Raw genomic sequence first — 56,926 nt, 5'->3', positions numbered from 1 at the left:
GACGGCGAGCTGCCCGAGGGCGTCACCGCCAAGGACCTGATCCTGGCGATCATCGCCAGGATCGGTACCGGCGGCGGCCAGGGCTACATCCTGGAGTACCGCGGCTCCGCCATCGAGAAGCTCTCGATGGAGGCCCGGATGACCATCTGCAACATGTCGATCGAGGCCGGCGCCCGCGCGGGCATGATCGCCCCCGACGAGACCACCTTCGCCTACCTCAAGGGCCGTGCCCACGCCCCCGAGGGCGAGGACTGGGACGCCGCCGTCGCGTACTGGAAGACGCTGAAGACGGACGCGGACGCCGAATTCGACGCCGAGGTGCACATCGACGCCGCCGCGCTCTCGCCGTTCGTCACCTGGGGCACCAACCCCGGCCAGGGTGCGCCGCTTTCGGCGGACGTCCCCGACCCGGCTTCGTACGAAGACGCTTCGGAGCGCCTCGCCGCCGAAAAGGCCCTGGAGTACATGGGGTTGGAGGCCGGCCAGCCGCTGCGCTCGATCAACGTGGACACCGTCTTCGTAGGCTCCTGCACCAACGGCCGCATCGAGGACCTGCGCGCCGCCGCCGACATCCTGAAAGACCGCAAAGTCGCCGACGGCGTACGGATGCTGGTCGTCCCCGGCTCCGCGCGGGTCGGTCTGCAGGCCGTCTCCGAGGGCCTGGACGTGGTCTTCAAGGACGCCGGCGCCGAGTGGCGGCACGCGGGCTGCTCGATGTGCCTCGGCATGAACCCGGACCAGCTGGCCCCGGGCGAGCGCTCCGCGTCCACCTCCAACCGCAACTTCGAGGGCCGGCAGGGCAAGGGCGGCCGTACCCACCTGGTGTCCCCGCAGGTCGCGGCCGCCACGGCCGTCCTGGGCCACCTGGCCTCGCCCGCCGACCTGTCCGACGCCGACGTATCCACGCCCGCTGGAGTCTGATCAGCCATGGAAGCATTCACCACGCACACCGGCCGGGCCGTCCCGCTGCGCCGCTCCAACGTCGACACCGACCAGATCATCCCTGCTCACTGGCTCAAGAAGGTCACCAGGGACGGCTTCGAGGACGGTCTGTTCGAGGCCTGGCGCAAGGACGAGAACTTCATCCTCAACCGCCCCGAGCGGCAGGGCGCGACCGTCCTGGTCGCCGGCCCCGACTTCGGCACCGGCTCCTCCCGCGAGCATGCCGTCTGGGCGCTGCAGAACTACGGCTTCAAGACCGTGATCTCCTCCCGCTTCGCCGACATCTTCCGGGGCAACTCGCTGAAGAACGGCCTGCTCACGGTGGTCCTGGACCAGAAGATCGTGGAGGCGCTGCAGGAGCTCACCGAGAACGACCCGCAGGCCGAGATCACCGTCGACCTGGAGGCCCGCGAGGTGCGCGCCGAGGGCGTCACCGCCTCCTTCGACCTGGACGAGAACTCCCGCTGGCGGCTGCTGAACGGCCTGGACGACATCTCCATCACCCTCCGGAACGAGGCCGACATCGCCGAGTACGAGGCCAAGCGGCCGTCGTACAAGCCGCGGACGCTCCAGGTCTGAGCCGGCGCCGCTTCGGCGTGAACCGACACATCTGAATACGGCTGGTTTCAGCCACCGCAACACCCCTCCTGTACCCCCGATCGCCACGATTGGGGGTACAGCCATGTCTGCACCCGAACGGGCGCTCGCGTTGTCGCAGGTCTTGCCAACTTCCCACGTTAGGGCGGATGTTGTCGGGGTACGTGAGTGCTGTGTCCGTGGCTTCCGCAAGTGCCCGGAAGGCCATTTGAGGCGCCAGTTGCACCCTGCGCAGGCGACAACTCGCCCCAGATGGCACAATCTGTGCATGGAACACGACGGCCAACTCCAGCTCTATGCGGCGGTCGCGGGCCAACTCAAGGAAGCGCACACAAAAGTGCGCGCACTGCAAGTCCCGGAGGGCGTACGGATGGCGCTGACCCGGAAGCTGCTGGTCATTACGGCCGCGGCCAAACACGACGTCGCCGACGCGGCAAGGCGGCTCGAACGGTTCAACGCGGACCTCGACGCGGGTCGAATCCCCGAAGAGGACCGCTGACCGGACCGTACGAGCAGGCCGAGTCCGTTGCGGCACAAGGGTGATAAGCCCGTTTCGTGTTTGATTTGCGGTATATATCTGCCTAACGTGCGAAAAAGCTTGAACACATTCGTTCTGGCGATGTCTCCGAAGGGGAAGACGTGAACAAGGCGCAGCTCGTAGAAGCGATTGCCGACAAGATGGGCGGCCGCCAGCAGGCCGCCGAGGCTGTCGACCATGTCCTGGACGCCATCGTCCGCGCGGTCGTCGCGGGTGAGCGGGTCTCGGTCACCGGCTTCGGGTCCTTCGAGAAGGTGGACCGCCCCGCCCGCTACGCCCGCAACCCCCAGACGGGCGAGCGGGTTCGGGTCAAGAAGACCTCCGTGCCGCGCTTCCGTGCCGGCCAGGGCTTCAAGGACCTGGTGAGCGGCTCCAAGAAGCTCCCGCGCGGCGGTGAGGTCGCGGTCAAGAAGGCGCCCAAGGGCAGCCTGACCGGCGGCGCTTCGGCGACGGTCAAGAAGGCGGCGGCGAAGAAGACCACCGCCAGGAAGGCCACGGCGGTGGCGAAGAAGACCGCCGTGAAGAAGACGGTGGCCAAGAAGACCACCACCGCTGCCGCGAAGAAGACCACGGCGGCGGCGAAGAAGACGGCCGCGAAGAAGACCACGGCGACGGCGAAGAAGACGGCCGCGAAGAAGGCGCCGGCCAAGAAGGTCACCGCCAAGAAGGCGCCGGCCAAGAAGTCGACGGCGCGGAAGGCTGTCGCCAAGAAGACGACAGCCGCACGCTGAGGCGGGGCCCGCTGCACGGCGGGGTCGGGATACTCACGCGACGGGCCGGATTCCCCTGGGGAGTCCGGCCCGCGGTGTGTTTGAGGGATGCGTTCAGTTTCGGGTGCCGGCCGGTGGGAGCTGGTCGCGCAGTTCCCCGCGCCCCTCGGTGGGCTGCGCCTCAGAATGTTTGAAGGGTCACCAGGGTGACGCGGAGGTCGTCTCCGCTTCCCGCGGTCTCGATCCGCACCCTCTGTCCCGGCCTGAGCAGGCGCAGTCCGCCCGCGTCGAACGCCGGGCCGTCGAAGGGCACCGGTGTCCCGTCGTCGAGAAGTACCTGGCCACTGTGCGTCACCGGGTCGTACGTGTATGCGGTCGCCTGCATGAGCGCAGCCTACTGGTCCGGGATCAGCAGGCGGGCCGCCAGCATGGCCGTGCGGGGGCCCACGCCCAGGGCCAGGGCCGCGCGCAGGTCGGCGCCGGTGTCCACGTCCTGGCGTACCGAGTCCACGCCCACCAGTCGCAGTTCCTCGGCGCCCGAGGCGGCGTGCCGGGCGCGGGAATCCAGGCCGAATGCCGGCGCCAATTCATGGCCGGGGGTCGCCGCCAGCAGGGTGGTGCCGATTGCCGCCGTGTCCGGGAGAAAAGCGCGCGGGAATTCCGCGGCCGCGTCCAGGACCCGGGACAATTCCAGTGGGCGTACCGCCGGCAGATCGGCGTTCAGGGCCGCCACGGGGCTTTCCGGACGCGACGCCCGGACGGCCGCCGCGCCGTGCCGCAGCGCCGCGTTCAGGCCGCTCGCCGGCGTGTCCGGGACGATGCGCGCGCCCAGCGCCGACAGCTCGCGCCCGGCCAGTGTGTCGTCCGTGACGACCGCCACGTCCTTCACCGACAGGCAGGCCAGCGCCGCTGCCACCGTGTCCTGGGCGAAGGCGAGGGCCAGCGACGGACGCACGCCGTCCGCCGCGGTGTCCGCGAGCCTGCTCTTGGCGCGGGCCAGCGGCTTGAGCGGGATGACCAGGGTCCACTGCACAGTCGTACCGTCCCTCCCTTGTTGCCTCATTGTCACCCGGGCTCCCGGGGTGGTCGCGATGCCGAGGCGTACGGTGTTCTCGACAGGCCGGCGGGCCGGGGCCACACTTCTTCCCGATCCCAGGCCGGGATGAAGTCCTAGAGGAAGGTGTCCGCGTGCCCCGCCGGAGAATCGGCTTCTGGTACCGCTTCGCTGCGGTGCTCTGCAAACCTCCGCTGGTCGTTCTGATCAAGCGGGACTGGCGCGGAATGGAGAACATTCCGGCCGAGGGCGGATTTATCACCGCGGTGAACCACAATTCCCACATCGACCCCTTCGCCTACGCCCACTATCAGTACAACACCGGCCGCGTTCCGAGATTCCTCGCGAAGAGCGGGCTTTTCAAGAAGGGATTCGTCGGCGCCGCGATGCGCGGTACCGGCCAGATCCCCGTCTACCGCGAGTCCACCGACGCGCTCAGCGCCTTCCGGGCCGCGATCGACGCCGTGGAGCGCGGCGAGTGCGTCGCCTTCTACCCCGAGGGAACGATCACCCGCGACCCGGACCAGTGGCCCATGACCGCCAAGACCGGTGCCGCCCGGGTCGCCCTGCAGACCAAGTGCCCGGTCATCCCGGTCGCCCAGTGGGGCGCCAACGAACTGCTCCCGCCGTACGCGAAGAAGCTCAACCTGCTGCCCCGCAAGACGCACCACGTCCTCGCGGGCCCGCCGGTCGACCTCACGCGCTTCTACGACAAGGAGATGACCCAGGACGTCCTCAAGGAGGCGACCGAGGTCATCATGGCGGCCATCACCCGCCAGCTGGAGGAGATCCGCGGCGAGAAGGCTCCCGAGACCCCCTACGATCCACGGCAGGTGCGGATCGAGCAGCGCCGCCGCACGCGTGCGCAGAGCGGTGCGGAAGAGGAGAGCGGCAAGTGAGCAAGCCTGCCAAGGCGGCGGTCTTCAGCGCGGGTTCGTGGGGTACGGCCTTCGGGATGGTGCTCGCCGACGCCGGGTGCGAGGTCACCCTGTGGGCGCGGCGCGCGGAGGTGGCCGAGGCCGTCAACTCGGGCCGTACCAACCCCGACTACCTGCCCGGCGTGGAACTCCCCGAGAACCTGCGGGCCACGACCGACCCCGCCGAGGCGGCCGCCGGCGCCGACTTCACGTTCCTGTCGGTGCCGTCCCAGACCATGCGGGCCAACCTCGCCGAATGGACGCCGCTGCTCGCGCCCGAGACGGTCCTGGTGTCCCTCATGAAGGGTGTCGAACTCGGCACCACCATGCGGATGAGCGAGGTCATCCAGGACGTCACCAAGGTCGCCGCGGACCGCGTCGCCGTCGTCACCGGCCCCAACCTCGCCCGCGAGATCGCGGCCCGCATGCCGGCCGCCGCCGTGGTCGCCTGTACCGACGAGACGGTCGCCCAGCGGCTCCAGGCCGCCTGCCACACGCCGTACTTCCGGCCGTACACCGAGACCGACGTGGTCGGGTGCGAGCTGGGCGGCTCGGTGAAGAACGTCATCGGCCTCGCCGTGGGCATCGCCGACGGCATGGGGCTCGGCGACAACGCCAAGGGTTCGCTCATCACGCGCGGCCTCGCGGAGACCGCGCGGCTCGGCATCGCCCTCGGCGCCGACCCGCTGACCTTCTCGGGTCTCGCCGGGCTCGGCGACCTGGTGGCCACCTGCTCCTCCCCGCTCTCCCGCAACCACACCTTCGGCACCAACCTCGGCAAGGGCATGACCCTGGAGGAGACCATCGCGGTCACCAAACAGACCGCCGAGGGCGTCAAGTCCTGCGAGTCGGTGGCCGATCTGGCCCGCCGGCACGGCGTGGAGATGCCGATCACCGAGACGGTCGTCGACATCGTGCACGAGGGCAAGCCGCCGGTGGTCGCCCTCAAGGAGCTGATGTCGCGCAGCGCGAAGCCCGAACGACGCTGAGCGAACCCGCCCTGCCGACGCTGTCTCGGGGCCCTACCACCGGGTACTCTCAACGCGATATGAGCACCCAGAACCTCCCCCAGAGCCCTGAGCAGCCCGCTCGCAAGCCGCGCGTGGCCGTCGTCTTCGGCGGCCGCAGCTCCGAGCACGGGATCTCCACGGTCACCGCCGGAGCCGTCCTGAACTCCATCGACCGGACGAAGTACGACGTCCTGCCGATCGGCATCACCCGGGAAGGCCGCTGGGTGCTCACGGCCGACGAACCCGAGCGCATGGCCATCACCGAGCGCCGCACCCCCGAGGTCGGCGACCTCGCCGAGTCGACCGAGGGCGGTGTGGTCCTCCCCGTCGACCCCGCCAGCCGCGAGGTCGTCTACAGCGAGCCCGGCTCGGTGCCCAAGGCGCTCGGCGAGGTCGACGTCGTCTTCCCGGTGCTGCACGGCCCGTACGGCGAGGACGGCACCCTGCAGGGTCTCCTGGAGCTGTCCGGCGTCCCGTACGTCGGTTCGGGCGTGCTCGCCTCGGCCGTCGGCCAGGACAAGGAGTACATGAAGCGGGTGTTCGCCTCCTTCGGGCTCGGCGTCGGCCCGTACCTGGTGATCCGCCCCCGCGAGTGGCAGCAGGACGAGTCCGCCGCCCGCAAGCGGATCGTCGACTTCGCCGGCGAGCACGGCTGGCCGCTGTTCGTGAAGCCCGCGCGTGCCGGTTCGTCGATCGGCATCACCAAGGTCGACGACCTCTCCGGCCTGGACGAGGCGATCGCCGAGGCCCAGTCCCACGACCCGAAGATCCTCGTCGAGGCGGGCATCCGCGGCCGTGAGATCGAGGTCGGCGTCCTGGAGTTCGAGGACGGCCCGCGCGCCTCGGTCCCGGCGGAGATCCCGCCGCCGTCCGAGCACGCGTACTACGACTTCGAGGCCAAGTACATCGACTCCACCCCCGGCATCGTCCCGGCCCCCCTCACCCCCGAGGAGACCGCCGAGGTCCAGAAGCTCGCGGTGGACGCCTTCGAGGCCGCGTCCTGCGAGGGCCTGGTCCGGGCCGACTTCTTCCTCACGGAGGACGGCGACTTCGTCATCAACGAGATCAACACGATGCCGGGCTTCACCCCGATCTCGATGTACCCCCAGATGTGGCAGGCGACCGGTGTCGCCTACCCCGAGTTGATCGACCGCCTGATCCAGGCAGCCCTGAACCGTTCGACGGGGCTGCGCTAGAGAACGCCCCGCGCTGAAGCGCCCCGTCAGGGGCGCTGCCTAGTCGGCAATCCCTTCCGGAATCGCCTTCTTGACGGCAGGCGCCAGGCTCACCAACGGCGCCATGCCGTCCCCGGTCCGCCCCGCGGGAATCGTCACCTCGACATACGCCTTCCGCAACGTCGTCGTGAACCGAAACGATTTGTCGGCCCGCTGCTCCAGCAGCCATCCGACCCCGTTCACTTCCACCCCGTCGGCTTCCGGATCGGACATCTTCGCGGGTCGCGAAACACCGCAGCGCAGTATGATCGCGGGGTCCCCCCAGCCCGCGGTCAGCGCGGACGAGGGCTCGGGGTCACGGCGCGTGAGTCCGTCGACCTTCTTCGGCAGCACCCCGTCGAGGCGACGGCACAGCTTCGCAACCGCCCCGCCCGGACTGGGAACCGCCGCCGACGGGGCGTCGTCTGCTGATGAGCAGCCCGCTGCCGCGATCATCAGCGCGGCGAGCGCGGGCAGACCGGATGGCCGGTGACGGAAGATGTTCACCGGCCAAGGGTAGACGGGGGCTACAGATGGACGACCGGGCAGGTCAGGGTGCGCGTGATGCCGTCCACTTGCTGGACCTTCGCGACCACCATGCGACCGAGTTCATCGACTGTGTCGGCTTGCGCGCGCACGATGACGTCGTACGGTCCTGTCACGTCCTCGGCCTGGATGACGCCGGGGATCTTGCTGATCGTCTCGGCGACGGTCGACGCTTTGCCGACCTCCGTCTGGATCAGGATGTACGCCTGTACCACGGAACCTCCAGGGCGGCCACGAGGATCATGTGGGGAAAAGGAACGCCACGGTATCGCGTCGCCGCTCACCGCGGGGAGACCTGCGCGGACAGGGGCTTGCGCGCCGGGGTGCAGGCACGACAGATGTTGACGGTCACCTCGACCGTATCCACGACCACGGTGACGCGCGAGCGGGCACGGCAAGGCAGAGAAGGGGCGTAAGGGCAATGAAGGGCACTGTTGGTGAGCTGGGGGAGTTCGGGCTCATCAGGGAGCTCACCTCCCGTCTCACCACCACTCCGGCGGTCCGGGTCGGTCCCGGCGACGACGCCGCGGTGGTCGCCGCGCCCGACCGCCGGGTGGTGGCGAGCACCGACATCCTGCTGGAGGGCCGGCACTTCCGCCGCGACTGGTCCACGGCCTACGACGTCGGCCGCAAGGCGGCCGCGCAGAACCTCGCGGACATCGCCGCCATGGGCGCGGTGCCGACCGCCCTGCTGCTCGGCCTGGTCGTGCCCGCCGAACTCCCGGTGACCTGGCCCAGCGAGCTGATGGACGGCCTGCGCGACGAGTGCCAGGTGGCCGGCGCCTCGGTGGTCGGCGGCGACGTGGTCCGCGGCGACACGATCATGGTGTCGATCACCGCGCTCGGCGACCTGCGCAACCAGGAGCCGGTCACCCGGGCCGGCGCCCAGCCCGGCGACCTGATCGCCGTCACGGGCTGGCTGGGCTGGTCCGCGGCCGGCTACGCGGTGCTCTCCCGGGGCTTCCGCTCACCGCGGGCGTTCGTGGAGGCGCACCGCCGCCCCGAGCCGCCGTACCACGCGGGCCCGGCCGCCGCCGCCCTCGGCGCGACCGCGATGTGCGACGTGAGCGACGGGCTGATCGCGGACCTCGGGCACATCGCCGAGGCCAGCAAGGTGCGGATCGACATCCGCTCCGGCGCGATCGACATCCCGACCCAGATGAACGACATCGGCCAGGCCGTCGGCGTCGACCCCATCCAGTGGGTGCTGACCGGGGGCGAGGACCACGCGATCGTGGCCACCTTCCCGCCGGACGTGAAGCTGCCCGCCCGCTGGAAGGTCATCGGCGAGGTCCTCAACCCGTCCGCGCTGCCCCAGGTGACCGTCGACGGGGCGCCCTGGACCAGCAAGGGCGGCTGGGACCACTTCGGGGACATCGAGTCGTGACAGCCGTGACCCTGCCGCGGGTACTGACGGTCGCGGGCTCCGACTCCGGCGGCGGGGCCGGGATCCAGGCCGACCTGAAGACGATGCTGGCGCTGGGCGTGCACGGCATGAGCGTGCTCACGGCGGTGACCGCGCAGAACTCGACGGGCGTGCAGGGCGCTTGGGAGCTGCCGGTGGCGGCCGTCCGCGCCCAGTACCGGAGCGTGGTCGACGACATCGGCGTGGACGCGGTGAAGACCGGGATGCTCGCCTCGGCCGAACTCGTCGAGACGGTCGCGGAGTTGCTCGCCGCCACCGACGCCCCCGTGGTCGTCGACCCGGTCGGGATCTCCAAGCACGGCGACCCGCTCCTCGCCGCCTCCGCCCTCGACCCGGTCCGCACCCGGCTCCTCCCGCTGGCCACCGTCGCCACCCCGAACCTCGACGAGGTGGCACAACTCACCGGGGTGCGGGTCGAGTCGGAGGCGGATCTGCGCCGGGCCGCGGCGGCCGTGCTGTCGTACGGTCCGACCTGGGTGCTGATCAAGGGCGGGCACCTGCCCGGCGAGGCCGTCGACCTGCTCACGGACGGCACCGACGAACTCCTGCTGCGCGCCCCCAGGCACGACAACCGGCACACCCACGGCACCGGCTGCACCCTTGCCTCCGCGATCGCGTCGCAGCTCGCGAAGGGGCAGTCCGTGCCGGAGGCGGTGACGGCGGCGAAGGAGTACGTCACCGGGGCGATCGCGGCCGGGTTCGCGCTCGGCGCCGGGATCGGGCCCGTGGACCACGGCTGGGCCCTCAGCCCGCGGACAGCGCCGGGTACTCCCGCAGCCTGATGTCCGTGACCGCCTTCTCGGTCATCCTCTTGAAGAACCGGGCCGGCGGGCGCGAGGCGAGCACCCGGTACATCCGGTCCCGGTCCCGATCCCGGCTTCGAACTGGTGTACGTCCACGGCGTCGGGGGCGGGGGCCGCCGGGGTCGAGAGGGGTGCCGTCGTCGGCGCGGACGTCCAGGGGGCCCAGGATGCCGAAGCGCACGGGATCAGCTTGTCGGGGCACCGTTTGCCGGGGTTCGGAATTTCCGGCACGGCGCAGCGCAGCCTCGGCGCAGCGCGGGCAAGGCAAAAAGCCGGCCCACCCGGAGGTGGACCGGCTCTGTGCAGCGAACCAGCGGTGGCCGCGCGCTCAGCGACAGTGCGTCAGCGCGAGACCTTGCCGGCCTTGATGCACGAGGTGCAGGCGTTCACGCGCTTCGGCGTCCCGCCGACCACGGTACGCACACGCTGGATGTTCGGGTTCCAGCGGCGGGACGTACGGCGGTGCGAGTGCGAGATGTTGTTGCCGAAGCCCGGCCCCTTGCCGCAGACGTCGCAGTTGGCAGCCACGGGTCACTCCAAAGACTTCAGATGCACTTACGGTTGAATCCCGGCAGGCCGGGATCGAGATCCTACGGATCGAAGATCTTGAGTGGCGTTGCCAGGGGAATGGCCCGATCAGATCGGGCAACCGGAGCAGCATACAACGGCTGCGTCCGTTAGACGAAACTAGCATGGCAGCTCAGGGGCCCGCCCCCGGCCCTCTTCCGGCGGACACCCTTCCGGGGTCTACGCTGCGTCCACGTTCGGCAGGCTCAGGGAGGCGCAGGTGGCGCAGGTGCCGCAGACATTCTTCGATGCTCTCGCGGTACGCACCTGGTGCGGACTGGCGCTCGGTGCGCTCGGGCGGTCGCGCGAGGAGATCGACGCGATCAACGTCTACCCGGTGGCCGACGGCGACACCGGTACGAACCTGTACATGACGGTGGAGTCGGCCGCGGGGGCCGTGGAGGCCGTCTTCGCGGGTTACGAGCTGGGCGAGGAGGTGCCGACCCTGGCGGACGCCGTCCGCGCGATGGCCCACGGCGCCCTCATAGGCGCGCGCGGCAACTCCGGCACGATCCTGGCCCAGCTGCTGCGCGGCATGGCCCACATCCTCGCCGAGGGTGACGCGACTCACATCGACGCCGAGGGGCTGCGGCTCGCCCTGCGGCACGCCGCCGACGCCGCCCGCCAGGCCGTCGCCCACCCGGTGGAGGGCACGGTGCTGTCGGTCGCGGCGGCCGCGGCGGACGCCGCAGCCGCGGTGGAGGGCGACTGCGGGGCGGTCGCGCGGGCCGCCTACGAGGGTGCGTGCAAGGCGCTCGCGGCGACTCCGGGACAACTCGCCGCACTGGAGCGGGCCGGGGTGGTGGACGCCGGCGGGCGGGGTCTGGTCGCGGTGCTGGGGGCGCTCGTCGAGGCGTTCACGGGGGAGACGCCCACCGCTTTCGACCTGCACGCGCACGGGGAGGGCCCGGCCGGGCACGCGCGCGTGGACGCCGTCTCCGACGCCCGGGCCGCGGGCTGCGCCGAGCCGGGCGGCGGACCCGCCTTCGAGGTCATCTACCTCCTGGAGGCCGAGGACGCCGCCGTGGACCGGCTCCGGGCCCGGCTCGACGCCCTCGGCGACTCCCTGGTGGTGGTCGGCGGCGACGGCCTGTGGAACGTCCATGTGCACGTCGACGACGCCGGCGCCGCCGTCGAGGCGGGCGTGGAGGCCGGACGCCCCTACCGGATCCGGATCACCCACTTCGGCGCCGGGGACGTGCACACCGGCGGGGAGCGGCCGCAGCGCGAGCGGGTCCAGCGGGCCGTCGTGGCCGTCGTGCCGGGGGAGGGGCTGGCCGGGCTGTACACCGAGTCCGGCGCGACCACCGTGCTCGCCCGCCCCGGGGAGCCGCCCGCCAGCGGGGAGCTGGTGGACGCCGTACGGCGCGCCCACGCGCGCGAGGTGGTGCTGCTGCCCAACGACGCCGACCTGCGGCACACGGCCGCCGCCGCGGCCGAGCAGGCCCGCGCGGAGGGCATCCGGGTCGCCCTCATCCCGACCCGCTCGGCGGTCCAGGGCATCTCCGCGCTCGCGGTGCACCAGCCGGACCGCCGCTTCGACGAGGACGTCGTCCAGATGACCTCGGCGGCCGGCGCCACCCGCTACGCCGAGGTCGTGGTGGCCGAGCGGCAGTCCTGGACCATGGCCGGCATCTGCCAGGCCGGGGACGTGCTGGGCCTGATAGACGGCGACGTGGCGGTGATCGGCTCGGACGTCACCGCCACCGCCGAGACCGTCCTGGACCGCATGCTCCAGGCCGGCGGCGAGCTGGTCACCCTCGTCCTCGGCGACGAGGCCCCCGACGGCGTCGCCGACCGCCTGGAGGCACGCGTGCGCGAGGCGTACCTCGCCGTCGACACGGTGGTCTACCGGGGCGGCCGGCAGGGGGCTCCGCTCCTCATCGGCGTCGAGTGAGCCCCGCTCCCGCCCACCTTCACTCCTCCGTGGGCTCCAGCAGCTGCCGGGCCTCCGCCCGCCGGGCCCGGACCGTCTCGTCGGCCGGGTCGGCGCCCTCGTAGGCGTCCAGCACCGCACGCGCGCGTGCGGTCGCCGCGGCCGGACGGCTGAGGTCGGCCTCCAGCCAGCCGGCGGCCAGCTCCGCGGCGGTACGGCCGTGCAGCCCGTCCTCACCCAGCGTGGCGAACACCGAGATCGCCGCCGCCATCTCCGCGAGCGCCGCCTCGAACGCCTCCTGGATCGCCGGGTCGTCGGCGTCCTCCGGCACGGAACGGGCCAGCAGGTCACCGAACTGCCGGTGGGTGTGCCCGAGTTCACCGGCGAGCCGCTCCGCCGCCGCCGGGTCCCCGACGCCCTCCAGCGCCGACTCGCACTCCCGGACCGCGTCCGCCATCAGCTTCCGCGCGCCCTCCGTCCCCGCCTCCGTCCGCAGCGCCAGCCACGCGCGGGCCCGCAGCGAACGCACCAGGAAGTGCACATTGCCCATCTCCCGCCACAACTCGCCCGCCCGCGTGTACGCCCGGTCCGCCTCGGCGGGCAGCCCCGCGTTGCCCAGTGACTCCGCGGCCAGGTGGGCCAGGGTGGCGTGGTCGTGCTGCTCGGGCCAGTGCCGGGCGATCTCGGCCGCCTGCAGCCGCCGTTCGGCCGCCGCGTGATGCTCGCCCAGCTCGCTCAGACAGTCCCCGAGCCACCACTGGGTCTGGACGACCGCGCCGTCGCCGTGCGTCTCGGCGCTCAGGTCGGCCAGCGCCGACTCCAGCACCTCGGCGGCCTCCGCGAACCGCCCCTGCCGCAGCAGGAAGCCGCCCAGCTGGTGCCGGGCCCACGCGCCCAGCGTGCCGCTCTCCCCGGCCTCGTCGGCCCAGTGCGCGGCCTCCAGGGCGTGCTCGGCGGCCTCCTCGGCCGCCCCGCGGCCGCCGACCACCTCCGCGAGCTGGAGATGCAACTGCGCCCGCCCGACCGGCTCCACGTACGGCCCGCCGTGCTCCAGCGCCGCGCGCAGCGCCCGCTCCGCCTCCGCCGGGTCGCCCTGCTCGTGGGCGAGCGCGGCCACCCGCACCTCGTACTCGACCGCGAACCACGGCAGCTCCGCGCCGACGAACTGCGCCGACGCCTGCCGGAACAGCTCACCCGCCCGCTCCCCGTCCCCGGCGTGCTCGGCCAGTTCGGCGAGCATCGCCCGCCCCTCGGCCGCCCGGGACACCAGCCGTACGTCGGACCCGCCGCGCCCGCCGACCAGCGCCAGCAGCTCCCGTACCGCCTGTTCGGCCTCCGCGGCGCCCTCGGACCGCTCGTGCACCTGCCGCATCAGGATCCGGGCCCGGCTCATCAGCACGGACGCCGTCTGCCGCACCCCGGTCGAGTCGTCCGCGTACAGGGCGAGAATCCGGTCGTACGGCTCGTCGATCGCGGCCAGCGCCTCGGCCAGCTCCCCGGACAGCGCGCGCACGTACGCGGCACGCGCGCGTGCCGCGATCGCCTCGCCCTCGTCGCCCGCCTCCGCGTACAGCTCCGCCGCCCGCTCGAACAGCCCGACCCCCTCGGGGCCGCGCCCCATCGCCGTGTGGTCGGCGATCTCCGCGCGGACGTACGTGTCCACCTCGGTCTCCTCGGCGGCCTCCGCCACCGCCGCCCAGGCCTCCAGCGCGTGCGGCTGGAGCGTGTCCGACAGCCGCCGGGCCTCGGCCAGGAGCGCGGGCAGCGAGGGCTGTTCCGACTGCTCCGGCGCGTGCGCCGGGGCGACCGGCACGACAGGGCCGGCGGGCGCCGTCCGGGCCGCCCGCACGCCCAGCGGCAGCCGGTCCGCCAGCGGTTGCTGCGCCATCCGCTCGCGCAGCTGGTCACCGACGTAGGACGTGCCGTTGCGGGCGTCGAACCGCGCGGTCAGCTCCAGGGCCTCCGCGCGCGCGTGCCCGGCGAGTTCCCCCGCGGTCCACGCCCGCCCGGCGGGCCCCGGCACCCGCTGCCCGCCGAGCCCCAGCACGGTCAGCCGGTCCATCAGCAGCGCCACCACCGCCAGGAAGTCCATCCGGCTGCGCGGCTGCCCGGTGTCCGTGAAGTAGGCGGGACGTTCCGCCAGCAGCTCCAGACCGCGCGCCTCGTTGCCGGTCAGCGCGCAGAACTCCACGTGGTCCGCGTAGGCGCCCCGCATGCTCTCCATCGGGCGGACGAGACGGAAACCGCGCAGATGGTGCGCGCGGGCCTCCTCGACGCGGCCGAGGCGCAGCAGCGGCACCAACGAGGAGGCCAGCACCGTGTGCGGCTCGTGGGCGCAGCTGTACTCGCCGTCCAGCACCGGCCCCCACACCTCCAGGGCCTCCGCGTCCCGGCCGTTCCTCAGGTGCCAGCCGCCCTGCCCGTGCAGCTCGCACGCGTGACAGTCGGCCATCCGGTCCCGGTCCGCCGCCAGCCAGGCCGCGTACGCCCGCTCCGCGCGCGCGAGGTCGCCGATGTGCCCGGCGACGCTGAACTCGGCACCGCGCACCGCCCGCTCGGAGTGCCCGGCCAGCCGGTAGCGGTGCTCCATCTCGCCCAGCCACTTCTCGATCGAGGCGAGCGGGATGTGCGGCTGGTCGAGCATGCCGGCCGTCATCCACTTGAAGACCCAGTGCAGCGAATGCGTCTCGTACTCGTCGAAGTCCTCGGGCCGCTCGTCCCACATCCGCAGCAGCCGCGCGAACGGGACGAACATCTTGTCCTTCTCGGAGCTGTAGTTGTAGACCTTCAGCTGGTGCCCGAGCGCCTCGATCACGGCGAGCGGGATGTTCAGCTTCTCGGCCTCCGCCAGCAGCTGCTCCGCGCGCGCGTTGCGGGCGGGACCCTCCGGCTCCTCGGAGTTCTCCGCCATCGCCCGGCGCAGCGAGTCGAAGTCAGCAATCTCCATCAGCGATCGTCTTCCCCATGCGTGGCCCACTCCAGGAGGCCGATGAACGAGCGGTTGAGCAGCGCCGAGTCGGCCGGCCGCAGCGGGCGCTGGGCCATCAGCAGCGCCTGACCGTAGAGCGACTCGGTCGCGGTGCCGATCAGCTCCGGGTCCTTGAGGGCACTGATCCGCCGGATCAGCGGGTTGAGGTGGTTGAGCACCAGACGGGCGCGGGGCGCGCTGCCGCGCAGCGAACCCAGGATGCCCGCCCACAGGTCGTCGGCCTGCTCCTCGGCCTCCGCACGGGCCTGTTCGTGGCGGGCGGCGCGGTCGTCTAGGTGGAGGGCGGGGACCGAGAGGGGGTGGAAGGCCCTCAGTACAATGTCACATTGCAGTGGGTCCAGCTTCGCCCGCGCCACCCCCAGGAACCCCGCCACCGCCAGCTCCTCCGCCGGGTCCACGGCGTCCAGATGCGCGGTCACGGTGTCCGCGTCCAGCTCCGCGACCACCGTCCCGGGCCGCACCGACGGCAGCGCCTCGACCAGCTCGCTGTCGTACGTGTAACCGCCGTTGATCACCCCGACGCCCTGCGCGGAGGCGATCGGCGCGACCTGCCGGTACTCCTCGACCGTCCGCGTGAAGTGCACCACCGGGTGCCGCTGCGCGAACTCCTCCAGGGACAGCTGCCCGTCGGTGGTCTCGAAGGGGAGCCACGGCAGCATGGTCCGCAGCATCTCCGGGTCGTGCCGGGCCAGCGACTTCACCCCGAGGTGATGCACGGACAGGAACGCGGCAAGCCGTTCCGGATCACCGGCCGCAAGACCGGTCAACCAGGACCGAATCCTTTCGCCGAGCGCCTCCCGTACGGCGGCCAGCGTCTCGTCCTCGTACAGCGACTCGCGCGAGGCGGTCGGCCGCAGACTGTCCGTGTCCAGGACGCAGCGCACGAAGAACGCCCAGTCCGGCAGCAGCTGTTCGGCCCGCTCGGTGAGCAGCATGCCCTTGAGGTGCACCCGGTGCGTGGCCCGCTGCGCCGGACTCACCGCCGACGGCAGCACGTACGCCACCCCCCGGATCCCGGCCAGCGGCACGTCCAGCGCGATCGAGTCCAACGGCGTGAACCCGAACAGCTCGTGACAGTGCCGGGCCAGCGCCACCCGCCGGGTGCTGGGGGAGGGGTACGGCCGGTCCCAGGGCGCCGGCAGGTCGGTGACCGCCTCGTCGCCCACCCGGACGTCGTACGGCAGCAGCGAGCCGAAGTCCCGCGCCAGCGCGAGCACCCGCCGCTCGTCCAGCCACTCGGCCGCACCCGCCCGCGCCACCAGATGCACGGTGGTACCGGGCTCGGGGCGGGCCTCGGGCGCCAACGTCCTTACGGTGTACGACCCGTCGTCGCGCGCCGTCCACTCCACGGGCGGCGCGTCCGGCGTGCGGGCGCTGCGGCTGACCACCCGGATCCGCTCGGCGACCACGAAACAGGCCAGCAGCCCGATGCCGAACTGGCCCAGGAAGTCGGAACGGGCCTCCTGCAGCCCGTTCCCCCGTTTTGAACTGCGCCCGATGGTCGCGAGCAGGCTGTGCACGTCGGACTCGGTGAGCCCGACGCCGCTGTCCTCCACCCGAAGGGCGCTGCCGTCGGCGTACAGCCGCACCCGCGCCGGGGCGTCGGGCTGTTCGGCCCGTCTCGCGGTGATCGCGTCCACGGCGTTCTGCAGCAGTTCGCGCAGGTAGACCTTGGGGCTGGAGTACAGGTGATGGGAGAGCAGGTCCACCAAACCACGCAGGTCGACCTGGAACGTATGAGGTGACTGTGATGCCTGGGATGACTGTGAGGTCTGGGAGTCCATCGTCGCTGCGCCGGAGGGGGGAAGACGTGGTCGGCGCGGGGTCGGGCGGTCCCTGGTGGGGTGGTGACCGCGGAAGGATGGCCGGAGCGCGCCATCCTATGACTCAAAACGGCCGTCTGACCAGGGGTTTCCCGAGACATATACGGCATTGTCAGTGGTGTGGTGTGCAATGGATCTCGTGCCCGCACTGGAAGAACCACTGAAGAAAGTGCTCGGCCCAGCCACCGCAAAGGTGATGGCCGAGCATCTCGGCCTGCACACCGTCGGCGACCTCCTGCACCACTACCCCCGCAGATACGAGGAGCGCGGCCAGCTCACCCACCTCGCCGACCTGCCCATGGACGAGCACGTGACGGTGGTCGCCATGGTCGCCGACGCCCGCCTGCACACGTTCGCCTCCGCCAAGGCGCCCCGCGGCAAGGGCCAGCGCCTGGAGGTCACGATCACCGACGGCAGCGGCCGGCTCCAACTGGTCTTCTTCGGCAACGGCGTGCACAAGCCCCACAAGGAACTCCTGCCGGGCACCCGCGCGATGTTCGCCGGCAAGGTCTCGGTCTTCAACCGCCGCCTGCAACTGGCCCACCCGGCCTACGAGTTGCTGAGCGGCGACGACCCGGCCGAATCGGTGGAGACCTGGGCGGGAACCCTGATCCCCCTCTACCCGGCCACCGCGAAGCTGGAGTCCTGGAAGATCGGCAAGGCGGTCCAGATCGTCCTGCCCAGCGCCCAGGAGGCCCTGGACCCGCTCCCCCCGCCCCTCCGTGAGGGCCGCGGTCTGGTCTCCCTCCCCGAAGCCCTCCTCAAGATCCACCGCCCGCACACCAAGGCGGACATCGCCGCGGCCCGCGACCGTCTCAAGTGGGACGAGGCCTTCGTCCTCCAGGTAGCCCTGGCCCGCCGCCGCCACGCGGACGCCCTGCTCCCGGCGGTGGCCCGCAGACCGGCCCCCGACGGCCTCCTGACGGCCTTCGACGACCGCCTCCCCTTCACCCTCACGGACGGCCAGCAGAAGGTCTCGAGGGAGATCTTCGACGACCTGGCGACGGAACACCCCATGCACCGCCTCCTCCAGGGCGAGGTCGGCAGCGGCAAGACGATGGTCGCCCTCCGCGCCATGCTCGCCGTGGTCGACGCGGGCGGCCAGGCGGCCATGCTCGCCCCCACCGAGGTGCTGGCCCAGCAGCACCACCGCTCGATCACCGAGATGATGGGCGAGCTGGCCGAGGGCGGCATGCTCGGCGGCGCGGACCACGCCACCAAGGTCGTCCTCCTCACCGGCTCGATGGGCACGGCGGCCCGCCGCCAGGCGATGCTCGACCTGGTCACGGGCGACGCGGGGATCGTGATCGGCACGCACGCGCTGATCGAGGACAAGGTCCAGTTCCACGACCTCGGCCTGGTCGTCGTCGACGAACAGCACCGCTTCGGCGTCGAACAGCGGGACGCGCTCCGGGGCAAGGGCAAGCAACCGCCCCACCTCCTCGTCATGACCGCCACCCCCATTCCCCGCACGGTCGCGATGACGGTCTTCGGCGACCTGGAGACCTCGGTCCTGGACCAGCTCCCGGCCGGCCGCTCCCCGATCGCCACCCACGTCGTCCCCGCCGCCGACAAGCCCCACTTCCTGGCCCGCGCCTGGGAACGGGTCAGAGAGGAAGTCGGGAACGGCCACCAGGCCTACGTCGTCTGCCCCCGCATCGGCGACGACATCGATGAGGCGGCCGACCCCAAGAAGGCGAAGAAGTCCGCCGAGGACGAGGCGGAGAAGCGTCCCCCGCTCGCCGTCCTGGACGTGGCCGACCACCTCGCCAAGGGCCCGCTGAACGGCCTCCGGGTCGAGGTCCTGCACGGCCGCATGCACCCCGACGACAAGGACGCGGTGATGCGCCGCTTCGCCGCGGGCGACACGGACGTCCTGGTGGCCACGACGGTCATCGAGGTCGGCGTGAACGTCCCCAACGCCACCGCCATGGTGATCATGGACGCCGACCGCTTCGGCGTCTCCCAGCTCCACCAGCTGCGCGGCCGGGTGGGCCGGGGCTCCGCCCCCGGCCTCTGCCTCCTGGTCACGGAGATGCCGGAGGCGAGCGCCGCCCGCCAGCGCCTCACGGCGGTCGCCGCCACCCTGGACGGCTTCGAGCTGTCGAGGATCGACCTGGAGCAGCGGCGAGAAGGCGACGTGCTCGGCCAGGCCCAGTCGGGCGCCCGCTCCAGCCTCCGCGTCCTCGCGGTGATCGAGGACGAGGAGATCATCGCGGAGGCGAGAGAGGAGGCGACGGCGCTGGTCGCCCGAGACCCTGAGCTGACCGACCTCCCGGGCCTACGAACAGCCCTGGACGCCCTCTTGGACGAGGAGAGAGAGCAGTACCTGGAGAAGGGCTGAATGTGACGTGCCCCCTTTGGGGGCGCGGGGAACTGCGCGAGCAACCACGACGCACCTGCTGCCAAACTGAATCCGTAACCACCCCGGAAAACTCCCCCGGACCGAGGATTCAAAATGACCCGCGTGATCGCCGGCCAGGCAGGCGGACGGCGCCTCTCCGTGCCGCCCGGCACCGGAACCCGCCCCACCTCCGACCGCGCACGCGAAGGCCTCTTCTCCACCTGGCAGTCCCTCCTGGGCGGCCCCCTGGACGGCGAACGCGTCCTCGACCTCTACGCGGGAACCGGGGCCGTGGGCCTGGAGGCCCTCTCCCGGGGCGCCGGCCACACCCTCCTCGTCGAGGCCGACCCCAGAGCCGCCCGCGTCGTACGTGAAAACGTGAAGAATCTGGGGCTCCCCGGCGCCGAGGTAAGAGCGGGCAAGGCCGAGCAGGTCATCCAGTCACCGGCGCCCACACCGCCGTACGACATCGCCTTCCTGGACCCCCCGTACGCCGTCACGGACGACGATCTTCGGGAGATTCTCCTCACACTCCGCTCGGAGGGCTGGCTCGCGCCGGACGCTCTCGTCACCGTGGAGCGCAGCACCAGAGGTGGCGTCTTCAACTGGCCGACCGGCTTCGAAGGCCTCCGGTCCCGTCGCTACGGCGAGGGAACGTTTTGGTACGGTCGCGCCGCCTCTACGTGCGAAGACGCACGATGACCGGACCGGAGAGCGAGGGATCTCAAGTGCGCCGCGCCGTCTGTCCCGGGTCGTTCGACCCGATCACCAACGGACACCTCGACATCATTGCCCGTGCGTCCCGTCTCTACGACGAGGTCTACGTCGCGGTGATGATCAACAAGTCCAAGAAGGGCCTGTTCGAGATCGACGAGCGGATCGACCTGATCCGCACCGTCACCGCCGACTACGGAAACGTCCGGGTCGAGGCCTTCCACGGCCTCCTCGTCGACTTCTGCAAGCAGCGCGACATCCCGGCCATCGTCAAGGGCCTGCGGGCCGTCAGCGACTTCGACTACGAGCTGCAGATGGCCCAGATGAACAACGGTCTGTCGGGTGTCGAGACGCTGTTCGTACCGACCAACCCGACCTACAGTTTCCTCTCCTCCTCGCTGGTCAAGGAGGTGGCCCAGTGGGGCGGCGACATCGCCCACCTGGTTCCGCCGGCCGTTCTGGAGGCCCTCAACAAGCGTCTCGGCAGGGACTGATGGGGCTACAGTCGTCCCGTCCGTCTCCAACCCAGCTGTAGAGAGTGGCGAGCACAGGTGGACGTGCAGAAGAAGCTCGACGAGATCGTGACCTCGGTCACCGGCGCCCGGTCCATGCCCATGTCGGCGTCGTGCGTGGTCAACCGCGCCGACCTGCTCGCGATGCTCGAAGAACTGCGTCAGGCGCTGCCCGGCTCGCTCGCGCAGGCCGAGGAGCTGATCGGCGGCCGGGACCAGATGGTCGAGCAGGCCCGCATGGAGGCCGAGCGGATCATCGAGACCGCGCACGCCGAGCGCGGCTCGCTGATCTCCGACACCGAGGTGGCCCGCCGTTCCCAGGCCGAGGCCGACCGGATCCTCGCCGAGGCCCGCCAGGAGGCCGAGGAGGTCCGCGCCGACGCCGACGACTACGTCGACTCCAAGCTCGCGAACTTCGAGGTCGTCCTCACCAAGACCCTCGGCTCGGTCGGTCGCGGCCGCGAGAAGCTGCTCGGCACCGGCCCCGGACTCGACGAGCAGGGCTACGAGGACGAGGACGCCCCCGAGCGCAGCCACGACCCCGAGACCCTGCGCCGGGACGCCGACGCCTACGTCGACGTCAAGCTCGGCGCCTTCGAGGCGGTCCTCGCCAAGACCCTGGAGGCGGTCGGCAAGGGCCGCGCCAAGCTGCACGGCCGGATCGCCTCCGACGCCCTCGGCGCCCTCGCCGACGACGACACGACCTTCCAGCACTCCAGCGACGCCGACTACCTCGCCGACCTCGCGGCCCTCGCCGACCAGGACGAACGGGCGGCGCAGGCGCAGGCGCAGGCGGCCCCGGCCGAGCAGCCCCAGCAGCAGCCGCAGTACGACCAGCAGCCCATGCAGCAGCCGGTCGCGCAGGATCCGTACGGCTACCCCCAGCAGCAGCCCGTCTACGCCCAGCAGGACGGGTACGGCTACCAGCAGGACCCCTACGGCTACCAGCAGGCCGATCCGTACGCCGCCGCCTACCAGGGCTACGACACCGGCCAGCAGCCCGTCTACGACCCCCAGCAGCAGCCGGCGGCCCAGCACCAGCCGCACCAGTCGTACGCCCTCGACGAGACCAGCCTCTTCGACACCGGCATGATCACGCCGGAGCAGCTGCGGGCGTACGAACAGGGCCGGGGCCTGTAGGAAACCGGCTGGAAACCCGGCTCGAAACCCGGCCGGAAACCCGGCGGAAGGCGGCCGGAAGACAGGCGGATTGGGCCGACAGCGAAAGGTCCAGTATCCTGGCTCTTCGGTCGCGTCTACATCCGCGATCCACGCTGCCTGGAGGCATCTCAGGACGGCGTCCCTCTGAGTTCGAAGATCGAAAGCAGGAATGGCTCCTCACGCGCGCCTCGACCACCGCAACCCGTTCGTGTTCGACACACACGAGCTGGGACGGCGTCCTGGTGCCCTGCAGCGTCTGACCCGCACGATCGACGCTCCCGAGGACTTCGGGATCAAGGGGGTCATCGGAGTGCCGCAGGGCGCCCCGGTGGAGCTCGAACTCCGGCTCGAGTCGGTCATGGAAGGTGTGCTCGTCACAGGCACCGCCCGTGCACAGGCCGAGGGGGAGTGCGTAAGGTGTCTGGAGCCGGTCGAGCAGGAGCTCGAAGCGGACTTCCAGGAACTGTTCTCGTACCCTGACGCCGACGACCGGGGCCGCGTGATCGCGGAACCGGGCGACGACGCCGAGGACGACGAGGACAGGTTCTTCATCGAGGACGGCCTGTTCGACCTCGAGCCAGTGCTGCGTGATGCGGTGGTGCTCGCACTGCCGATGCAGCCGGTGTGCCAGGACGACTGCCTGGGCCTGTGCTCCGAATGCGGAGCCCGGCTCACGGACGACCCGGACCACCACCATGACGCCGTCGACATCCGTTGGGCGGCTTTGCAGGGACTCGCCGGTTCCACCAAGGACGGCGAGAAGGACGAGATGTCCGGCGCTGACGCGGAAGCGGGCGTCGACGAGAAGCAGGAGAAGTAGCCGTGGCTGTTCCGAAGCGGAAGATGTCGCGCAGCAACACGCGCCACCGCCGGTCGCAGTGGAAGGCTGCGGTCCCCACCCTGGTTGCGTGCGAGCGCTGCCACGAGCCCAAGCTGCAGCACATCGCGTGCCCGTCTTGCGGCACCTACAACAAGCGCCAGGTCCTCGAAGTCTGAGCGGCCAGGTGAGAGGCACTGTGTCCAGTCCCAAGAAGGGCGATGAGCCCAAGGCGGACCCAACCGCCAAGAAGAAGGCGGACAGCACGGCCTCGTCCCACACGCTTCTGGAAGGGCGGCTCGGCTACAAGCTCGAGTCCGCCCTTCTGGTGCGTGCGCTGACCCACCGTTCCTACGCGTACGAGAACGGCGGCCTGCCGACGAACGAGCGGCTGGAGTTCCTCGGTGACTCCGTCCTCGGCCTCGTCGTCACGGACACGCTGTACAACATCCACCCCGACCTGCCCGAGGGCCAGCTGGCCAAGCTCCGGGCAGCGGTGGTGAACTCGCGTGCGCTCGCGGAGGTGGGCCGCGGTCTCGACCTGGGCTCCTTCATCCGGCTCGGCCGCGGTGAAGAGGGCACGGGCGGCCGGGACAAGGCGTCCATCCTCGCCGACACCCTGGAAGCGGTGATCGGCGCGGTCTATCTCGACCAGGGCCTCGATTCGGCGTCCGAGCTGGTGCACCGGCTCTTCGACCCGCTGATCGAGAAGTCCTCGAACCTCGGAGCCGGCCTGGACTGGAAGACCAGTCTCCAGGAGCTCACCGCGACGGAGGGCCTCGGCGTGCCCGAGTACCTGGTCACGGAGACCGGCCCCGACCACGAGAAGACCTTCACTGCTGCCGCCCGCGTCGGAGGCGTCTCGTACGGCACCGGCACCGGCCGCAGCAAGAAGGAGGCGGAGCAGCAGGCCGCCGAGTCCGCCTGGCGCGCCATCCGCGCCGCGGCGGACGAGCGTGCCAAGGCCAAGGCAGCCGAACAGGCGGCCGAGGCCGAGGCTGAAGAGGACGACGGCCCGCCGTCGTCCGCCGCCTCCGCCTGACGAACAGCGCAGCCCGAGCGCCCGCCACCTTTCCACGGAGGCGGGCGCTCGGATCGTCCACGGTCCTTCCCGGGAGCCCCGATGCCTGAATTGCCCGAGGTGGAGGTCGTACGGCGCGGCCTGGAGCGGTGGGTCGCCCATCGCGTCGTCGCCGAGGCCGAGGTCCTGCACCCGCGTGCCGTACGACGACACCTCGCCGGCGCCGACGACTTCACGCACCGGCTCAAGGGCCACCGCTTCGGCACCCCGAGCCGGCGCGGCAAGTACCTGTGGCTGCCGCTGGAGGACACCGGCCAGTCGGTCCTCGCCCACCTGGGCATGAGCGGCCAGCTGCTGGTGCAGCCGCACGCGGCACCGGACGAGAAGCACCTCAGGATCCGCGTCGCCTTCGCCGACGAGGTCGACACCGAACTGCGTTTCGTGGACCAACGCACCTTCGGCGGACTGTCGTTGCACGACAACACTCCCGACGGACTGCCGGACGTCATCGCGCACATCGCCCGCGACCCCCTCGACCCGCTGTTCGACGACGAGGCCTTCCACCAGGCGCTGCGCCGGAAGCGGTCCACCATCAAGCGGGCGCTGCTCGACCAGTCGCTGATCAGCGGAGTCGGCAACATCTATGCGGACGAGGCGCTCTGGCGCGCCCGACTCCACTACGAGCGGCCGACCGCCGGCTTCACCCGCCCGCGCACCGCCGAACTCCTCGGCCACGTACGGGACGTGATGAACGCGGCGCTGGCCGTCGGCGGCACCAGCTTCGACAGCCTGTACGTCAACGTCAACGGTGAGTCGGGGTACTTCGACCGCTCGCTGGACGCCTACGGCAGGGAGGGGCTGCCCTGCCGCAGGTGCGGTACGCCGATGCGCAGGCGGCCCTGGATGAACAGGTCCAGCTACTTCTGCCCGAAGTGTCAGCGGGCGCCGCGCGAGTCGTCGTAACGCTCGCGGGCGGCCAGTACCTCGTCCATCCGGCCCTCCACGAAGTGGACGACGGCCAGCAGGTGCTCGGCGACCCCGCGGCCGAGCGGGGTGAGTTCGTAGTCGACGCGCGGCGGGTTGGTCGGCTGCGCCTCGCGGTGCACCAGGCCGTCGCGCTCCAGGGCCTGGAGCGTCTGGGAGAGCATCTTCTCGCTGACGCCGTCCACCCGGCGGCGCAGTTCGTTGAACCGGAACGACCCGTCGTGCAGCGCGCTCAGGGTGAGCCCGCCCCAGCGGCCCATCACGTGCTCGAGGGTGGTGCGCGAGGGACAGGCCCGGGCGAAGACGTCGTACGGAGGCTGCGGCTCCGTGACGCCGTCCTGGGTGATGGTCATGCGTCAAGCGTACGGGAGCACAGCGCTAACCGACAGGGTGCGCTAACTGTTGGTTAGTGTGACCCTGTCTGCTAGTAACCGAAGTCCTGCGTCCACCACGGCCCGCCCTCGCCGAAGTGCACCCCGACCCCGAGGGTCTTGAAGTCGCAGTTCAGGATGTTGGCGCGGTGGCCCTCGCTGTTCATCCAGGCGTCCATGACGGCCTGGGCGGTGGCCTGGCCGCGGGCTATGTTCTCGCCGCCGAGGTTGGATATGCCGGCCGCCGCGGCCCGGTCCCACGGCGTCTTGCCGTCCGGGTCGGTGTGGTCGAAGAAGTCCCGCGCGGCCATGTCGTCGCTGAACGCCTCGGCCAGCTTGGTCAGCGAGGAGTTCGCGGACAGCGCGCTGCAGCCGACCTTCGCCCGCTCCTCGTTCACCAGCTTCAGCACCTCGGCCTCGACGACCGCCTCCTGGGAGGTGGTGATCGGCGCGGCGGTCTTCACCGGCGCCTTGGTGGCCGTCCTGCTCGGGGTGGCCGTCGCCTTCTTGGACGGCGTGGCGGTGTCCGTCGGCTTCTCGGTCGCCGTCTTCGTCGGGGTGGGCGACGTGGAGGCGGAGGCCGACGCGGAGGCGGACTTCGAGGCGGGCGCCGTCGGGGTCGGCGAGGTGGGCCGCTGGGTGTCCCGGCTGGTCGAGGAGCCGGTGCCGCGGCTCTCGGCGCTGCCGGAGGTGCCGCCCTGCTCGGCGGCCGTGTTGCTGGGCGTGCCGTCGGCCTGCACCTGCTCGCCGCCGGTCGTGCTGCTGTTGCCGCCGAGCTTGTAGTTCTCCAGGCCCGGCACCACACCGGTGGCCACCGCGACCGTGCCGATGGCGACCGCGGCGGAGACCCCGAGCAGGCCGGTGGCCACGGGCCGCCCCGACTTCTTCCGGCGCCGGTGCCCGCCGCCTGAGGGGGAGCCGCCGGCCGGGGCGAACTCCTCGGCAGGGAACTCGGCGGTGTTCATGAAGCGGGCGTAGTCGTCCTCGGTCGCGAACAGGTAGGCCGAGCTGCGCGCGTTGGTGTCGGCGTACTCCTCCTGGCGCAGGTAGGCCGCCGTGCCGGTGCCGTAGCGGAGGCCCGCGTACGAGTCCTGCGGGTCGTGGCCGCCCGTGTGCGAGCCGTCGTGCTCCGTGACCCCCGTGGCGTGGCCCGTGGCGGCGCGGCCGGCGGCGTGGCGTCGGTGGCGTCCCATGTCCTTGCCCTCTTCCCTCGTCCTCGCGGTCGGGGTCGACCAGGGGCCGGTGTGGCCAGTGACTCCTTCTGGTCAACCAGGCTCACTCGATCGAGTGAGTTTCATATGAGATTCATTGGGTGGGGACGGTACCCCATACCGCTGAGGGAGGAGGTGTCCCGAGTGACATTGGCCGGTTAGGTTGCAGCCATGAGCGAGGATGTGCGACTGGTCGCCTGGGTCCGTGGACGTGTGCAGGGCGTGGGTTTCCGCTGGTTCACGCGGGCCAAGGCGCTGGAGATCGGGGGCCTGAGTGGTTTTGCTCTCAATTTGGGCGACGGCCGCGTCCAGGTGGTCGCCGAGGGCTCCCGGACGGGCTGCGAAGGACTGCTCGACTGGCTCCAGGGCGATGACACGCCCGGGCGGGTGGAGGGTGTCACCGAGATCTGGGACACACCCCGGGGCGGCTACGACGGCTTCGCCATCCGCTGAGCCCGCTCTGTAAAACGGCGCAGGCAGAAGCGGAGCGATCTGCCACCGGCATGTGCCCCGAGCAGAAATGGCCTGGTGGTTGCCAAGAACCGCGTGTCGTGGCAGGCTCCGCACTTACAGATGATCGCCACGCCCTGAGGGCCCCGCAGGAGTCGCAGCGCCGCCCGGCCAGGGCCGTGTGATCCCGGGTTCGCCCGCCAATACAGGGCGTGATCGTGTTGACCGTCAAACTTTTTGGTGAGACGCTGAAAGCCCCGCGCACCTTAGCTGTTTGGCATGGCGCAACAGTCGAGCAACACTCGGATGTGTCAAGCACCGCGGGTGCGAATCCCTCACGACCCACACCGCTTCGGTCGGTCACTCAGTGTGGAGGACCATCCATCATGGCAAAGGCGCTTCTCGGTTACGTCGGCGGCTCCGACCCGCGACTCCTCGCCGAGATGCGACGGCTCCAGCAGCGTGTCCAGGACCTCGAATCCGAGCTCGTACGGATTCAGGCCGAGAACGACGCGCTGACGGCTGCCGCTTCTCCCGACAGGATCATGGAGAGCATCGACGCACACCAGGCGGAGCCTGCGCTCACCTGATCGCTGCATCGCTCCACAACAGCACATGCGGCGGTTGGGCAGCCCTTTCAACCGCTTAAGTTGTCAAGATTTGCAAGGGACGCTCCGGCGTCCCTTCTTTCTTGCCTGCCATGCCCCCGATACCCCCGACCTGCCCCCGAGCCCGGCCCTTCCAGCCCCGCGCATCCTTTCACCTTCTTTAACGTCTGGTGTGCCCTGCATGTTCATGCGCGAAACCGCGAGGTTGCGAGGGGTCGTGGAGTGCGGTAGCGGCGCCGGGTAGAGTCCGACGCCGTGCACCTCAAGGCCCTGACCCTCCGCGGGTTCAAGTCGTTCGCCTCGGCGACCACGCTCCGGTTCGAGCCGGGGATCACGTGCGTCGTCGGTCCGAACGGCTCGGGCAAGTCCAATGTGGTGGACGCGCTCACCTGGGTCATGGGCGAGCACAGCGCCAAGTCGCTGCGCGGCGGCAAGATGGAGGACGTCATCTTCGCCGGCACCACCGGCCGCCCCCCGCTGGGCCGCGCCGAGGTGTCCCTGACCATCGACAACTCCGACGGCGCGCTGCCCATCGAGTACGCCGAGGTCACCATCACGCGGATCATGTTCCGCAACGGCGGCAGCGAGTACCAGATCAACGGCGACACCTGCCGCCTCCTGGACATCCAGGAACTCCTCTCCGACTCCGGCATCGGCCGCGAGATGCACGTCATCGTCGGCCAGGGCCAGCTCGACTCCGTCCTGCACGCGGACCCGATGGGCCGCCGCGCCTTCATCGAGGAGGCGGCCGGCGTCCTCAAGCACCGCAAGCGCAAGGAGAAGGCGCTGCGCAAGCTGGACGCGATGCAGGCCAACCTCGCGCGCGTGCAGGACCTGACCGACGAACTCCGCCGCCAGCTCAAGCCCCTGGGCCGCCAGGCCGCCGTCGCCCGCCGGGCCGCCGTCATCCAGGCGGACCTCCGCGACGCGCGCCTGCGCCTGCTCGCCGACGACCTCGTACGACTCCGCCAGGCACTCCAGACCGAGGTCGCCGACGAGGCCGCCCTCAAGGAACGCAAGGAAACCGCTGAGCAGGAGCTGAAGAAGGCCCTCCAGCGGGAGGCCCTCCTGGAGGACGAGGTACGGCAGCTCACCCCGCGCCTGCAGCGGGCCCAGCAGACCTGGTACGAGCTGTCCCAGCTGGCCGAACGCGTCCGCGGCACCATCTCGCTGGCCGACGCCCGGGTGAAGAGCGCGACCTCCACGCCTCCCGAGGAACGGCGCGGCCGCGACCCCGAGGACATGGAGCGCGAGGCCCACCGCATCCGTGAGCAGGAGGCCGAACTCGAAGCCTCCCTGGAGGCGGCCCAGCACGCCCTGGACGACACCGTCGCCCACCGCGCCGAGCTGGAGCGCGAGCTCGCCCTCGAAGAGCGGCGCCTGAAGGACGTGGCCCGCTCCATCGCCGACCGCCGCGAGAGCCTGGCCCGGCTGAACGGCCAGGTGGGAGCCGCCCGCTCCCGCGCCGCGTCCGCCCAGGCCGAGATCGACCGGCTCGCCGCCGCCCGCGACGAGGCCCAGGAGCGGGCGGTCTCGGCGCAGGAGGAGTACGAGGCGCTGAAGGCCGAGGTCGACGGCCTCGACGCCGGCGACGAGGAACTGGCCGCACAGCACGACGAGGCCAAGCACCGGCTCGCCGAGGCGGAGGCCGCCCTGACCGCGGCCCGCGAGGCGGTCACGGCGGCGGAGCGCAGCCGCGCCGCGACCCAGGCCCGCCATGAGGCGCTGGCGCTGGGCCTGCGCCGCAAGGACGGCACGGGAATACTGCTCGGCGCCCGGGACCGCCTCACCGGCGTCCTGGGCCCGGCGGCAGAACTGCTCACCGTGACCCCGGGCCACGAGGTCGCCCTGGCAGCGGCCTTCGGCACGGCGGCGGACGCGATCGCCGTGACGACCCCGTCCTCGGCGGCCGACGCGATCCGCCTGCTCCGCAAACAGGACGGCGGCAGGGCAGCACTGCTGCTGGCGGGGGCTCCGGAGGCACCTCAGGCTGGCGCGCCCCAGTCCGAGCGGCGCTTCTTTGAAGCGCCCCAGTCGGACGCGCCCCACTCTGAAGCGCCCCAGCCTGTCGCGCCCCAAAGGGGCGCGGGGAACTGCGCGACCAGCCACGACGCTGTCGCACCCGACCGACGACCCACCACGGCCCTCCCGTCAGGGAACTTCGCAGCAGACCTGGTCCGAGGCCCCTCCGACCTGATGCCCGCCGTACGACGGCTCCTCAAGGACATCGTCGTCGTCGAGGACCTCGAAGCCGCCGAGGACCTCGTCTACCGCCACCCCCACCTCACCGCCGTGACCGCCGAAGGCGACCTCCTCGGTGCCCACTTCGCGCACGGCGGCTCCGCCGGCGCCCCCAGCCTCCTCGAAGTGCAGGCCTCCGTGGACGAGGCCGCCGCCGAGCTGGAAGAGCTCGCCGTCCGCTGCGAGGAGCTGTCCGACGCCCAGGAGTCGGCCCAGGCGCACCGCAAGGAGTGCGCGGCACTCGTCGAGGAACTGGGCGAGCGGCGCCGCGCCGCCGACCGCGAGAAGTCGGCCGTCGCCCAGCAGCTCGGCCGCCTCGCCGGACAGGCCCGTGGCGCGGCAGGCGAGGCGGAACGTTCCACGGCCGCCGCCGCCCGTGCCCAGGACTCCCTCGACAAGGCCCTGGAAGAGGCCGAGATCCTGGCCGAGCGGCTCGCCGTGGCCGAGGAGATGCCCGTCGAGGAGGAGCCGGACACCTCGGTACGGGACCGGCTCGCCGCCGACGGCGCCAACGCCCGGCAGACCGAGATGGAGGCCCGCCTCCAGGTCCGTACCCACGAGGAGCGGGTCAAGGGGCTCGCCGGCCGCGCCGACTCCCTCGACCGCGCCGCCCGCGCGGAACGCGACGCACGCGCGCGTGCGGAACAGCGCCGGGCCCGGCTGCGTCACGAGGCGGCGGTCGCGGAGGCCGTCGCCGCCGGTGCCCGCCAGCTGCTCGCACACGTCGAGGTCTCCGTCGGCCGGGCCGAGCAGGAACGTGCCGCCGCCGAAGCCGCGAAGGCCCGCCGCGAGCAGGAGCTGACCGCCGCCCGCACCACCGGCCGCGACCTCAAGGCGGAGCTCGACAAGCTCACGGACTCGGTGCACCGGGGCGAGGTACTCGGCGCCGAGAAACGGATGCGGATCGAGCAGCTGGAGGCCAAGGCGCTGGAGGAGCTCGGGGTCGAACCGGCGGGGCTCGTCGAGGAGTACGGCCCGCACCAGCTCGTGCCGCCCTCGCCCCCCGCCGAGGGCGAGGTGCTGCCGGACGACCCCGAGCACCCGCGCAACCAGCCGAAGTCCTTCCACCGGGCCGAGCAGGAGCGCCGGCTCAGGGCGGCCGAGCGGGCCTACCAGCAGCTCGGCAAGGTCAACCCGCTCGCCCTGGAGGAGTTCGCGGCCCTCGAGGAGCGGCACAAGTTCCTCAGCGAGCAGCTGGAGGACCTGAAGAAGACCCGCGCCGACCTGCTTCAGGTCGTGAAGGAGGTCGACGAGCGCGTCGAGCAGGTCTTCACGGAGGCGTACCGGGACACGGCGCGGGAGTTCGAGGGCGTCTTCAGCCGCCTCTTCCCGGGCGGCGAGGGCCGGCTGATCCTGACCGACCCGGACAACATGCTCACCACGGGCGTGGACGTCGAGGCCCGCCCGCCGGGCAAGAAGGTCAAGCGGCTCTCCCTGCTGTCGGGCGGCGAACGCTCGCTGACCGCCGTCGCGATGCTGGTGTCGATCTTCAAGGCTCGTCCCAGCCCGTTCTACGTCATGGACGAGGTCGAGGCGGCCCTGGACGACACCAACCTGCAGCGGCTGATCCGCATCATGCAGGAGCTCCAGGAGTCGTCCCAGCTCATCGTGATCACGCACCAGAAGCGGACGATGGAGGTCGCCGACGCGCTGTACGGCGTGTCCATGCAGGGCGACGGTGTGTCGAAGGTCATCAGCCAGCGGCTTCGCTGACGCTGGTCCTGGCCGACTTCTGCGGGTGCGGCGCCGTTGTGGCTGGTCGCGCCCCGCGGCGGAGCCGCAGATCAACACAGCCCCGCGCCCCTCTGGGGCGCGTTACCCTCACCTTTTCTTCAAGAAGTGAACGCATCTTTGTTGCGTGGTCTCTGCAACTTCACACCTGGCCCCCTATTGACTTCGAAACTTGAAGGCATAGTCTCTGCAACGTTGCTTTTACCTTCAGGTGTGAGCGGTGTGCGGACGTGCGCCACTTAGACCTGGGAGGGCTCACCCCCCACCCCCGGCAGCGTTGCCGGTGGCCCGAGGAGTTTCTTGTGACCAGCACTGCGCAGGCACCCCAGTCAGGAGCCGGGACGGCTCACCCCGATCACCTCGGGCATGTCATCTTCATCGCGGCGGCCGCCGCGATGGGCGGTTTCCTCTTCGGCTACGACAGCTCCGTCATCAACGGTGCCGTCGAGGCGATCCGGAGCCGTTACGACATCGGGTCCGCGGCCCTCGCCCAGGTCATCGCCATCGCCCTGATCGGCTGCGCCATCGGCGCCGCGACCGCCGGCCGGATAGCCGACCGCATCGGCCGCATCCGGTGCATGCAGATCGCGGCCGTGCTGTTCACCATCAGCGCCGTCGGTTCGGCGCTGCCCTTCGCCCTGTGGGACTTCGCCCTCTGGCGGATCATCGGCGGCTTCGCCATCGGCATGGCCTCCGTCATCGGCCCCGCCTACATCGCCGAGGTCGCACCGCCCGCCTACCGCGGCCGCCTCGGCTCCTTCCAGCAGGCCGCGATCGTCATCGGCATCGCCATCTCGCAGCTCGTCAACTGGGGTCTGCTGAACGCCGCCGGCGGCGACCAGCGCGGCAAGCTGATGGGCCTGGAGGCCTGGCAGGTCATGCTCGGCGTCATGGTGGTCCCGGCCGTCCTGTACGGCCTGCTCTCCCTCGCGATCCCCGAGTCCCCGCGCTTCCTGCTCTCCGTCGGCAAGCGTGACCGCGCCCGCGCGATCCTCGAAGAGGTCGAGGGCAACAGCGCCGACCTGGACGCCCGTGTCGCCGAGATCGAGCACGCGATGAAGAGCGAGCACAAGTCCACGTTCAAGGACCTGCTGGGCGGCTCCTTCTTCTTCAAGCCGATCGTCTGGGTCGGCATCGGCCTCTCGGTCTTCCAGCAGTTCGTCGGCATCAACGTGGCGTTCTACTACTCCTCCACGCTCTGGCAGTCGGTGGGCGTCGACCCGACGGACTCGTTCTTCTACTCCTTCACGACGTCGATCATCAACATCATCGGCACCGTGATCGCGATGATCTTCGTGGACCGCATCGGCCGCAAGCCGCTGGCCCTCATCGGTTCGGTCGGCATGGTCGTCGGCCTCGCCCTGGAGGCCTGGGCCTTCTCCTACCACCTGGTCGACGGCAAGCTCCCGTCCGCGCAGGGCTGGACCGCCCTGATCGCCGCCCACATCTTCGTCCTCTTCTTCGCCCTGTCCTGGGGTGTGGTCGTCTGGGTCATGCTCGGCGAGATGTTCCCGAACAGGATCCGCGCCGCCGCCCTGGGCGTGGCAGCCGCCGCGCAGTGGATCGCCAACTGGGCCATCACCGCGAGCTTCCCGTCGCTGGCCGACTGGAACCTCTCCGGGACCTACGTGATCTACACGGTCTTCGCGGCCCTCTCCATCCCGTTCGTCCTCAAGTACGTCAAGGAGACGAAGGGCAAGGCCCTGGAGGAGATGGGCTGACCAGCCCCCCGACTCGAGGAGAAGGGCCAAGTCCCCGCTGCCCCTCTCCTCGTACCCCCCGCCGCCCCGCCCGGTCACTGCCCGGGCGGGGCGGCGGCTCGTTTCCTGATCCGCCGCACACCTCCCGGAACCGAACTTCGCCGCTGCACCACTCCCCGCCGCAACGGCGATCAGCCGTGACGGTGCTGTCCGGCGGTGCCGAAATCTCCGTGGCCGCCCGCCGACACGCCTCGCCCCCGTTACGCCGGCAGCGCCGGAAGCACGGTCTCCGCGAAGAGCCGCAGGCTCCGCCAGCCCTCCTCCACCGGCATCCCGCCCGCCAGCGGATGCAGCACCAGGTTGTCCAGTCCCGCCGCCACGCACTCCCGCGGGGTGAGGATGCGGTAGACGCCCTCCTCGCGCAGTTCCCCGACCGTGGTCGCGGCGGACCGCACCGCCGAGCGGATGTCCCCGGACTGCCAGGACGCGTACGTCCGGGCCTCGTGCAGGAAGTGCTCGCCGTACTCCGCCCATGCCCGGTCCGGGTCCTCGGCGATGTGCAGCAGCGGTGTCTCGGCCGTGGGCATCATCGTCCAGCCCTCCGTGCCGTACTCGGTGAGCTGCTCCTTGTAGTACGCCTCCAGCTCCGGCAGATGCGCGCTCGGGAAGAACGGCAGGCCGAGGCGGGCGGCGCGGCGGGCGGCGGCCCTGGAGGAGCCGCCGACCAGGAGCAGGGGGTGCGGATCGGTGAAGGGGCGCGGAGTGACCCGTACCGTACGGCCCCGATACTCGAACTCCTCCCCGGTCCACGCCTTCAGCAGCGTCTCCAGCAACTCGTCCTGGAGCCGGCCGCGGCGCTTCCAGTCCACGTCGAACTGGGCGTACTCCTCGGGCCGGTAGCCGATCCCGGCCACCGTCACCAGGCGGCCGCCGCTGAGCAGGTCGAGGACCGCGATGTCCTCCGCGAGACGCAGCGGGTCGTGCAGCGGGCCGATCACCGCCGACACGGTCACCGCGATGGTCCGGGTCGCCCCGAAGACCGCGCCCGCGAAGGCGAAGGGCGACGGCAGCCAGTTGTTGCCGACCCCGTGGTGCTCCTCGGTCTGCACGGTGGTGACCCCGTGCTCGTCGGCGTACGCGGCCATGTCGAGGGCCGCCCGGTAGCGGGCGCCCAGGGAGGCCGGGGAGGCACCGGGCTCGACGAGGTTGAAGCGGACGACCGAGACGGGCATGGGAGTTCCCCTTCACCTTGGCTGGCCGGGCAGGTGTGCGGGGACAGTAGCTGACGGCTCGTCAGACGGCCAGGGGTGCGGGCTTCCCGGCTGAAGCCGGCACCACCGCCGGCTTCGGCAGTACCGCGTACAGCAGGCCCGAGACGACGATCGTCGCGATCCAGCCGAGGCCGTACCGGCCGACGGGGTTGTTGGTCGCGAGCGGGCCGGTGAACCAGTCGCAGGTGGTGAAGACCAGGCCGGTGGCCAGGCCCAGCGCCCAGGCCGCGACGGCGGCGGGGGAGAAGCCGGCCCGGTACCAGTAGGCACCGGCGGGCGTGGTGTCGAGGAGGGCCGCGCCGTCGTACTCGCGCCGCCGGAGCATGTCGACACCGAACACCCCCACCCACGCCGAGAACGCCACCGCCAGCAGCGACAGGAAGGCGATGAACGAGCCCAGGAAGGAGGTCGCCGCCAGCATCAGGACGCCGCCGAGGACCAGCGAGATCACCGCGTTGACCGAGACCGCCCAGTGGCGGTGGACACGGAAGCCGAGCGTCTGGGCGGTGAAGCCCGCCGAGTACATCGACATCGCGTTGATCAGCAGCATCCCGACCAGGGTGACCAGGAGATAGGGGACCGCGAGCCACAGGGGGAGGGCCGCGCCGAGGAAGGAGACCGGGTCGGCCGCCCTGGCCAGGCCCGGGGTGGCGGACGCCATCACCGCGCCCGTCAGGACCATGGGGAGGACGACGATCCCGGCCCCGCCGACCGTGTTGCGTACGATCGCCGCCGAGGACGCCGTACCCGGCAGGTACCGCGTGAAGTCCGGCGCGGCCGGCGCCCAGCTCATCCCGCCCGCCGCGATCAGCCCGGCCCCGGTGACCATCGCGGCCGCGGGGCCGGCGGGCCGCCCGAACACCTCCGCCCAGTCCGTCGTCGCGATCAGGTAGCCGAGGACCAGCAGCGACAAGGCGGCGAACAGCCAGGTCGCCCACCGGTTGCAGTACCGCACCGCCCTGATGCCCATGCCCGAGATCGCGAACGTGGTGATCACGAAGAGGAGCAGGGCGACGACGACCAGGGCGGTGTTGCGCCGGATCCCGAAGAGGATCCCCAGCACCGCCAGCAGCGCATAGGCGCCGGTCACCGCGTTGATCGTCTCCCAGCCCCAGCGCGCGACCCAGATCAGCCCGCCCGGCAGCAGGTTGCCGCGCTGCCCGAAGACCGCGCGGGAGAGGGCCATGCCCGGTGCGCCACCGCGCTTGCCCGCGATGCCGATCAGTCCGACCAGGCCGTACGACACGATCGGAGCCGCGGTGCCGACCACCAGGGACTGCCAGAAGTTCAGCCCGAACGACACCACCAGGCCCGCGCCCATGGTCACCAGCAGGACGGTGATGTTGGCGGCGATCCAGGTCGGGAGCAGACCGCGGGGTGTGCCGCCGCGCTCGGCGTCCGGGACCGGTTCGATGCCCCGGGTTTCGAGGCCGTGGTGCTCCAGCGACTCTTCGAGATGTTCGAGCGCGCCATCGTGGCCGGCGGTGGTGCCCATAGGCAGTCATCGTACGTTAGTCCGACGAATCATCTCAAAAGAGACATCCGTATTCGGAGGATCATCCAGAAACTCCCGCGCGAGGGAGTAAAGTCGGCCGCGGGGGAGGGATGGATACTGGACGGGTTATGGAAACCGTCATCCTTGCTGTAGTCATCGCCGTGGTCGTGCTCGGTGCGCTCGGCGGGCTCGTCATCGGCAGCCGGCGCAAGAAGTCGCTGCCCCCGCCGCCCCCCGCCGCGCCCGACATCACCGCACCCCCGGCCGAGCCGCACGTCGGCGACGAGGCCGAGACGCCGCGCGACGAACCGCGCCGGACGATAGAGGAGGTCGACCTTCCCGACGGCTCGGCTCCCGTCGTCGTGGAAGAGCTTCCCACTCCCGAGATCGAGATCCCCGAGCCCACGGCCGGCCGGCTGGTCCGGCTGCGCGCCCGGCTCTCCCGATCCCAGAACGCCCTCGGCAAGGGGCTGCTCACGCTGCTCTCGCGCGAGCACCTCGACGACGAGACCTGGGAGGAGATCGAGGACATCCTGCTCACCGCCGACGTCGGCGTGCAGCCCACCACCGAACTGGTCGACCGGCTGCGCGAGCGCGTCAAGGTGCTCGGCACCCGCACCCCCGACGAGCTGCGCGGCCTGCTGCGCGAGGAGCTGCTCAAGCTGGTCGGCACCGACGTCGACCGCGCGGTGAAGACCGAGCCCGAGGACCGCAAGCCGGGCATCGTGATGGTCGTCGGCGTCAACGGCACCGGCAAGACCACCACCACCGGCAAGCTCGCGCGCGTGCTCGTCGCCGACGGCCGTACGGTCGTGCTCGGCGCCGCCGACACCTTCCGGGCCGCCGCCGCGGACCAGCTCCAGACCTGGGGCGAGCGGGTCGGCGCCTACACCGTGCGCGGCCCCGAGGCCGGTGACCCTGCCTCCGTGGCCTTCGACGCGGTGAAGGAGGGCAAGGAGATGGGCGTCGACGTGGTGCTCATCGACACCGCCGGGCGACTGCACACCAAGACCGGCCTCATGGACGAGCTGGGCAAGGTCAAGCGGGTCGTCGAGAAGCACGCCCCGCTGGACGAGGTGCTGCTCGTCCTCGACGCCACCACCGGCCAGAACGGCCTGGTCCAGGCGCGGGTCTTCGCCGAGGTCGTCGACATCACCGGCATCGTGCTCACCAAGCTGGACGGCACCGCCAAGGGCGGCATCGTGATCGCGGTCCAGCGCGAGCTGAACGTGCCCGTCAAGCTCATCGGCCTGGGCGAGGGCGCGGACGACCTGGCGCCGTTCGAGCCGGAGGCGTTCGTGGATGCCCTTATCGGTGACTGACCCAGGGTGGGTGAATTCACCCGCCGCCGTCGCGAGACCCTCCGTGAGAAGCGCCCGATCCCCGAGACACAGATGGGGGCGGGCGCTTCGGCGTACGTGCCGCCCCTGCGGCTACGCCCGCGACCGGTGCGCCACGTACGCCAGCGTCCCCAGCAGCAGCCTCGCCGCCGGCGGCCTCGTCGCCGAGTCCAGGGCCGGCGGGCGCAGCCAGCGCACCGCGCCCAGGCCGCCCCGGTCGGACGGCGGGGCCGTGATGTGCGTGCCCGAGCCGAGACCGCGCAGGTCCAGGGAGGTCGGGTCGTCCCAGCCCATGCGGTAGAGCAGCTCGGGGAGTTCGGCGGTGGCGCCGGGGGCGACGAAGAAGTGGGCGCGGCCGTCCGGCGTGGCGGTGACCGGGCCGAGCGGGAGGCCCATCCGCTCCAGGCGGGCCAGCGCGCGGCGCCCGGCGGGTTCGGCGACCTCGATCACGTCGAACGCGCGGCCGACCGGTAGCATCACCGCCGCACCGGGGAACTCCCCCCAGGCCTTGGTGACTTCGTCGAGCGTGGCGCCCGCGGACACCTGAGGCGCGAAGTCCAGCGGATGCGCTCCCGGTGCGGAGCAGCCGGCGTGCCCGCAGGAGCACGCGCCGGCCGCGGACCGGGCGCCCGGCACCACGTCCCAGCCCCACAGTCCGGTGAACTCGGCGACGGCGGTGCAGTCCGATGAACGACCGCGCCGGCGCGTGCCGGAGCGGATCTCGCGAATGCCGCCGATCGTGAAGCCCATGCCCCCTCCAACGGGTCCGGCGCGCCGGTGGTTACGACACGGAAAGAGACGGAAACGGAACGTGACGCTACGGCTCCGCCTTCCCTCGCGCCCGCAAGGTCATGGCGGCGCTCTGAAGCGCCCCAGGTGGTGCACCTGGGGGTGTGCGCCCCTGAGTGCATCGCTCCGCCTACTCCCGGCCGTCCTATGTCAAGTGAATCGCGCCAAGGCCATCGTGAGTTCATTCGAAGGGGTGGCGAATGGTGGCGTTTCCGGGATCGCCATGGCTGGAGCAGTGATCGTAGGATTACTTTGAGTGCACGAGGCCTGGGGGCACATGCACTCGTGGGTATGCCGGAGGCAACTCGGCATCCCGTTCGAAGGGTGAGAACTACCGGACGGGCGGCCGTATTTACCGGCATTCTGATAGGGCTTGGCGCATCCGGCATCAAGTGGTCTCAGGGATGGGGGCGTTCCAGTGGGCGGCAACGGCGGTAGCGGGACGACCGCGACCAGTACGGACAAGCGCCCCAACGAGCTGCTCAACTCGTGGTTCGTGCGCAGCGGCTGGTCGAAGGGCGAGCTGGCGCGGCAAGTGAACCGCAGGGCACGCCAATTGGGCGCCAACCACATCTCCACGGACACGTCCAGAGTGCGCCGCTGGCTCGACGGGGAGAACCCGCGCGAGCCGATCCCCCGGATCCTCTCCGAGCTGTTCTCCGAGCGGTTCGGCTGCGTCGTCTCGGTCGAGGACCTCGGTCTGCGGGCCGCCCGCCAGTCACCCTCCGCGACCGGCGTCGACCTGCCCTGGACGGGCCCGCAGACGGTGGCTCTGCTCAGCGAGTTCTCGCGCAGCGACCTGATGCTGGCGCGGCGCGGCTTCCTCGGAACCTCGCTGGTGCTGTCGGCGGGCCCGTCCCTCATCGAGCCGATGCAGCGCTGGCTGGTCCCCTCACCCGCCGGACCGCCGTCGCCCCCCGAGTCGGCCGCCGACTTCCGCCGCCCCGGGCGCCTCTCCAGGCCCGAGCTGGAGCTGCTGGAGTCCACCACGGTGATGTTCCGCCAGTGGGACGCCCAGTGCGGCGGCGGCCTGCGCCGCAAGGCCGTCGTCGGCCAGCTGCACGAGGTCACCGACCTCCTCCAGGAACCCCAGCCCGAGGCCACCGCCCGCAAGCTCTTCAAGGTCGCCGCCGAGCTGGCCGAGCTGGCCGGCTGGATGTCGTACGACGTCGGCCTCCAGCCCACCGCGCAGAAGTACTTCGTGCTCGCCCTGCACGCGGCCAAGGAGGCCGGTGACAAGCCGCTGGGCTCGTACGTCCTCTCCAGCATGAGCCGCCAGATGATCCACCTCGGCCGGCCCGACGACGCCCTGGAGCTGATCCACCTCGCCCAGTACGGCAGCCGGGACTGCGCGAGCCCGCGCACCCAGTCGATGCTGTATGCGATGGAGGCCCGCGCCTACGCCAACATGGGACAGCCCGGCAAGTGCAAGCGGGCGGTCCGGATGGCCGAGGACACCTTCGCCGACGCCGACGAGTGGGACGACCCGGACCCCGACTGGATCCGCTTCTTCTCCGAGGCCGAGCTCTACGGCGAGAACAGCCACTCCTTCCGCGACCTCGCCTATGTCGCGGGCCGCAGCCCCACCTACGCCTCGCTGGCCGAGCCGCTGATGCAGAAGGCCGTGGAGCTGTTCGCCAAGGACGCCGAGCACCAGCGGTCGTACGCACTCAACCTCATCGGCATGGCCACCGTGCACCTGCTGCGGGGCGAGGCCGAGCAGAGCACGGTTCTGGCCGCCGAGGCCATGGGCATCGCCAAGAAGGTGCGCTCCGAGCGCGTCAACACTCGTATTCGAAAGACGGTCGACTCGGCCGTCCGTGACCACGGCGACCTGGCGGCGGTCGTCGACCTCACCGAGCAGCTCGCCGTCGACCTCCCGGAGACCGCCGAGGCGGTCTGAATCCCGGTAACCCCAAGACCCCGGCCGCGGCCGGCCCTCCCGAACTGCCCGACTCGGCTCCCCCACGCCAGGTCATCGGAAGGCCGTCCGCGGCCGGTTCCATTCCTCCGAGAGAAGGTTGCGCCACGATAACGATCCGGTCGGCGAACATCAGGCAGTTCACCGACGCGTAACACCCGCGACTCCTTCGTCACTCCGGTGAAACAACGAGGGGCGGTGTCCGAAACCGCGCTGCGCCAATCTCATGGCGCATAACCGGCCCACCCCCCGCTTGACCGGACACATTCAGGCAACGCCCGCACACGGGGCCGTACCAATCGACGAGGAGACGCCGATGGCACCAGCCGCCATCACGCTTGCCGCGGAGGCACCCAAGCTGTCCTCCGCGAACACAGGCTTCATGCTCATCTGTTCCGCCCTGGTGCTGCTCATGACGCCGGGACTCGCCTTCTTCTACGGAGGCATGGTCCGCGTCAAGAGCACCCTGAACATGCTGATGATGAGCTTCGTCAGCATCGGGATCGTCACCATCCTGTGGGTGCTTTACGGCTTCTCCCTGGCCTTCGGCTCGAGCAACGGCTTCATCGGCTTCAACTCCGACTGGCTGGGCATGAGCAACGTCGGCCTGACGGAGCTCTGGGACGGCTACACGATCCCGATCTTCGTCTTCATGGTCTTCCAGATGATGTTCGCGGTCATCACCCCGGCCCTGATAAGCGGTGCCATCGCCGACCGCGTCAAGTTCTCGGCCTGGGCGCTCTTCGTCGCCCTGTGGCTCACGGTCGTCTACGTCCCGGTCGCCCACTGGGTCTGGGGTGCGGACGGCTGGGCCTTCAAGCTCGGTGTGATCGACTTCGCCGGTGGTACCGCGGTCCACATCAACGCCGGTGCGGGCGCCCTCGGCGTCATCCTGGTCATCGGCAAGCGCGTCGGATTCAAGAAGGACCCGATGCGCCCGCACAGCCTCCCGCTGGTCATGCTCGGCGCCGGTCTGCTGTGGTTCGGCTGGTTCGGCTTCAACGCCGGCTCGTGGCTCGGCAACGACGACGGCGTCGGCGCGCTGATGTTCGTCAACACGCAGGTCGCCACCGCCGCCGCCATGCTGGCCTGGCTCGCCTACGAGAAGATCCGGCACGGCGCGTTCACCACCCTGGGCGCCGCCTCCGGCGCGGTCGCCGGTCTGGTCGCCATCACCCCGTCCGGTGGTGCGGTCTCCCCGCTCGGCGCGATCGCCGTCGGCGCCATCGCCGGTGTCGCCTGCGCCGCCGCCGTCGGCCTGAAGTTCAAGTTCGGTTACGACGACTCGCTCGACGTGGTCGGCGTCCACATGGTCGGCGGCATCATCGGCTCCCTGCTCATCGGCTTCTTCGCCACCGGCAAGGGCCAGTCCACCGCGACCGGCGTCTTCTACGGCGACCACTCCTTCACCCAGCTGTGGAAGCAGTTCGCCGGTGTCGGCGCGGTCCTCGGCTACTCCCTGGTCGCCTCCGCGGTCCTCGCCTTCCTCCTCGACAAGACCCTCGGCATGCGGGTCACCGAGGACGAAGAGGTCTCCGGCATCGACCAGGCCGAGCACGCCGAGACTGCATACGACTTCAGCGGTGCGGGCGGCGGTGTCGTCAGCTCCGTCTCCTCGGCGCTGGCCGGCACGAGCAAGAAGGTGGACGCATGAAGCTCATCACCGCCGTCGTGAAGCCCCACCGGCTCGACGAGATCAAGGAGGCCCTGCAGGCCTTCGGCGTCCACGGCCTCACGGTCACCGAGGCCAGCGGCTACGGTCGGCAGCGCGGCCACACCGAGGTCTACCGTGGTGCCGAGTACACGGTCGACCTGGTGCCCAAGATCCGCATCGAGGTGCTGGCCGAGGACGAGGACGCCGAGCAGCTGATCGACGTCGTCGTCAAGGCCGCCCGCACCGGCAAGATCGGTGACGGCAAGGTCTGGTCCGTCCCGGTCGAGACCGCCGTACGGGTCCGCACCGGCGAGCGCGGCCCGGACGCGCTGTAGAACAGAACCATCTGAATACAGGCAGGAGTCGCTGGGTGACGGGTACGGAAGTTCGGAACGACGCAGAGAACACGGGACCCAGCGGCTACGCGGCGGCCCGGCTGCGCCTCCTCACCGAGGGGGCGCGGTCCGGGCCGCCGCGCCGTACCGCCCTCGCCGAGCTGACCGACGAATGGCTGACCGGGCTGTTCGCGGCGGCCACCGAGGGCATCAGGGGCGGCGTCTCCCTGGTCGCCGTCGGCGGCTACGGCCGCGCCGAGCTCTCTCCACGCAGCGACCTCGACCTTCTGCTGCTGCACGACGGTGCCGACTCCGGCGCGGTGGCCGCCGTCGCCGACCGGCTCTGGTACCCCGTCTGGGACCTGGGCCTGGCCCTCGACCACTCCGTGCGCACCCCCGCCGAGGCCCGCAAGACCGCCGGCGAGGACCTCAAGGTCCAGCTCGGCCTCCTCGACGCCCGCCACATCGCCGGCGACCTGGGCCTGACCTCCGGACTGCGCACCGCGATCCTCGCCGACTGGCGCAACCAGGCGCCGAAACGTCTCCCCGAGCTCCAGGAGCTGTGCGCCGAGCGCGCCGAACGCCAGGGCGAGCTGCAGTACCTCCTGGAACCCGACCTGAAGGAGGCCCGCGGCGGCCTCCGCGACGCCACCGCGCTGCGCGCCGTCGCCGCCTCCTGGCTGGCTGACGCCCCGCGCGAGGGCCTCGCCGACGCCCGCCGGCGCCTCCTCGACGTCCGTGACGCCCTGCACCTGACCACAGGGCGTGCCACCGACCGCCTGGCGCTCCAGGAGCAGGACCAGGTCGCCGCCGAACTCGACCTCCTCGACGCCGACACCCTGCTGCGCCAGGTCTACGAGTCCGCGCGCGTCATCTCGTACGCCAGTGACGTCACCTGGCGCGAGGTGGGGCGCGTCCTGCGCTCGCGCGCCGTCCGGCCCCGGCTGCGCGCCATGCTGGGCGGCGGCAAGCCCGTCGCCGAGCGCTCCCCGCTCGCCGAAGGCGTGGTGGAACAGGACGGCGAGGTGGTGCTCGCCCGCGCCGCCCGCCCCGAACGCGACCCCGTGCTCCCGCTGCGCGCCGCGGCCGCCGCCGCCCAGGCCGGCCTCCCGCTCTCCCTGCACGCCGTACGGCGCATGGCCGCCACCGCCCGCCCGCTGCCCACGCCCTGGCCCGCCGAGGCCCGCGAGCAGCTCGTCACCCTGCTCGGCTCCGGCCGCCCGACCGTCGAGGTCTGGGAGGCGCTGGAGGCCGAGGGCCTCATCACCCGCCTGCTCCCCGACTGGGAGCGGGTCCGCTGCCGGCCGCAGCGCAACGCCGTGCACATCTGGACCGTCGACCGGCACCTCATCGAGACCGCCGTCCGCGCCTCCGAGTTCGCCCGCCGCGTCCACCGCCCCGACCTGCTCCTGGTCGCCGCCCTGCTGCACGACATCGGCAAGGGCTGGCCCGGCGACCACTCGGTGGCCGGCGAGATCATCGTCAAGGACGTGGCCGCGCGGATCGGCTTCGACCGCGCCGAGGTGGCGGTCCTGTCGACGCTCGTACGACACCACCTGCTGCTCATCGAGACCGCCACCCGGCGCGACCTGGAGGACCCGGCCACGGTCCGCCTGGTCGCCGAGGCGGTCGGCACCCAGAGCACCCTGGAGCTGCTGCACGCCCTCACCGAGGCCGACGCGCTGGCCACCGGCCCGGCGGCCTGGTCGACCTGGCGCGGCTCGCTCGTCGCCGACCTGGTGAAGCGGGTCTCGGCGGTCCTCGCCGGGGACGCCGACGACGGGCCCGAACCGGGCGCGCCCACCGCCGAGCAGGAGCGGCTCGCCATCGAGTCCTTCCGCACCGGCGCCCCGGTCCTGGCCCTGCGCGCCCAGACCGAGCCGACGGCCACGGACGAGGAGCCCGCCCGCGACCCGGAACCGCTCGGCGTCGAGCTGCTCATCGCCGTACCGGACCAGCCGGGCGTCCTCCCCGCCGTCGCCGGCGTGCTGGCCATGCACCGCCTCACGGTCCGCACGGCCGAACTGCGCGCCCTCCAGCTCCCCTCCGACGTCGACGACGGCACCGTCCTGCTCCTCGACTGGCGGGTCGCGGCCGAGTACGGCTCCCTGCCACAGGCGGCCCGGCTCCGCGCCGACCTGGTCCGCGCCCTGGACGGCTCCCTGGACATCGCCGGCCGCCTCGCGGAGCGGGACGCGGCCTACCCGAGGCGCCGGGGCTGGGTGGCCCCGCCGCCGCGCGTGACGGTGGCCTCCGCGGCCTCCCGGCACGCGACGGTGTTCGAGGTACGGGCCCAGGACGCGCCTGGCCTGCTGTTCCGGATCGGGCGGGCCCTGGAGGACGCCGCGGTACGGGTGCGCAGCGCGCATGTCAGCACGCTCGGGTCCAACGCCGTCGACGCCTTCTACGTGACCGGCACCGACAACGCGCCCCTGCCGCCCGAGGAGGCGGCCTCCGTGGCGCGCAAGCTGGAGGAGACGCTGAGGGCCTGACCGCACGGTCGTGCAAGGCGGGGGCGACTTCCTTGCGCGGCCGGATACCCTGGAAGACGCTCACCGACCCCGACTCCGAGGACCGACGCCGCCGTGTTCGACACTCTCTCCGATCGCCTTTCAGCGACCTTCAAGAATCTGCGCGGAAAAGGGCGTCTGAGCGAAGCCGACATCGACGCCACGGCCCGGGAGATCCGGATCGCGCTGCTCGAGGCCGACGTCGCTCTCCCGGTCGTCCGCACGTTCATCAAGAACGTCAAGGAGCGGTCCCTCGGCGCCGACGTCTCCAAGGCGCTGAACCCGGCCCAGCAGGTCCTGAAGATCGTCAACGACGAGCTGGTGACGATCCTCGGCGGCGAGACGCGCCGGCTGCGGTTCGCCAAGCAGCCGCCCACCGTGATCATGCTGGCCGGTCTCCAGGGTGCCGGTAAGACCACCCTCGCGGGCAAGCTCGCCCACTGGCTCAAGGAGCAGGGCCACTCCCCGCTCCTGGTCGCCGCCGACCTGCAGCGCCCCAACGCCGTCAACCAGCTGAGCGTGGTCGCCGAGCGCGCCGGTGTCGCCGTCTACGCGCCCGAGCCGGGCAACGGCGTCGGTGACCCGGTCAAGGTCGCCAAGGACTCCATCGAGTTCGCCAAGCAGAAGGTCCACGACATCGTGATCGTGGACACCGCCGGCCGGCTCGGCATCGACCAGGAGCTGATGCAGCAGGCGGCCGACATCCGGGACGCCGTCTCGCCCGACGAGATCCTCTTCGTCGTCGACGCCATGATCGGCCAGGACGCCGTCACCACCGCCGAGGCCTTCCGCGACGGCGTCGGCTTCGACGGTGTCGTCCTGTCCAAGCTCGACGGCGACGCCCGCGGTGGTGCCGCGCTCTCCATCCGCCAGGTCACCGGCAAGCCGATCATGTTCGCGTCGAACGGCGAGAAGCTTGAGGACTTCGACGCCTTCCACCCGGACCGGATGGCCTCCCGCATCCTCGACATGGGTGACCTGCTCACCCTCATCGAGCAGGCGGAGAAGACGTTCAGCCAGGAAGAGGCCCAGAAGATGGCCTCCAAGCTGGCGTCGAAGAAGGGCCAGGACTTCACCCTGGACGACTTCCTGGCCCAGATGGAACAGGTCAGGAAGATGGGCAGCATCAGCAAGCTGCTCGGCATGCTGCCCGGCATGGGGCAGATCAAGGACCAGATCAACAACCTCGACGAGCGGGACGTCGACCGCACCGCCGCGATCATCAAGTCGATGACCCCGGGCGAGCGCCAGGACCCGACGATCATCAACGGCTCGCGCCGCGCCCGTATCGCCAAGGGTTCGGGTGTCGAGGTCAGCGCGGTCAAGGGACTCGTCGAGCGGTTCTTCGAGGCCCGCAAGATGATGTCCCGCATGGCACAGGGCGGTGGCATGCCGGGCATGCCGGGGATCCCGGGCATGGGCGGCGGCCCCGGCCGTGCCAAGAAGCAGCCGAAGCAGGCCAAGGGCAAGCAGCGCTCCGGCAACCCGATGAAGCGCAAGCAGCAGGAGCTGGAGGAGGCCCAGCGCCGCGAGGCCGCCGCACAGGGCGGCGGTGCCTTCGGGCTGCCGCAGCAGGGCGGTCAGGACTTCGAGCTGCCGGACGAGTTCAAGAAGTTCATGGGCTGAGTTCACCTGTGCGGGTGCCAGGGGTTGGTCGGTGTCGTACGGTCCGGATATGACCAACCCCGCGCCGCCGCGCAAGTCACCCGACCAGCCCTGGCGTACCGAGGGCGCTCCCGAGGAGCCCCCGAAGCCGCCGAACGGCGGTCGGAGGATGCACGGCGGCTGGTGGCGGCTGATCGTCACGGCGCTGGTCGTGTACCTGCTGGCCAACCTGGTGCTGTCGTACTTCGACCAGGCGAACGAGCCGACGATCTCGTACACCGAGTTCAGCAAGCAGGTGGACGCGGGCAACGTACAGAAGATCTACGCCAAGGGCGACTCGATCCAGGGTCAGCTGAAGAAGGAACAGAAGAACCCCGAGGGCGACGGGAACTACACCAAGTTCAACACCGAACGCCCGTCGTTCGCCGGTGACGACCTCTGGTCCAGCCTGACCAAGCACCACGTGACGGTCACCGCCGAACCGGTCGTCCAGCACCGCAGCTTCCTGTCGAACCTGCTGATCTCACTGGCGCCGATCATCCTGCTGGTCGCGGTGTGGGTCTTCATCGCCCGGCGGATGAGCGCGGGCCTCGGCGGCGCGGGCGGCATGCTGGGCCGCAAGGCGCCGCCCAAGCCGGTCGAACTGGAGCCCGGACAGCAGCGGACCACCTTCGAGGACGTGGCCGGCATCGACGAGGTCGAGGGCGAGCTCAACGACGTCGTCGACTTCCTCAAGAACCCCGACGCCTACCGCAGGATGGGCGCCAAGATGCCCCGCGGTGTGCTGCTGGCCGGCCCGCCCGGCACCGGCAAGACGCTGCTCGCGCGGGCCGTCGCCGGGGAGGCGGGGGTGCCGTTCTTCTCGGCCTCCGCCTCCGAGTTCATCGAGATGATCGTGGGCGTCGGTGCCTCCCGGGTGCGCGAACTGTTCGCGGAGGCCCGCAAGGTCGCCCCCTCCATCATCTTCATCGACGAGATCGACACCATCGGCCGGGCCCGCGGCGGGGGCGCCTCCATGGGCGGTCACGACGAGCGCGAGCAGACCCTCAACCAGATCCTCACCGAGATGGACGGGTTCTCCGGCTCCGAGGGCGTCATCGTCATCGCGGCCACCAACCGCGCCGACATCCTGGACCCCGCGCTCACCCGCCCCGGCCGCTTCGACCGGGTCGTCCAGGTCTCGCCCCCGGACCGCACCGGCCGCGAGGCGATCCTCCAGATCCACACCCGCCAGATCCCGCTCGCCGAGGGCGTCGACCTCGCCCAGGTCGCCCGCACCACCCCGGGGATGACCGGTGCCGAACTGGCCAACCTCGCCAACGAGGCCGCGCTGCTCGCCGTCAAGCGCAAGCAGGACAGGGTCACCCAGTCCGACCTCTCGGAGGCCCTGGAGAAGGTCCAGCTCGGCGCCGAGCGGCCCCTCGTCATGCCCGAGGAGGAGCGCAGGCGCACCGCCTACCACGAGAGCGGGCACGCCCTGCTCGGCATGCTCCAGCCCGGCGCCGACCCGGTCCGCAAGATCACCATCGTCCCGCGCGGCCGCGCCCTCGGCGTCACGCTCTCCACGCCGGACGCCGACAAGTACGCGTACACCGAGGAGTACCTGCGCGGCCGGATCATCGGCGCGCTCGGCGGCATGGCCGCCGAACAGGTCGTCTACGACGTGATCACCACCGGCTCCGAGAGCGACCTCGAACAGGTCACCAACATCGCGCGCGGCATGGTGTCCCGCTGGGGCATGAGCGAGGAGGTCGGCCGCCTCTCCGCCCTCCCGAGCGACGCCCAGCAGGCCTATGGACTCGCCGCCGCGCCCCAGACCCTCGACGTCATCGACACCGAGATGCGCCGGATCGTCGACGAGTGCTACGAGGAGGCGTGCCGCAAACTCCGCGACCACCGAGCCCAGTTGGACGCCCTGGCCCAGGCCCTCCTGGAGAACGAGACCCTGGAGGAGGCGGACGCGTACCGCATCGCGGGAATCACGCGCTTGACGAAGGACTTGGACGAGGTCTGAGGCGCCCCGGGTTTCAGCGCCCCAAAGGGGCGCGGGGAACTGCGCGGCCAGCCCCACGGCGCCGCAGACGAAGACGGCGGCCCGCGCGAAGCGTCAACGCACCCGCGCGATCAGATACCGGAAGACATTAGGCATCCACACCGTGCCGTCCGCACGCAGATACGGATGGAGCGCCTCGCCCAGCTCCTTGCCGACCTGCTCCTCGTCGGCCGCCGCAATCCCCGCATCGAACAGCCCGGTCGACAGCAACCCCCGCACCGCGCTGTCCACATCGGCGTAGCCGAACGGGCAGGAGACCCGCCCGGAACCGTCGATCCGCAGACCGGCCCGCTCGGCGATCTCCTCCAGGTCGTCCCGCCCGGCCGGCCGCCAGCTGCTCGCACTGCGCAAAGGATCGGCCAATTTCGCGGCCACCCGCAGCACGGACGAGGTCGCACAGCGCTCCGGCGGACCCCAGCCGGCCAGCACCACGGCGGCCCCGCGCTCCGCCAGAGGTGTCGCCTCGGCGAGCAGGCCACCTAGGGCCTCGGCGTCGCCGGCCAGGCAGCCGACCGGGTCGAAGGCGGTGATCAGGTTGTACGCCGGTGCCTGCGCGTCCGCCGCGGCCCGGGGCGAGCCCTCGACGATCCGGGCGGCACGGCCACGCGCGCGTGCGCTCGGGGCAGGGTCGGGCAGCAGACGCTCACGGGCGAGGGCGAGCCGTTCGGGGGAGAGGTCGACACCGGTGACCGCGGCCCCTCTGGTCGCCGCCATCAGCAGGGCGAGACCGGAACCGCAGCGCAGGCCGAGCAGCCGGGTGGCGGGGCCCACTTCGAGTCGCTCGTGGACGGTCTCGTAGAGCGGGACCAGCATCCGCTCCTGGATCTCGGACCAGTCACGCGCGCGTGCCCACAGGTTCACGCGGGGGGTGGAATCCGCGTGAGACCGGTGCTGCCGCACGAGCGTAGGTGTCATAGGTAAGCGCCCCAATCCGCCGAGAGTTACGCACTGACCGATTCCGTGGCCCCCGTGCCGTGCGCTCGCACTTCCCACCTATGCCACATAACTCCGGGCTCGCGGTGGCGTCCAGAGGTCGCGGGTCCCTGCTTGTACGTGGGCTGTGACTGTGGCGAGATTTCACATCCCGGCAACTTGGGGCTCTACCATCGGACCCACGGCACGGCGGTTCTGGCCATGGTCGGCCGCCACAGTGACCGCACTGCGTGCGGTCGCCGGAGACAGGCCGGCGCCGGATGACGGCGGGCCGCGGGTAACGTCGGGGCCGCCGCGGACGCTGACCGGGAGGGGACTCCCGCCACGAGAGCGACCGAAACGCCTCTTGCGCATCCACCGGCCTTCGCCGTCCAGGCGTCCGGGCCAGGGGTACGTGGCGGGTCGTACGTCAGACTACGCACCGGCTTGGTATGAGCTGTGAGGCTTCTCCGCAGATCAGCGCACCCGTACTCGTCTCCACACATCAGCGGCAACTGACGGGTACGTGCAAATTATTTGGGATGCCCCGGAATAGGAACACAGGGGCACTCCCGCTCGTTCTCATTACGTGAGCACGACACAGACACCACCTGTTCTCGCCGCAGAGCTGGCAGAGGCGTGGGCCGACATTCAGCGGTACCACCCCGAGCTGCCGGACCTTGCCGCGCCAGAGTCCCTGATCGGGGAGTCGTCGTCCGCGTGCGGTCACGAACTCTCCTTCGAACGACTGCTCCATGAGGCAGTCCACGGCATCGCCGCCTCCCGTGGAGTCCGCGACACCTCCCGGGCCGGCCGCTACCACAACCGCCGATTCCTCGCGATCGCCGAGGAGCTGGGCCTGGACCACCCCGACGAGCCGCATCCCAGCAGCGGCTTCTCGCTGGTCACGCTCAACCCCGAGGCGAAGCGACGCTACCGCCCGACCATCGAGAGACTGCAGCGCGCCCTCAAGGCGCACACGGTGGCCACCTCCGCCGACACCTCCCGCACCTTCCGCGGCCCGGCCGCCCGCCACGGCTCCTCCGGCGGCGGCGTCCGGGTCAAGGCGGTGTGCGACTGCGGTCGCAACGTCCGGGTGGTCCCGTCGGTCCTGGCCCAGGCCCCCATCGTCTGCGGCGGCTGCGGCAAGCCGTTCCGCATCCCGGAGGTCGTCGGCGCGGCATAAGGGACGGCTGCTCGTGGCAGCCGTGGCCATTGCCATGCCGATCGGCCCGCAGGCAGGGCGCGGACGGCGCCCCGCCGGCGCCGGGCAGCGCACCCGACGTGACCTCACCTCCACGCCGGGTGCCTCTCCGGCATGCCCGCGCACCCCGTACCCACCCGTCGGCCAAAAGCGACCCGCAGGGTGTGGCACAATGGCTAGCTGTACTCGACAGCCGCACAGGACCCCTCTCTCCTCCGGCTGACGCGTCCATCGGGCACTCGGGTACCGCAACCCCACGCGGCAGTCTCGCCGTGCCCAACCACGTCAAAACCAGGAGAACCCACTCCCGTGGCAGTCAAGATCAAGCTGAAGCGTCTGGGCAAGATCCGTTCGCCTCACTACCGCATCGTCATCGCCGACTCCCGCACTCGCCGTGACGGCCGTGCGATCGAGGAGATCGGCAAGTACCACCCGACCTACAACCCGTCGGTCATCGAGGTGGACGCCGACCGCGTCGCGTACTGGCTGGGTGTCGGCGCGCAGCCGACCGAGCCCGTGCTCGCCATCCTGAAGAAGACCGGCGACTGGCAGAAGTTCAAGGGCGAGCCCGCCCCGGCGCCGCTGCTCGTTGCCGCTCCGAAGGCCACGCGTCCGTCGTTCGAGGCGCTCGGCGGTGACGACGAGGGCAAGGGTGAGGCGATCACCCAGAAGAAGAAGGCTGAGAAGAAGGACGAGGCCGCGGCTGAGTCCGAGTCGACCGAGGCCTGAGCAGCATGCTCGAAGAGGCGCTTGAGCACCTCGTGAAGGGCATCGTCGACAACCCCGACGATGTGCAGGTCGCCTCGCGCAACCTGCGTCGCGGGCGCGTGCTGGAGGTCCGGGTGCACCCCGACGACCTCGGCAAGGTGATCGGCCGCAACGGCCGCACCGCGCGTGCCCTGCGCACCGTCGTGGGCGCCATCGGCGGCCGCGGAGTCCGCGTCGACCTCGTCGACGTGGACCACGTCCGCTGACGCTTTCGCAGCACCGGCTCGGGCCGGGGAGGGCCGCTACCGGCCGTCCCCGGCCCGTAGTCGTATGAGGTGGTACGAGCAGGAGATGACAGGAGAACAGGCACAGTGCAGCTGGTAGTCGCACGGATCGGCCGCGCCCACGGCATCAAGGGCGAGGTCACCGTCGAGGTACGCACCGACGAGCCGGAGCTCAGGCTCGCGCCCGGCGCCGTACTCGCCACCGATCCCGCCTCCACGGGACCGCTCACCATCGAGACAGGCCGGGTGCACAGCGGCCGTCTGCTCCTGCGCTTCGAGGGCGTCAAGGACCGCACCGGCGCCGAGAACCTGCGCAACACCCTCCTGATCGCCGAGATCGACCCGGAGGAGCTGCCCGAGGGCGAGGACGAGTACTACGACCACCAGCTCATCGACCTGGACGTGGTCACCGAGGACGGCACCGAGGTCGGCCGGATCACCGAGATCTCGCACCTGCCCTCCCAGGACCTCTTCATCGTGGAGCGGCCCGACGGCAGCGAGGTCATGATCCCCTTCGTCGAGGAGATCGTCGTCGAGATCGACCTGGAGGGGCAGCGGGCCGTCGTCGCGCCGCCGCCCGGCCTGATCGACGACCGCGCGGAGATCGACTCGTCCAGGGACTCCGGGGACGACGACGCATGAGGCTCGACGTCGTCACGATCTTCCCCGAGTACCTCGAACCCCTGAACGTCTCGCTCGTCGGCAAGGCACGCGCGCGTGGGCAGCTCGGCGTCCATGTCCACGATCTGCGCGCCTGGACGTACGACCGGCACAACACGGTCGACGACACGCCGTACGGCGGCGGGCCCGGCATGGTCATGAAGACCGAGCCCTGGGGCGACGCCCTCGACTCCGCGCTCGCCGACGGCTACGAGACCGGCTCGCACGCGCCCGCGCTGATCGTGCCCACCCCGAGCGGTCGCCCCTTCACCCAGGAACTCGCCGTCGAACTCTCCGAGCGGCCCTGGCTGATCTTCACGCCGGCCCGCTACGAGGGCATCGACCGGCGCGTCATGGACGAGTACGCCACCCGGATGCCGGTCTACGAGGTCTCCATCGGCGACTACGTCCTCGCCGGCGGCGAGGCGGCCGTCCTGGTCATCACGGAGGCCGTGGCCAGGCTGCTGCCCGGCGTCCTCGGCAACGCCGAGTCGCACCGGGACGACTCCTTCGCACCCGGCGCGATGGCGAACCTCCTGGAGGGCCCCGTCTACACCAAGCCGCCGGTGTGGCGCGGCCGGGACATCCCGGACGTGCTGCTCAGCGGCCACCACGGCAAGATCGCCCGCTGGCGCCGCGACGAGGCGCTGAAGCGGACCACCGCGCACCGGCCCGACCTGATCGAGCGCTGCGATCCCAAGGCCTTCGACAAGAAGGACCGCGAGATGCTCTCCATCCTGGGCTGGGCCCCGGACCCGGAGGGCGAACCCCACGGCCGATTTTGGCGCAGGCCAGAGGGCGTGGAAGAATAGACCGCTGTTGTGCGTCCGTCCGGCGTGCGCCCCTGCCGCAGGGGGACACGACGCCCGCCCCGACCCGCACGGCAGTCCTCATGGCACACCTAGTTTCCGCTGATGACCTGTGGCATCCGCGAGGAAAGCAGACGAAATGTCTCACCTGCTCGACACCGTCGACTCCGCGTCGCTGCGCAGCGACGTCCCGGCCTTCCGCCCGGGTGACACCGTCAACGTCCACGTCCGCGTCATCGAGGGCAACCGCTCCCGTGTGCAGCAGTTCAAGGGCGTTGTGATCCGCCGCCAGGGCAGCGGTGTCCGCGAGACCTTCACGGTCCGCAAGGTCTCCTTCTCCGTCGGCGTCGAGCGCACCTTCCCGGTGCACACCCCGATCGTCGAGAAGATCGAGCTCGTCACCCGTGGTGACGTGCGTCGCGCCAAGCTGTACTACCTGCGCGACCTGCGCGGCAAGGCCGCGAAGATCAAGGAGAAGCGCGACAAGTGATGTCGCGTGCCGGCACCCGGAAGCCGTAGGCGGACGAGCCGGTAAGAAGGAGTCACATCAGGGCCGGATAGCATCTGGCCCCGATGGACACCGAAGCACAGCAGACGGAGCGCGACCGCTCCTCCCGCCCCGAACCAGAGGCCGCGGAGGACCGGTCGCGTTTCGCGTTGGTGGCGCGGGTCACCGACTGGCTGCCGGGTGGCTGGATCACCCTCACCCTCTTCGCCTGCCTGGCGTTTTTGCTCGTCCTCAACACTTTCGTGGCGCAACCATTCCAGATTCCCAGCGGATCCATGGAACAGGGATTGAGGATCGGGGACCGCGTTCTCGTAAATAAGTTGGCGTACCGTTTCGGTGCCGGGCCGCGCCGGGGAGACGTCGTGGTGTTCGACGGCTCCGGATACTTCGGGGACGCCGACTACATCAAACGCGTCGTCGGTGTGGGAGGAGACCACGTGGTCTGCTGCGACAAGAAGGGGAGGATCGAAGTGAACGGCCGGTCGGTCGACGAGACCGCGATCCTCTATCCCGGGGACACCCCCTCCACCGTGCCCTTCAACGTCGACGTCCCCGACGGCACGCTCTTCGTGCTCGGCGACCACCGCGGCGACTCCAGCGACTCCCGCGACCACCTCGGCTCGCCCGGCGGCGGCATGATCCCCGTCGGCAGGGTCATCGGCCGGGCCGACTGGATCGTCTGGCCGTACGCCCACTGGACCCGCCTCACCCGTCCCGCCGCCTACGCGCGCGTGCCGTCGGCCGGAGCGTCCCATGGGTAACCGGGGCAAGCCGCGCGGCGTCCCGGTCGACGCGGCCGCCAACCTGCTTCCCACCGGAGCCCGGCGCACCTCCGGCTCGTCCGGCGGCCGTTCCCGCGCGGAGCGGCGCAAGCTGCAGCGCAAGGTCAAGCGCAGGCGCCGGCGCGGGGCGGTGCGGGAGATACCGCTGCTGGTCGGCGTGGCCGTCCTGATAGCGCTCGTGCTGAAGACGTTCCTCGTGCAGGCCTTCGTGATCCCGTCGGGCTCCATGGAGCAGACGATCCGGATCGGGGACCGCGTCCTGGTCGACAAGTTCACCCCGTGGTTCGGGTGGAAGCCGCACCGCGGGGACGTCGTCGTCTTCCACGACCCGGGCGGCTGGCTGGCGGACGAGCAGACCACCCAGGCGAACGACCCGGTCGGCGTCAAACAGGTCAAGGAAGGGCTCACCTTCATCGGCCTGCTGCCCTCCGCCAACGAGAAGGACCTCATCAAGCGGGTCATCGGCGTCGGCGGCGACCGCGTCAAGTGCTGTGACGCGCAGGGCCGCGTGACCGTCAACGGCGTACCGCTGACCGAGGGCGACTACCTGTACCCGGGGAACGCCCCCTCCACCCAGGAGTTCGACATCACCGTGCCGGAGGGACGGCTGTGGGTGATGGGCGACCACCGGGGCAACTCGGCCGACTCCCGGGCGCACCAGGACACCGACTACGGCGGCACGGTCGCCGTCACCTCGGTGGTGGGCCGGGCCATGATGATCGGCTGGCCCGTCGGCCACTGGACCAAGCTCGACGAACCTAAAACCTTCGCAAGCGTTTCTGACTCCGGGTCGGGGTCGACCGCGGCCCCCCAGCTGTCGCATAGGGTTGCCTCCGACGATCCGAACGGATACATCCAACTCCCGAGCCCTGCGGAACTCCCGCTCGTTATGGGAGTGGTGGGCCTGCGCCGGGGATGGCGCGGGCGGCGGCACGGAGTAAGGAGTTGGCGTGGGGGATGTGGCGGTTGGCGCGCGGTCGGGCCACGACGGCGAGGAGCACAGCGGGCGCCCTGTGGAGAATGTCCCCCCCGCAGACGGCGTCTCGACCTCCGGGAACGGTACCGGGCCCGGCGGGGACGGCACCCCGGTGGACGGTCCGCACTCCGGCGGTGACGGCGGGGGTACCGACGGGGACCCGGGCGAGTCGGCGGCGCCCGCACCGAAGAAGCCACGCTCCTTCTGGAAGGAGCTGCCGATCCTGGTCGTCATCGCGCTGGTACTGGCGCTGCTGATCAAGACGTTCCTGGTGCAGGCGTTCTCGATCCCGTCGGACTCGATGCAGAACACCCTCCAGCAGGGTGACCGCGTCCTGGTCGACAAGCTCACCCCGTGGTTCGGCTCCGAGCCGGAGCGCGGCGAGGTCGTCGTCTTCCACGACCCGGACGACTGGCTGGCGGGCGAGCCCACCGCCCAGCCGAACGCGATCCAGACCTTCCTCAGCTGGATCGGCCTGATGCCGTCCGCCGAGGAGCGGGACCTGATCAAGCGGGTCGTCGGCGTCGGCGGCGACACCGTCTCCTGCAAGGGCAGCGGCCCGCTCATGGTCAACGGCCACCCGCTGAACGAGCCTTATGTGTACCCGGGCAACACCCCGTGCAGCGTCGACGACCAGGGCGGCCAGTTCACCGTGAAGGTGCCCAAGGGCTACATCTGGGTGATGGGAGACCACCGCCAGAACTCCCGCGACTCGCGCTACAACCAGTCCGACAAGCACCACGGCATGGTCCCGGTGAAGGAAGTCGTCGGCCGCGCCATCGTCAAGGCCTGGCCGATCAACCGCTGGGGCACGCTGCCGGTCCCGAGCACCTTCGACCAGAGCGGCATCAACACGCAGTCGTCCGCCGCTGCCTCCCTCACGGTGGCACCGCAGGGCGTGGCCGTCGCCGCCGTCCTGCCCGTCGTGGTGTGGCGCCGCCGCCGGAGCGACCGCATCGAGCGGAAGTTCGACCAGCGAGCGGCCGCCGGCAAGCGCTGACCGCCTCCCGCACGCCTCTCCTGACCGACCCATGTGAAGCCCTTGGGGAGCTTGTGACCAGGGCCGCCGAAGAAGGGCTGCCCCTGCCCGGTACCGCCGGGTAGGGTGCGGCCTCATGGGCGACAGCACGATACGTACGGCCCCGCGCAGCGGCGGAGCCACCAGCACGAGTGCGGCACAGGCCGGCAGCAGGCTCGGACAGCGGTTGTCCGGGATCGCCGTCGCCCTGGGCATCGTGCTGTTCCTCGGAGGATTCGGCTGGGGAGCGGTGGTCTACCGGCCGTACACCGTGCCCACCACCTCGATGACGCCGACGATCGACGCCGGGGACCGGGTCCTCGGCCAGCGCATCGACGGCAGCGAGGTGCGCCGGGGCGACGTCGTCGTCTTCAAGGACAAGAGCTGGGTCACCAACGCGGACGTCGTCAAGCGCGTGGTCGCGGTCGGCGGGGACACGGTCGCCTGCTGCACCGACGGCAAGCTGACCGTCAACGGCAAGCAGATCGACGAGCCGTATCTGCCGTCGGGCAGCGCGGCCGAGCTCCAGGGCTTCCCGACCGTCACCGTCCCCAAGGGCCGGCTCTTCCTCCTCGGCGACGAGCGACAGGGCTCCCTGGACTCCACCGCCCACCTCACGGACGCGGCGCAGGGCACGGTCGCGCGCACCGCCGTCACCGCCCGGGTGGACTCCGTGATCTGGCCGATGAAGGGCCTGCTCAAGCGCCCGACCGGCTTCGAGACCCTGGGCGCCCTCTCCCAGCCGGGTCCGCTGCGCGTCATCGAGTTCATGATCGTGGCCGGTGGCGTGCTGGTCCTCGCGGGCGGCGCCTACGGCCCGGTCGCAAACCTGCTGGGCCGCTTCCGCACCCGTGCCCGTACGGAGCCCGCCGGTGCCCGCTGAGGCGCTGGAGGGGGTGTCGGAGGACGGCCTGCGCAAGGTGGCCCGGGTGGTCCTGCTCGACCCCGAGGACCGCATCCTGCTCCTGCACGGCCACGAGCCCGACGATCCGGCCGACGACTGGTGGTTCACACCCGGCGGCGGTCTGGAGGGCGAGGAGACCCGTGAGCAGGCCGCTCTGCGGGAACTCGCCGAGGAGACCGGCATCACGGACGTCGAGCTCGGCCCGGTGCTGTGGCGGCGGACGTGCTCCTTCCCGTTCGCCGGCCGCCGCTGGGACCAGGACGAGTGGTACTACCTGGCCCGTACGCCGCAGACGGTCACCGAGGCCACGG

Annotated in this window: 53 protein-coding genes and 1 pseudogene (2 of these 54 only partly in view); 40 read left to right on the top strand and 14 right to left on the bottom strand. The window is 71.0% G+C overall.

The window, feature by feature from the left end; translation table 11 throughout:
• From leuC to ABZ887_RS17590, 4 genes are all read left to right on the top strand, one after another.
• Nucleotides 1–921: the 3' portion of a 3-isopropylmalate dehydratase large subunit gene (leuC, locus tag ABZ887_RS17605; RefSeq protein WP_361289719.1), read on the top strand. It extends 510 nt beyond the left edge of the window; the window shows 921 of its 1,431 coding nt (coding positions 511–1,431); its start codon lies beyond the left edge, outside the window; its stop codon occupies nt 919–921.
• 6 nt (nt 922–927) lie between these two features.
• Entirely contained in the window at nt 928–1,521 is a 594-nt protein-coding gene (gene leuD / locus ABZ887_RS17600) for a 3-isopropylmalate dehydratase small subunit (RefSeq protein ID WP_361289716.1), read from the top strand.
• A 286-nt stretch (nt 1,522–1,807) separates the two neighbouring features.
• Nucleotides 1,808–2,038, top strand: coding sequence for a hypothetical protein (locus tag ABZ887_RS17595; RefSeq protein ID WP_181802287.1), 231 nt, complete (start codon nt 1,808–1,810; stop codon nt 2,036–2,038).
• A gap of 140 nt (nt 2,039–2,178) precedes the next feature.
• Nucleotides 2,179–2,808, top strand: a complete 630-nt coding sequence (locus tag ABZ887_RS17590; protein ID WP_361289712.1) for an HU family DNA-binding protein — start codon at nt 2,179–2,181, stop codon at nt 2,806–2,808.
• A 160-nt stretch (nt 2,809–2,968) separates the two neighbouring features.
• Here the strand turns inward: ABZ887_RS17590 and ABZ887_RS17585 are convergent, their stop codons facing one another.
• Both ABZ887_RS17585 and cofC read right to left on the bottom strand, forming a co-directional pair.
• Complete coding sequence (locus tag ABZ887_RS17585) at nt 2,969–3,172, bottom strand: hypothetical protein (RefSeq protein WP_361289709.1); 204 nt, start codon at nt 3,170–3,172, stop codon at nt 2,969–2,971.
• Nucleotides 3,173–3,181: 9 nt separating this feature from the next.
• Nucleotides 3,182–3,820: a 2-phospho-L-lactate guanylyltransferase gene (cofC, locus tag ABZ887_RS17580; protein WP_361289706.1), complete on the bottom strand. Its 639-nt coding sequence runs from the start codon at nt 3,818–3,820 to the stop codon at nt 3,182–3,184.
• 155 nt (nt 3,821–3,975) lie between these two features.
• Here cofC and ABZ887_RS17575 point away from each other — a divergent pair, with 155 nt between their 5' ends.
• The 3 genes from ABZ887_RS17575 to ABZ887_RS17565 are packed head-to-tail and all read left to right on the top strand — an operon-like array spanning nt 3,976 to nt 6,964.
• Nucleotides 3,976–4,740, top strand: coding sequence for a 1-acyl-sn-glycerol-3-phosphate acyltransferase (locus ABZ887_RS17575; protein ID WP_361289704.1), 765 nt, complete (start codon nt 3,976–3,978; stop codon nt 4,738–4,740).
• Nucleotides 4,737–5,747, top strand: coding sequence for an NAD(P)H-dependent glycerol-3-phosphate dehydrogenase (locus ABZ887_RS17570; RefSeq protein WP_361289701.1), 1,011 nt, complete (start codon nt 4,737–4,739; stop codon nt 5,745–5,747). The genes ABZ887_RS17575 and ABZ887_RS17570 overlap by 4 nt, the downstream gene beginning before the upstream one ends.
• Nucleotides 5,748–5,806: 59 nt before the next feature.
• A complete protein-coding gene (locus tag ABZ887_RS17565; RefSeq protein WP_361289698.1) occupies nt 5,807–6,964 on the top strand; it encodes a D-alanine--D-alanine ligase family protein in 1,158 nt (385 codons plus the stop codon).
• 39 nt (nt 6,965–7,003) lie between these two features.
• Here the strand turns inward: ABZ887_RS17565 and ABZ887_RS17560 are convergent, their stop codons facing one another.
• A complete protein-coding gene (locus ABZ887_RS17560; protein WP_361289695.1) occupies nt 7,004–7,489 on the bottom strand; it encodes a DUF3515 domain-containing protein in 486 nt (161 codons plus the stop codon).
• A gap of 20 nt (nt 7,490–7,509) precedes the next feature.
• Nucleotides 7,510–7,743 carry an Lrp/AsnC ligand binding domain-containing protein gene (locus ABZ887_RS17555; RefSeq protein ID WP_028802415.1) on the bottom strand — a complete coding sequence of 78 codons (234 nt, stop codon included), beginning with the start codon at nt 7,741–7,743 and terminating at the stop codon, nt 7,510–7,512.
• 206 nt (nt 7,744–7,949) lie between these two features.
• On the opposite strand from ABZ887_RS17555, the gene ABZ887_RS17550 reads away from it, so the two are divergent.
• Nucleotides 7,950–8,915 carry a thiamine-phosphate kinase gene (locus tag ABZ887_RS17550; RefSeq protein WP_089098531.1) on the top strand — a complete coding sequence of 322 codons (966 nt, stop codon included), beginning with the start codon at nt 7,950–7,952 and terminating at the stop codon, nt 8,913–8,915.
• Nucleotides 8,912–9,736 carry a bifunctional hydroxymethylpyrimidine kinase/phosphomethylpyrimidine kinase gene (thiD, locus tag ABZ887_RS17545; protein WP_361289690.1) on the top strand — a complete coding sequence of 275 codons (825 nt, stop codon included), beginning with the start codon at nt 8,912–8,914 and terminating at the stop codon, nt 9,734–9,736. The genes ABZ887_RS17550 and thiD overlap by 4 nt, the downstream gene beginning before the upstream one ends.
• On the opposite strand, the gene ABZ887_RS17540 is transcribed toward thiD, so the two are convergent.
• Both ABZ887_RS17540 and rpmB read right to left on the bottom strand, forming a co-directional pair.
• A complete protein-coding gene (locus ABZ887_RS17540) occupies nt 9,699–9,938 on the bottom strand; it encodes a hypothetical protein (protein WP_361289687.1) in 240 nt (79 codons plus the stop codon). The two genes, thiD and ABZ887_RS17540, sit on opposite strands and share 38 nt — an antisense overlap.
• A 161-nt stretch (nt 9,939–10,099) precedes the next feature.
• A complete protein-coding gene (gene rpmB / locus ABZ887_RS17535) occupies nt 10,100–10,285 on the bottom strand; it encodes a 50S ribosomal protein L28 (protein WP_003993230.1) in 186 nt (61 codons plus the stop codon).
• A 259-nt stretch (nt 10,286–10,544) separates the two neighbouring features.
• On the opposite strand from rpmB, the gene ABZ887_RS17530 reads away from it, so the two are divergent.
• Nucleotides 10,545–12,221 carry a DAK2 domain-containing protein gene (locus tag ABZ887_RS17530; RefSeq protein WP_361289684.1) on the top strand — a complete coding sequence of 559 codons (1,677 nt, stop codon included), beginning with the start codon at nt 10,545–10,547 and terminating at the stop codon, nt 12,219–12,221.
• A gap of 19 nt (nt 12,222–12,240) precedes the next feature.
• On the opposite strand, the gene ABZ887_RS17525 is transcribed toward ABZ887_RS17530, so the two are convergent.
• Nucleotides 12,241–15,150 (bottom strand): tetratricopeptide repeat protein, encoded by a 2,910-nt coding sequence (locus ABZ887_RS17525; protein ID WP_361289866.1) that lies wholly within the window; start codon nt 15,148–15,150, stop codon nt 12,241–12,243.
• Nucleotides 15,147–16,973 (bottom strand): HSP90 family protein, encoded by a 1,827-nt coding sequence (locus ABZ887_RS17520; protein WP_361289681.1) that lies wholly within the window; start codon nt 16,971–16,973, stop codon nt 15,147–15,149. The genes ABZ887_RS17525 and ABZ887_RS17520 overlap by 4 nt, the downstream gene beginning before the upstream one ends.
• A gap of 169 nt (nt 16,974–17,142) precedes the next feature.
• On the opposite strand from ABZ887_RS17520, the gene recG reads away from it, so the two are divergent.
• The 8 genes and pseudogenes from recG (at nt 17,143) to mutM (ending at nt 24,544) form a co-directional block, all read left to right on the top strand.
• On the top strand, nt 17,143–19,356 hold the full coding sequence (gene recG / locus ABZ887_RS17515; RefSeq protein ID WP_361289678.1) for an ATP-dependent DNA helicase RecG: 2,214 nt from the start codon (nt 17,143–17,145) through the stop codon (nt 19,354–19,356).
• A gap of 111 nt (nt 19,357–19,467) precedes the next feature.
• Nucleotides 19,468–20,058, top strand: a pseudogene (gene rsmD, locus ABZ887_RS17510) (16S rRNA (guanine(966)-N(2))-methyltransferase RsmD); the annotation flags it as partial.
• Nucleotides 20,055–20,564: a pantetheine-phosphate adenylyltransferase gene (gene coaD / locus ABZ887_RS17505; RefSeq protein ID WP_093498868.1), complete on the top strand. Its 510-nt coding sequence runs from the start codon at nt 20,055–20,057 to the stop codon at nt 20,562–20,564. The pseudogene rsmD and the gene coaD, both read left to right, overlap by 4 nt.
• Before the next feature lie 57 nt (nt 20,565–20,621).
• Entirely contained in the window at nt 20,622–21,722 is a 1,101-nt protein-coding gene (locus ABZ887_RS17500) for an ATP synthase F0 subunit B (protein WP_361289673.1), read from the top strand.
• 190 nt (nt 21,723–21,912) lie between these two features.
• Complete coding sequence (locus ABZ887_RS17495; protein ID WP_361289670.1) at nt 21,913–22,563, top strand: YceD family protein; 651 nt, start codon at nt 21,913–21,915, stop codon at nt 22,561–22,563.
• Nucleotides 22,564–22,565: 2 nt separating this feature from the next.
• Nucleotides 22,566–22,739, top strand: coding sequence for a 50S ribosomal protein L32 (gene rpmF, locus ABZ887_RS17490; RefSeq protein ID WP_007493396.1), 174 nt, complete (start codon nt 22,566–22,568; stop codon nt 22,737–22,739).
• Nucleotides 22,740–22,747: 8 nt separating this feature from the next.
• Entirely contained in the window at nt 22,748–23,602 is an 855-nt protein-coding gene (gene rnc / locus ABZ887_RS17485; protein WP_361289667.1) for a ribonuclease III, read from the top strand.
• A gap of 81 nt (nt 23,603–23,683) precedes the next feature.
• On the top strand, nt 23,684–24,544 hold the full coding sequence (gene mutM / locus ABZ887_RS17480; RefSeq protein ID WP_361289664.1) for a bifunctional DNA-formamidopyrimidine glycosylase/DNA-(apurinic or apyrimidinic site) lyase: 861 nt from the start codon (nt 23,684–23,686) through the stop codon (nt 24,542–24,544).
• Here mutM and ABZ887_RS17475 read toward each other — a convergent pair.
• Nucleotides 24,517–24,918, bottom strand: a complete 402-nt coding sequence (locus ABZ887_RS17475) for a helix-turn-helix domain-containing protein (RefSeq protein ID WP_361289661.1) — start codon at nt 24,916–24,918, stop codon at nt 24,517–24,519. The two genes, mutM and ABZ887_RS17475, sit on opposite strands and share 28 nt — an antisense overlap.
• 71 nt (nt 24,919–24,989) lie before the next feature.
• Nucleotides 24,990–26,129, bottom strand: coding sequence for a CAP domain-containing protein (locus ABZ887_RS17470; RefSeq protein WP_361289658.1), 1,140 nt, complete (start codon nt 26,127–26,129; stop codon nt 24,990–24,992).
• Nucleotides 26,130–26,318: 189 nt separating this feature from the next.
• Here ABZ887_RS17470 and ABZ887_RS17465 point away from each other — a divergent pair, with 189 nt between their 5' ends.
• The 4 genes from ABZ887_RS17465 to ABZ887_RS17450 all read left to right on the top strand — a co-directional run bounded on the left by ABZ887_RS17465 (nt 26,319) and on the right by ABZ887_RS17450 (nt 32,898).
• Nucleotides 26,319–26,600, top strand: coding sequence for an acylphosphatase (locus ABZ887_RS17465; protein ID WP_089098517.1), 282 nt, complete (start codon nt 26,319–26,321; stop codon nt 26,598–26,600).
• A gap of 383 nt (nt 26,601–26,983) precedes the next feature.
• The gene (locus ABZ887_RS17460) at nt 26,984–27,187 is read left to right on the top strand and encodes a hypothetical protein (RefSeq protein WP_361289655.1); all 204 of its coding nucleotides are present in this window, start codon (nt 26,984–26,986) and stop codon (nt 27,185–27,187) included.
• Between the two features lie 273 nt (nt 27,188–27,460).
• Nucleotides 27,461–31,159, top strand: coding sequence for an AAA family ATPase (locus tag ABZ887_RS17455; protein ID WP_361289652.1), 3,699 nt, complete (start codon nt 27,461–27,463; stop codon nt 31,157–31,159).
• A 320-nt stretch (nt 31,160–31,479) separates the two neighbouring features.
• A complete protein-coding gene (locus ABZ887_RS17450) occupies nt 31,480–32,898 on the top strand; it encodes a sugar porter family MFS transporter (protein ID WP_361289649.1) in 1,419 nt (472 codons plus the stop codon).
• A gap of 239 nt (nt 32,899–33,137) precedes the next feature.
• Here ABZ887_RS17450 and ABZ887_RS17445 read toward each other — a convergent pair whose 3' ends face one another.
• Both ABZ887_RS17445 and ABZ887_RS17440 read right to left on the bottom strand, forming a co-directional pair.
• Nucleotides 33,138–34,109: an LLM class flavin-dependent oxidoreductase gene (locus ABZ887_RS17445; protein ID WP_361289646.1), complete on the bottom strand. Its 972-nt coding sequence runs from the start codon at nt 34,107–34,109 to the stop codon at nt 33,138–33,140.
• A gap of 61 nt (nt 34,110–34,170) precedes the next feature.
• Nucleotides 34,171–35,643, bottom strand: a complete 1,473-nt coding sequence (locus ABZ887_RS17440) for a cytosine permease (RefSeq protein WP_361289643.1) — start codon at nt 35,641–35,643, stop codon at nt 34,171–34,173.
• Between the two features lie 128 nt (nt 35,644–35,771).
• Between ABZ887_RS17440 and ftsY the strand changes: the two genes are divergently transcribed.
• Complete coding sequence (gene ftsY / locus ABZ887_RS17435; protein WP_361289640.1) at nt 35,772–36,965, top strand: signal recognition particle-docking protein FtsY; 1,194 nt, start codon at nt 35,772–35,774, stop codon at nt 36,963–36,965.
• Between the two features lie 111 nt (nt 36,966–37,076).
• On the opposite strand, the gene ABZ887_RS17430 is transcribed toward ftsY, so the two are convergent.
• Nucleotides 37,077–37,733, bottom strand: a complete 657-nt coding sequence (locus ABZ887_RS17430; RefSeq protein WP_361289637.1) for a bifunctional DNA primase/polymerase — start codon at nt 37,731–37,733, stop codon at nt 37,077–37,079.
• Nucleotides 37,734–38,190: 457 nt separating this feature from the next.
• On the opposite strand from ABZ887_RS17430, the gene ABZ887_RS17425 reads away from it, so the two are divergent.
• The 6 genes from ABZ887_RS17425 (at nt 38,191) to ftsH (ending at nt 47,811) form a co-directional block, all read left to right on the top strand.
• Nucleotides 38,191–39,675: a hypothetical protein gene (locus tag ABZ887_RS17425; protein WP_361289634.1), complete on the top strand. Its 1,485-nt coding sequence runs from the start codon at nt 38,191–38,193 to the stop codon at nt 39,673–39,675.
• Between the two features lie 334 nt (nt 39,676–40,009).
• Complete coding sequence (locus ABZ887_RS17420) at nt 40,010–41,347, top strand: ammonium transporter (protein ID WP_361289631.1); 1,338 nt, start codon at nt 40,010–40,012, stop codon at nt 41,345–41,347.
• Nucleotides 41,344–41,682: a P-II family nitrogen regulator gene (locus ABZ887_RS17415; protein WP_089098508.1), complete on the top strand. Its 339-nt coding sequence runs from the start codon at nt 41,344–41,346 to the stop codon at nt 41,680–41,682. The genes ABZ887_RS17420 and ABZ887_RS17415 overlap by 4 nt, the downstream gene beginning before the upstream one ends.
• Before the next feature lie 35 nt (nt 41,683–41,717).
• Nucleotides 41,718–44,174, top strand: coding sequence for a [protein-PII] uridylyltransferase (locus ABZ887_RS17410; protein WP_361289628.1), 2,457 nt, complete (start codon nt 41,718–41,720; stop codon nt 44,172–44,174).
• 93 nt (nt 44,175–44,267) lie between these two features.
• Entirely contained in the window at nt 44,268–45,818 is a 1,551-nt protein-coding gene (gene ffh, locus ABZ887_RS17405; RefSeq protein ID WP_361289625.1) for a signal recognition particle protein, read from the top strand.
• Between the two features lie 49 nt (nt 45,819–45,867).
• Nucleotides 45,868–47,811, top strand: a complete 1,944-nt coding sequence (gene ftsH, locus ABZ887_RS17400) for an ATP-dependent zinc metalloprotease FtsH (protein ID WP_361289622.1) — start codon at nt 45,868–45,870, stop codon at nt 47,809–47,811.
• Between the two features lie 93 nt (nt 47,812–47,904).
• Here the strand turns inward: ftsH and ABZ887_RS17395 are convergent, their stop codons facing one another.
• On the bottom strand, nt 47,905–48,765 hold the full coding sequence (locus tag ABZ887_RS17395; RefSeq protein ID WP_361289619.1) for a class I SAM-dependent methyltransferase: 861 nt from the start codon (nt 48,763–48,765) through the stop codon (nt 47,905–47,907).
• A 586-nt stretch (nt 48,766–49,351) separates the two neighbouring features.
• Between ABZ887_RS17395 and ABZ887_RS17390 the strand changes: the two genes are divergently transcribed.
• The 11 genes from ABZ887_RS17390 to ABZ887_RS17340 all read left to right on the top strand — a co-directional run.
• Nucleotides 49,352–49,948 carry a hypothetical protein gene (locus ABZ887_RS17390; RefSeq protein WP_093498845.1) on the top strand — a complete coding sequence of 199 codons (597 nt, stop codon included), beginning with the start codon at nt 49,352–49,354 and terminating at the stop codon, nt 49,946–49,948.
• 327 nt (nt 49,949–50,275) lie between these two features.
• Nucleotides 50,276–50,695, top strand: coding sequence for a 30S ribosomal protein S16 (gene rpsP / locus ABZ887_RS17385; protein ID WP_089098502.1), 420 nt, complete (start codon nt 50,276–50,278; stop codon nt 50,693–50,695).
• A gap of 5 nt (nt 50,696–50,700) precedes the next feature.
• The gene (locus tag ABZ887_RS17380) at nt 50,701–50,940 is read left to right on the top strand and encodes an RNA-binding protein (protein ID WP_003973401.1); all 240 of its coding nucleotides are present in this window, start codon (nt 50,701–50,703) and stop codon (nt 50,938–50,940) included.
• Between the two features lie 105 nt (nt 50,941–51,045).
• Nucleotides 51,046–51,600 (top strand): ribosome maturation factor RimM, encoded by a 555-nt coding sequence (gene rimM / locus ABZ887_RS17375; RefSeq protein ID WP_361289614.1) that lies wholly within the window; start codon nt 51,046–51,048, stop codon nt 51,598–51,600.
• On the top strand, nt 51,597–52,430 hold the full coding sequence (gene trmD / locus ABZ887_RS17370) for a tRNA (guanosine(37)-N1)-methyltransferase TrmD (protein ID WP_350780345.1): 834 nt from the start codon (nt 51,597–51,599) through the stop codon (nt 52,428–52,430). Before rimM ends, trmD begins: the two co-directional genes overlap by 4 nt.
• A 136-nt stretch (nt 52,431–52,566) precedes the next feature.
• Entirely contained in the window at nt 52,567–52,917 is a 351-nt protein-coding gene (gene rplS / locus ABZ887_RS17365) for a 50S ribosomal protein L19 (RefSeq protein WP_089098499.1), read from the top strand.
• Between the two features lie 83 nt (nt 52,918–53,000).
• Nucleotides 53,001–53,696 carry a signal peptidase I gene (gene lepB / locus ABZ887_RS17360; protein WP_361289609.1) on the top strand — a complete coding sequence of 232 codons (696 nt, stop codon included), beginning with the start codon at nt 53,001–53,003 and terminating at the stop codon, nt 53,694–53,696.
• Complete coding sequence (lepB, locus tag ABZ887_RS17355; protein WP_361289606.1) at nt 53,689–54,831, top strand: signal peptidase I; 1,143 nt, start codon at nt 53,689–53,691, stop codon at nt 54,829–54,831. Before lepB (ABZ887_RS17360) ends, lepB (ABZ887_RS17355) begins: the two co-directional genes overlap by 8 nt.
• Nucleotides 54,731–55,693 carry a signal peptidase I gene (lepB, locus tag ABZ887_RS17350; RefSeq protein WP_361289603.1) on the top strand — a complete coding sequence of 321 codons (963 nt, stop codon included), beginning with the start codon at nt 54,731–54,733 and terminating at the stop codon, nt 55,691–55,693. Before lepB (ABZ887_RS17355) ends, lepB (ABZ887_RS17350) begins: the two co-directional genes overlap by 101 nt.
• A 115-nt stretch (nt 55,694–55,808) precedes the next feature.
• On the top strand, nt 55,809–56,594 hold the full coding sequence (lepB, locus tag ABZ887_RS17345) for a signal peptidase I (RefSeq protein ID WP_361289599.1): 786 nt from the start codon (nt 55,809–55,811) through the stop codon (nt 56,592–56,594).
• Nucleotides 56,584–56,926: the 5' portion of an NUDIX hydrolase gene (locus tag ABZ887_RS17340; protein WP_361289596.1), read on the top strand. Its footprint extends 173 nt past the window's final position; the window shows 343 of its 516 coding nt (coding positions 1–343); its start codon is at nt 56,584–56,586; its stop codon lies beyond the right edge, outside the window. The genes lepB (ABZ887_RS17345) and ABZ887_RS17340 overlap by 11 nt, the downstream gene beginning before the upstream one ends.

Origin of the sequence: Streptomyces sp. NPDC047061, assembly GCF_040643955.1 — a bacterium.
Classification (GTDB): Bacteria; Actinomycetota; Actinomycetes; order Streptomycetales; family Streptomycetaceae; genus Streptomyces.
Note: the sequence above shows the minus strand (reverse complement) of the source record. Positions and strands in the feature narration are given on the sequence as shown.

What these genes read in the sequence shown, in the direction of transcription:
- leuD (WP_361289716.1), top strand. Translation starts at nt 928, where the DNA reads ATGGAAGCATTCACCACGCACACCGGCCGGGCCGTCCCGCTGCGCCGC.
- ABZ887_RS17595 (WP_181802287.1), top strand. Translation starts at nt 1,808, where the DNA reads ATGGAACACGACGGCCAACTCCAGCTCTATGCGGCGGTCGCGGGCCAA.
- ABZ887_RS17585 (WP_361289709.1), bottom strand. Translation starts at nt 3,172, where the DNA reads ATGCAGGCGACCGCATACACGTACGACCCGGTGACGCACAGTGGCCAG.
- ABZ887_RS17565 (WP_361289698.1), top strand. Translation starts at nt 5,807, where the DNA reads ATGAGCACCCAGAACCTCCCCCAGAGCCCTGAGCAGCCCGCTCGCAAG.
- ABZ887_RS17550 (WP_089098531.1), top strand. Translation starts at nt 7,950, where the DNA reads ATGAAGGGCACTGTTGGTGAGCTGGGGGAGTTCGGGCTCATCAGGGAG.
- ABZ887_RS17520 (WP_361289681.1), bottom strand. Translation starts at nt 16,973, where the DNA reads ATGGACTCCCAGACCTCACAGTCATCCCAGGCATCACAGTCACCTCAT.
- recG (WP_361289678.1), top strand. Translation starts at nt 17,143, where the DNA reads ATGGATCTCGTGCCCGCACTGGAAGAACCACTGAAGAAAGTGCTCGGC.
- coaD (WP_093498868.1), top strand. Translation starts at nt 20,055, where the DNA reads ATGACCGGACCGGAGAGCGAGGGATCTCAAGTGCGCCGCGCCGTCTGT.
- ABZ887_RS17495 (WP_361289670.1), top strand. Translation starts at nt 21,913, where the DNA reads ATGGCTCCTCACGCGCGCCTCGACCACCGCAACCCGTTCGTGTTCGAC.
- mutM (WP_361289664.1), top strand. Translation starts at nt 23,684, where the DNA reads ATGCCTGAATTGCCCGAGGTGGAGGTCGTACGGCGCGGCCTGGAGCGG.
- ABZ887_RS17475 (WP_361289661.1), bottom strand. Translation starts at nt 24,918, where the DNA reads ATGACCATCACCCAGGACGGCGTCACGGAGCCGCAGCCTCCGTACGAC.
- ABZ887_RS17470 (WP_361289658.1), bottom strand. Translation starts at nt 26,129, where the DNA reads ATGGGACGCCACCGACGCCACGCCGCCGGCCGCGCCGCCACGGGCCAC.
- ABZ887_RS17465 (WP_089098517.1), top strand. Translation starts at nt 26,319, where the DNA reads ATGAGCGAGGATGTGCGACTGGTCGCCTGGGTCCGTGGACGTGTGCAG.
- ABZ887_RS17460 (WP_361289655.1), top strand. Translation starts at nt 26,984, where the DNA reads ATGGCAAAGGCGCTTCTCGGTTACGTCGGCGGCTCCGACCCGCGACTC.
- ABZ887_RS17445 (WP_361289646.1), bottom strand. Translation starts at nt 34,109, where the DNA reads ATGCCCGTCTCGGTCGTCCGCTTCAACCTCGTCGAGCCCGGTGCCTCC.
- ABZ887_RS17440 (WP_361289643.1), bottom strand. Translation starts at nt 35,643, where the DNA reads ATGGGCACCACCGCCGGCCACGATGGCGCGCTCGAACATCTCGAAGAG.
- ftsY (WP_361289640.1), top strand. Translation starts at nt 35,772, where the DNA reads ATGGAAACCGTCATCCTTGCTGTAGTCATCGCCGTGGTCGTGCTCGGT.
- ABZ887_RS17430 (WP_361289637.1), bottom strand. Translation starts at nt 37,733, where the DNA reads ATGGGCTTCACGATCGGCGGCATTCGCGAGATCCGCTCCGGCACGCGC.
- ABZ887_RS17420 (WP_361289631.1), top strand. Translation starts at nt 40,010, where the DNA reads ATGGCACCAGCCGCCATCACGCTTGCCGCGGAGGCACCCAAGCTGTCC.
- ABZ887_RS17415 (WP_089098508.1), top strand. Translation starts at nt 41,344, where the DNA reads ATGAAGCTCATCACCGCCGTCGTGAAGCCCCACCGGCTCGACGAGATC.
- ftsH (WP_361289622.1), top strand. Translation starts at nt 45,868, where the DNA reads ATGACCAACCCCGCGCCGCCGCGCAAGTCACCCGACCAGCCCTGGCGT.
- ABZ887_RS17395 (WP_361289619.1), bottom strand. Translation starts at nt 48,765, where the DNA reads ATGACACCTACGCTCGTGCGGCAGCACCGGTCTCACGCGGATTCCACC.
- ABZ887_RS17380 (WP_003973401.1), top strand. Translation starts at nt 50,701, where the DNA reads ATGCTCGAAGAGGCGCTTGAGCACCTCGTGAAGGGCATCGTCGACAAC.
- trmD (WP_350780345.1), top strand. Translation starts at nt 51,597, where the DNA reads ATGAGGCTCGACGTCGTCACGATCTTCCCCGAGTACCTCGAACCCCTG.
- rplS (WP_089098499.1), top strand. Translation starts at nt 52,567, where the DNA reads ATGTCTCACCTGCTCGACACCGTCGACTCCGCGTCGCTGCGCAGCGAC.
- lepB (WP_361289609.1), top strand. Translation starts at nt 53,001, where the DNA reads ATGGACACCGAAGCACAGCAGACGGAGCGCGACCGCTCCTCCCGCCCC.
- lepB (WP_361289606.1), top strand. Translation starts at nt 53,689, where the DNA reads ATGGGTAACCGGGGCAAGCCGCGCGGCGTCCCGGTCGACGCGGCCGCC.
- lepB (WP_361289599.1), top strand. Translation starts at nt 55,809, where the DNA reads ATGGGCGACAGCACGATACGTACGGCCCCGCGCAGCGGCGGAGCCACC.